The sequence below is a fragment of the Streptomyces sp. NPDC127038 genome (assembly GCF_042725875.1).
Taxonomy (GTDB): domain Bacteria; phylum Actinomycetota; class Actinomycetes; order Streptomycetales; family Streptomycetaceae; genus Streptomyces.
The window spans coordinates 156,893-213,382 of sequence record NZ_JBHXDQ010000004.1 but is presented as its reverse complement, the minus strand read 5'-3'; the positions used below and the strand labels follow the sequence as shown (position 1 = coordinate 213,382).

The 56,490-nt window shown below is 73.0% G+C and carries 49 protein-coding genes (2 of these 49 only partly in view); 24 read left to right on the top strand and 25 right to left on the bottom strand.

Annotated features, from left to right (window positions below; all coding sequences use genetic code 11):
- Positions 1-163 carry the 3' portion of a hypothetical protein gene (locus ACFWI4_RS05005; protein WP_385403331.1) on the top strand. 11 nt of this gene lie to the left of the window's left edge, so only the last 163 of its 174 coding nucleotides appear in the window; the start codon falls outside the window, past its left edge; its stop codon occupies positions 161-163.
- A 164-nt stretch (positions 164-327) separates the two neighbouring features.
- Here ACFWI4_RS05005 and ACFWI4_RS05000 read toward each other — a convergent pair whose 3' ends face one another.
- The gene (locus ACFWI4_RS05000; protein WP_387191083.1) at positions 328-1,668 is read right to left on the bottom strand and encodes an amidase; all 1,341 of its coding nucleotides are present in this window, start codon (positions 1,666-1,668) and stop codon (positions 328-330) included.
- Positions 1,669-1,915: 247 nt separating this feature from the next.
- Between ACFWI4_RS05000 and ACFWI4_RS04995 the strand changes: the two genes are divergently transcribed.
- Positions 1,916-2,962, top strand: a complete 1,047-nt coding sequence (locus ACFWI4_RS04995) for an aldo/keto reductase (protein ID WP_387191081.1) — start codon at positions 1,916-1,918, stop codon at positions 2,960-2,962.
- A 21-nt stretch (positions 2,963-2,983) separates the two neighbouring features.
- On the opposite strand, the gene ACFWI4_RS04990 is transcribed toward ACFWI4_RS04995, so the two are convergent.
- Complete coding sequence (locus tag ACFWI4_RS04990) at positions 2,984-4,417, bottom strand: lipase maturation factor family protein (RefSeq protein ID WP_387191079.1); 1,434 nt, start codon at positions 4,415-4,417, stop codon at positions 2,984-2,986.
- 79 nt (positions 4,418-4,496) lie between these two features.
- Here ACFWI4_RS04990 and ACFWI4_RS04985 point away from each other — a divergent pair, with 79 nt between their 5' ends.
- From ACFWI4_RS04985 to ACFWI4_RS04975, 3 genes are all read left to right on the top strand, one after another.
- Positions 4,497-5,870: a DUF6777 domain-containing protein gene (locus ACFWI4_RS04985; RefSeq protein WP_387191077.1), complete on the top strand. Its 1,374-nt coding sequence runs from the start codon at positions 4,497-4,499 to the stop codon at positions 5,868-5,870.
- 77 nt (positions 5,871-5,947) lie between these two features.
- Positions 5,948-8,023 carry a SpoIIE family protein phosphatase gene (locus ACFWI4_RS04980; protein ID WP_387191075.1) on the top strand — a complete coding sequence of 692 codons (2,076 nt, stop codon included), beginning with the start codon at positions 5,948-5,950 and terminating at the stop codon, positions 8,021-8,023.
- Positions 8,024-8,122: 99 nt separating this feature from the next.
- Positions 8,123-8,983, top strand: a complete 861-nt coding sequence (locus ACFWI4_RS04975; RefSeq protein ID WP_387191073.1) for an Fpg/Nei family DNA glycosylase — start codon at positions 8,123-8,125, stop codon at positions 8,981-8,983.
- An 88-nt stretch (positions 8,984-9,071) separates the two neighbouring features.
- Here the strand turns inward: ACFWI4_RS04975 and ACFWI4_RS04970 are convergent, their stop codons facing one another.
- The 3 genes from ACFWI4_RS04970 to ACFWI4_RS04960 all read right to left on the bottom strand — a co-directional run bounded on the left by ACFWI4_RS04970 (position 9,072) and on the right by ACFWI4_RS04960 (position 11,175).
- Positions 9,072-9,755: a zf-HC2 domain-containing protein gene (locus ACFWI4_RS04970; protein ID WP_387191071.1), complete on the bottom strand. Its 684-nt coding sequence runs from the start codon at positions 9,753-9,755 to the stop codon at positions 9,072-9,074.
- A gap of 220 nt (positions 9,756-9,975) precedes the next feature.
- Entirely contained in the window at positions 9,976-10,491 is a 516-nt protein-coding gene (locus ACFWI4_RS04965; protein WP_385403350.1) for a hypothetical protein, read from the bottom strand.
- A 135-nt stretch (positions 10,492-10,626) separates the two neighbouring features.
- Entirely contained in the window at positions 10,627-11,175 is a 549-nt protein-coding gene (locus ACFWI4_RS04960; RefSeq protein ID WP_387191069.1) for a sigma-70 family RNA polymerase sigma factor, read from the bottom strand.
- A gap of 274 nt (positions 11,176-11,449) precedes the next feature.
- Between ACFWI4_RS04960 and ACFWI4_RS04955 the strand changes: the two genes are divergently transcribed.
- On the top strand, positions 11,450-12,604 hold the full coding sequence (locus ACFWI4_RS04955) for a CapA family protein (RefSeq protein WP_387191067.1): 1,155 nt from the start codon (positions 11,450-11,452) through the stop codon (positions 12,602-12,604).
- A 30-nt stretch (positions 12,605-12,634) separates the two neighbouring features.
- Here ACFWI4_RS04955 and ACFWI4_RS04950 read toward each other — a convergent pair whose 3' ends face one another.
- Complete coding sequence (locus ACFWI4_RS04950) at positions 12,635-13,099, bottom strand: universal stress protein (protein ID WP_387191065.1); 465 nt, start codon at positions 13,097-13,099, stop codon at positions 12,635-12,637.
- Positions 13,100-13,200: 101 nt separating this feature from the next.
- On the opposite strand from ACFWI4_RS04950, the gene lysX reads away from it, so the two are divergent.
- Together lysX and ACFWI4_RS04940 are read left to right on the top strand one after the other, a co-directional pair.
- Positions 13,201-16,479, top strand: coding sequence for a bifunctional lysylphosphatidylglycerol synthetase/lysine--tRNA ligase LysX (gene lysX / locus ACFWI4_RS04945; protein WP_387191063.1), 3,279 nt, complete (start codon positions 13,201-13,203; stop codon positions 16,477-16,479).
- An 80-nt stretch (positions 16,480-16,559) separates the two neighbouring features.
- Positions 16,560-17,405 (top strand): polysaccharide deacetylase family protein, encoded by an 846-nt coding sequence (locus ACFWI4_RS04940; RefSeq protein ID WP_385403363.1) that lies wholly within the window; start codon positions 16,560-16,562, stop codon positions 17,403-17,405.
- 128 nt (positions 17,406-17,533) lie between these two features.
- On the opposite strand, the gene ACFWI4_RS04935 is transcribed toward ACFWI4_RS04940, so the two are convergent.
- A complete protein-coding gene (locus ACFWI4_RS04935; RefSeq protein WP_387191061.1) occupies positions 17,534-18,196 on the bottom strand; it encodes a class F sortase in 663 nt (220 codons plus the stop codon).
- Positions 18,197-18,527: 331 nt separating this feature from the next.
- Here ACFWI4_RS04935 and ACFWI4_RS04930 point away from each other — a divergent pair, with 331 nt between their 5' ends.
- A complete protein-coding gene (locus ACFWI4_RS04930) occupies positions 18,528-19,019 on the top strand; it encodes a hypothetical protein (protein WP_037617845.1) in 492 nt (163 codons plus the stop codon).
- 163 nt (positions 19,020-19,182) lie between these two features.
- On the opposite strand, the gene ACFWI4_RS04925 is transcribed toward ACFWI4_RS04930, so the two are convergent.
- The 3 genes from ACFWI4_RS04925 to ACFWI4_RS04915 form a co-directional block, all read right to left on the bottom strand.
- On the bottom strand, positions 19,183-19,725 hold the full coding sequence (locus tag ACFWI4_RS04925; RefSeq protein WP_385403369.1) for a hypothetical protein: 543 nt from the start codon (positions 19,723-19,725) through the stop codon (positions 19,183-19,185).
- A 226-nt stretch (positions 19,726-19,951) separates the two neighbouring features.
- The gene (locus ACFWI4_RS04920; RefSeq protein WP_387191058.1) at positions 19,952-20,716 is read right to left on the bottom strand and encodes a hypothetical protein; all 765 of its coding nucleotides are present in this window, start codon (positions 20,714-20,716) and stop codon (positions 19,952-19,954) included.
- Between the two features lie 15 nt (positions 20,717-20,731).
- Positions 20,732-21,355 carry a hypothetical protein gene (locus tag ACFWI4_RS04915; protein WP_387191056.1) on the bottom strand — a complete coding sequence of 208 codons (624 nt, stop codon included), beginning with the start codon at positions 21,353-21,355 and terminating at the stop codon, positions 20,732-20,734.
- A gap of 271 nt (positions 21,356-21,626) precedes the next feature.
- On the opposite strand from ACFWI4_RS04915, the gene ACFWI4_RS04910 reads away from it, so the two are divergent.
- The 4 genes from ACFWI4_RS04910 to ACFWI4_RS04895 all read left to right on the top strand — a co-directional run bounded on the left by ACFWI4_RS04910 (position 21,627) and on the right by ACFWI4_RS04895 (position 26,904).
- Positions 21,627-22,568 carry an SCO0930 family lipoprotein gene (locus tag ACFWI4_RS04910; protein ID WP_387191054.1) on the top strand — a complete coding sequence of 314 codons (942 nt, stop codon included), beginning with the start codon at positions 21,627-21,629 and terminating at the stop codon, positions 22,566-22,568.
- Between the two features lie 482 nt (positions 22,569-23,050).
- A complete protein-coding gene (locus ACFWI4_RS04905) occupies positions 23,051-23,863 on the top strand; it encodes an SAM-dependent methyltransferase (protein WP_385403379.1) in 813 nt (270 codons plus the stop codon).
- Positions 23,860-25,995, top strand: coding sequence for a putative bifunctional diguanylate cyclase/phosphodiesterase (locus ACFWI4_RS04900; RefSeq protein WP_387191052.1), 2,136 nt, complete (start codon positions 23,860-23,862; stop codon positions 25,993-25,995). Before ACFWI4_RS04905 ends, ACFWI4_RS04900 begins: the two co-directional genes overlap by 4 nt.
- A 129-nt stretch (positions 25,996-26,124) precedes the next feature.
- On the top strand, positions 26,125-26,904 hold the full coding sequence (locus ACFWI4_RS04895; RefSeq protein WP_387191050.1) for an SDR family NAD(P)-dependent oxidoreductase: 780 nt from the start codon (positions 26,125-26,127) through the stop codon (positions 26,902-26,904).
- Positions 26,905-26,920: 16 nt separating this feature from the next.
- Here the strand turns inward: ACFWI4_RS04895 and ACFWI4_RS04890 are convergent, their stop codons facing one another.
- Positions 26,921-27,805 (bottom strand): LysR family transcriptional regulator, encoded by an 885-nt coding sequence (locus tag ACFWI4_RS04890; protein ID WP_387191194.1) that lies wholly within the window; start codon positions 27,803-27,805, stop codon positions 26,921-26,923.
- Positions 27,806-27,925: 120 nt separating this feature from the next.
- Here ACFWI4_RS04890 and ACFWI4_RS04885 point away from each other — a divergent pair, with 120 nt between their 5' ends.
- From ACFWI4_RS04885 to ACFWI4_RS04865, 5 genes are all read left to right on the top strand, one after another.
- Entirely contained in the window at positions 27,926-28,597 is a 672-nt protein-coding gene (locus ACFWI4_RS04885) for a succinate dehydrogenase (RefSeq protein ID WP_387191192.1), read from the top strand.
- 1 nt (position 28,598) lies between these two features.
- On the top strand, positions 28,599-30,551 hold the full coding sequence (locus ACFWI4_RS04880; RefSeq protein ID WP_387191048.1) for a fumarate reductase/succinate dehydrogenase flavoprotein subunit: 1,953 nt from the start codon (positions 28,599-28,601) through the stop codon (positions 30,549-30,551).
- Entirely contained in the window at positions 30,548-31,297 is a 750-nt protein-coding gene (locus ACFWI4_RS04875) for a succinate dehydrogenase/fumarate reductase iron-sulfur subunit (protein WP_387191046.1), read from the top strand. Before ACFWI4_RS04880 ends, ACFWI4_RS04875 begins: the two co-directional genes overlap by 4 nt.
- A 263-nt stretch (positions 31,298-31,560) precedes the next feature.
- Positions 31,561-32,331: a GNAT family N-acetyltransferase gene (locus ACFWI4_RS04870; RefSeq protein WP_387191044.1), complete on the top strand. Its 771-nt coding sequence runs from the start codon at positions 31,561-31,563 to the stop codon at positions 32,329-32,331.
- Between the two features lie 425 nt (positions 32,332-32,756).
- Positions 32,757-33,521, top strand: a complete 765-nt coding sequence (locus ACFWI4_RS04865; protein ID WP_387191042.1) for a lysophospholipid acyltransferase family protein — start codon at positions 32,757-32,759, stop codon at positions 33,519-33,521.
- A gap of 66 nt (positions 33,522-33,587) precedes the next feature.
- On the opposite strand, the gene ACFWI4_RS04860 is transcribed toward ACFWI4_RS04865, so the two are convergent.
- From ACFWI4_RS04860 to ACFWI4_RS04850, 3 genes are all read right to left on the bottom strand, one after another.
- Positions 33,588-34,310, bottom strand: coding sequence for a PH domain-containing protein (locus ACFWI4_RS04860; protein ID WP_387191040.1), 723 nt, complete (start codon positions 34,308-34,310; stop codon positions 33,588-33,590).
- A gap of 120 nt (positions 34,311-34,430) precedes the next feature.
- Positions 34,431-36,794, bottom strand: a complete 2,364-nt coding sequence (locus tag ACFWI4_RS04855) for an ABC transporter (RefSeq protein ID WP_387191038.1) — start codon at positions 36,792-36,794, stop codon at positions 34,431-34,433.
- Positions 36,795-37,014: 220 nt separating this feature from the next.
- The gene (locus ACFWI4_RS04850; protein ID WP_387191036.1) at positions 37,015-37,515 is read right to left on the bottom strand and encodes a methylated-DNA--[protein]-cysteine S-methyltransferase; all 501 of its coding nucleotides are present in this window, start codon (positions 37,513-37,515) and stop codon (positions 37,015-37,017) included.
- Between the two features lie 228 nt (positions 37,516-37,743).
- Between ACFWI4_RS04850 and ACFWI4_RS04845 the strand changes: the two genes are divergently transcribed.
- From ACFWI4_RS04845 to ACFWI4_RS04835, 3 genes are all read left to right on the top strand, one after another.
- Entirely contained in the window at positions 37,744-38,598 is an 855-nt protein-coding gene (locus ACFWI4_RS04845) for a hypothetical protein (RefSeq protein ID WP_387191034.1), read from the top strand.
- Between the two features lie 2 nt (positions 38,599-38,600).
- A complete protein-coding gene (locus ACFWI4_RS04840; protein WP_387191032.1) occupies positions 38,601-39,569 on the top strand; it encodes an aldo/keto reductase in 969 nt (322 codons plus the stop codon).
- Between the two features lie 477 nt (positions 39,570-40,046).
- Entirely contained in the window at positions 40,047-42,404 is a 2,358-nt protein-coding gene (locus tag ACFWI4_RS04835; protein WP_387191190.1) for a ricin-type beta-trefoil lectin domain protein, read from the top strand.
- A gap of 36 nt (positions 42,405-42,440) precedes the next feature.
- Here ACFWI4_RS04835 and ACFWI4_RS04830 read toward each other — a convergent pair whose 3' ends face one another.
- The 3 genes from ACFWI4_RS04830 to ACFWI4_RS04820 all read right to left on the bottom strand — a co-directional run bounded on the left by ACFWI4_RS04830 (position 42,441) and on the right by ACFWI4_RS04820 (position 46,233).
- Positions 42,441-43,697 (bottom strand): hypothetical protein, encoded by a 1,257-nt coding sequence (locus ACFWI4_RS04830; RefSeq protein WP_387191030.1) that lies wholly within the window; start codon positions 43,695-43,697, stop codon positions 42,441-42,443.
- Between the two features lie 245 nt (positions 43,698-43,942).
- Complete coding sequence (locus ACFWI4_RS04825) at positions 43,943-44,704, bottom strand: DUF4232 domain-containing protein (protein WP_387191028.1); 762 nt, start codon at positions 44,702-44,704, stop codon at positions 43,943-43,945.
- Between the two features lie 143 nt (positions 44,705-44,847).
- A complete protein-coding gene (locus ACFWI4_RS04820) occupies positions 44,848-46,233 on the bottom strand; it encodes a serine/threonine-protein kinase (protein WP_387191026.1) in 1,386 nt (461 codons plus the stop codon).
- Between the two features lie 46 nt (positions 46,234-46,279).
- On the opposite strand from ACFWI4_RS04820, the gene ACFWI4_RS04815 reads away from it, so the two are divergent.
- A complete protein-coding gene (locus tag ACFWI4_RS04815) occupies positions 46,280-46,831 on the top strand; it encodes an RNA polymerase sigma factor (protein ID WP_387191024.1) in 552 nt (183 codons plus the stop codon).
- 28 nt (positions 46,832-46,859) lie between these two features.
- On the opposite strand, the gene ACFWI4_RS04810 is transcribed toward ACFWI4_RS04815, so the two are convergent.
- Positions 46,860-48,200, bottom strand: a complete 1,341-nt coding sequence (locus ACFWI4_RS04810) for a jacalin-like lectin (protein WP_387191188.1) — start codon at positions 48,198-48,200, stop codon at positions 46,860-46,862.
- Between the two features lie 232 nt (positions 48,201-48,432).
- Here ACFWI4_RS04810 and ACFWI4_RS04805 point away from each other — a divergent pair, with 232 nt between their 5' ends.
- Positions 48,433-48,924 carry a hypothetical protein gene (locus ACFWI4_RS04805; protein ID WP_387191022.1) on the top strand — a complete coding sequence of 164 codons (492 nt, stop codon included), beginning with the start codon at positions 48,433-48,435 and terminating at the stop codon, positions 48,922-48,924.
- A gap of 42 nt (positions 48,925-48,966) precedes the next feature.
- Here ACFWI4_RS04805 and ACFWI4_RS04800 read toward each other — a convergent pair whose 3' ends face one another.
- Positions 48,967-49,182, bottom strand: coding sequence for a dodecin (locus ACFWI4_RS04800; RefSeq protein ID WP_103547697.1), 216 nt, complete (start codon positions 49,180-49,182; stop codon positions 48,967-48,969).
- 311 nt (positions 49,183-49,493) lie between these two features.
- Between ACFWI4_RS04800 and ACFWI4_RS04795 the strand changes: the two genes are divergently transcribed.
- Complete coding sequence (locus tag ACFWI4_RS04795) at positions 49,494-50,267, top strand: cobalt-precorrin-6A reductase (protein WP_387191020.1); 774 nt, start codon at positions 49,494-49,496, stop codon at positions 50,265-50,267.
- A gap of 4 nt (positions 50,268-50,271) precedes the next feature.
- Here ACFWI4_RS04795 and ACFWI4_RS04790 read toward each other — a convergent pair whose 3' ends face one another.
- The 6 genes from ACFWI4_RS04790 to egtA form a co-directional block, all read right to left on the bottom strand.
- Positions 50,272-51,570 (bottom strand): lanthionine synthetase LanC family protein, encoded by a 1,299-nt coding sequence (locus tag ACFWI4_RS04790; protein WP_387191018.1) that lies wholly within the window; start codon positions 51,568-51,570, stop codon positions 50,272-50,274.
- A complete protein-coding gene (locus ACFWI4_RS04785) occupies positions 51,567-52,208 on the bottom strand; it encodes a precorrin-8X methylmutase (RefSeq protein WP_387191016.1) in 642 nt (213 codons plus the stop codon). The genes ACFWI4_RS04790 and ACFWI4_RS04785 overlap by 4 nt, the downstream gene beginning before the upstream one ends.
- Positions 52,209-52,436: 228 nt before the next feature.
- Positions 52,437-53,411: an L-histidine N(alpha)-methyltransferase gene (egtD, locus tag ACFWI4_RS04780; protein ID WP_387191014.1), complete on the bottom strand. Its 975-nt coding sequence runs from the start codon at positions 53,409-53,411 to the stop codon at positions 52,437-52,439.
- Entirely contained in the window at positions 53,408-54,199 is a 792-nt protein-coding gene (gene egtC, locus ACFWI4_RS04775; RefSeq protein WP_385400957.1) for an ergothioneine biosynthesis protein EgtC, read from the bottom strand. The genes egtD and egtC overlap by 4 nt, the downstream gene beginning before the upstream one ends.
- The gene (egtB, locus tag ACFWI4_RS04770; protein WP_387191012.1) at positions 54,199-55,530 is read right to left on the bottom strand and encodes an ergothioneine biosynthesis protein EgtB; all 1,332 of its coding nucleotides are present in this window, start codon (positions 55,528-55,530) and stop codon (positions 54,199-54,201) included. The genes egtC and egtB overlap by 1 nt, the downstream gene beginning before the upstream one ends.
- Positions 55,527-56,490: the 3' portion of an ergothioneine biosynthesis glutamate--cysteine ligase EgtA gene (gene egtA, locus ACFWI4_RS04765; RefSeq protein ID WP_387191010.1), read on the bottom strand. Its footprint extends 392 nt past the window's final position; only the last 964 of its 1,356 coding nucleotides appear in the window; the start codon falls outside the window, past its right edge — the gene reads right to left on this strand; the stop codon is at positions 55,527-55,529. The genes egtB and egtA overlap by 4 nt, the downstream gene beginning before the upstream one ends.

Below are 56,490 nucleotides of genomic sequence, written 5' to 3'. Positions count from 1 at the left end.
GAAGACGAATCGAGACCACGGCCCCAAGGAACGCATGGAGCGCCGGGGTGGGTCCGACACCAAGCTCGGAAGCCTGGACGTGTGGGCCAGGTCCGCTCCGATCCGCCTCGCGGGCTACGAGGACGACCTCGCCGAGCCCCACATCCTGCCCAGCGTCGACTGACCGACGCCGGGACCCGGCGGAACCGGCGACGGCACGCGAGTGCCGGACCCGCGCCCGAGCCGAACAGGGGAAGCCGCGGCCGACGACCGGCCGCGGCTTCGGCGTGTGTGGCCCGGCCCCGCGGCCGGCCCCGGCCGGACACGCCCTCCGGCCGGAGGTGACGCTCAGTCCAGCGGCGCCGTACGCCGCCACGGGTGGAGCACTTCCAGTTGCCCGGCCACGTCGAGGAGGGCCTCCTCGGAGCCGGGCAGGCCGACGAGCTGCACGGCACGGGGCGCGCCGCCCGGCAGCCGTCCGAACGGCACCGACATCGCGGGCCAGCCGGTGAGGTTCCACGGCGGGGTCATCGGGGAGTAGTTGGTGTTGGCCAGCACATTGCGCAGCCAGCCCCGCTCGTGCCAGTCGACGGAGGCGGGGGCCCGCCGGGCCAGCGCCGGGGTGAGCAGCACGTCGTACTCCGCGAAGAACGCCGCCAGCCGTCCGCGCAGCTGCTCGCGGCGGTCCCCCTTGCGCACACCGGTGACGAAGCGGCGCCCGATGGCCGCGTGCACCCGGGTGCGCCGGGCCAGCCCGCGCGGGTCGAGGTCCTCTGCGTCGACCGCCGTGCCCGCCGTCCAGTGCGCGAGCGAGGTCGTGCTCAGCCACAGCGGATAGGGCGGGTTCGCGGTCCGTACCCGGTGGCCGGCCTCGGCCAGCAGCGCGGCCGCCTCGCGGGCCGCGTCCGTATACGGCCGGGTGACGCGGATTCCGGCCAGCGGGCTGCGGACCGAGACGGCGATCCTGTGGGTGGCGGGCTCCGCGGGCGGTGCCGGCTCGACGTCCGCGAGGAGGGCGTACATCAGCCGGGCGTCCTCGACGGTCGTGGCCAGCGGCCCGTTCTCCGACATGCCGAACCAGTCGCCGTGACCGATCCCGGCGGGGATCACCCCGTGGCCCGGCTTCAGCGTGACCAGACCGCAGTTGGCGGCGGGGATGCGCAGGGAGCCCATGCCGTCGTTGCCGAGCGCGATCGGCACCATCCCGGCCGCGACCGCGGCCGCGCTGCCGCCCGAGGAGCCGCCCGCCGTACGGGACAGGTCCCAGGGGTTGCGCGCGCTGCCGTACACGCCCTCCGTGGTGCCGAAGACGCAGAGTTCGGGCACGTTCGTCAGGCCCACCACGACGGCGCCCGCCGCGCGCAGCCGGGCCACGGTGACGTGGTCCGCGGCGGCGGGCGTGTCCGGGGTCGCGGCCGAACCGTTGCGGGTCGACTCGCCGCGTACCGCGAGGTTGTCCTTCACCGCCACCGGCACCCCCGCGAGGGGGAGCCGGCCGAGGTCCCGGCCGGCCACCTCGTCGGCCTCCGCGAGGGCGGCTTCGGCGCGGACCGTGCGGAAGGCGCCGACGCGCCCGTCGAGGCGTTCGATCCGCGCGAGGTGCTCGGCCACCACCTCGCGGGGGGTGACCTTCTTCTCGCGTACGGCTGCGGCGATCTCGGTGGCGGTCCGGCCGGCCCAGGTGGTCACGGGCACTCCTCACTCGTGTCGTACTGGCGAGTAGTTACGGGGAGCACTCTGCCCGCAGCCGGGGCGTCACGTCGAGAGTCCACGACCCGGGACCTTCGGAGTGCACCCGTCGGACGTGCCGGAAAGCGGATCAAGGAGTGCACGACGCTGTACGCGGGCCGGCGGGGGAGAGATCCTCGGGACGACGCCGACTCGGACGCCCGCTCCGACGCCGGTGCCGACCTCGCCGACCCGAAGGAGAACCCGTATGACGGACGCTCAGGAACGCCACGGCCTCGGGGAGCCGGTGACCGGGGAGGCTTCCGGGACCGGCGGCCGCGAGCGAGTCCTCGGTGCCCGTGGCGTCCCCGTCAGCGCGCTGTCCTTCGGCGCCGCCGGCATCGGCAACCTGTACACGGAGGTCACCGAGGAGCAGGCGTACGAGGCGGTCGCCGCCGCCTGGACCAGCGGCATCCGCTACTTCGACACCGCCCCGCACTACGGCCTCGGCCTCTCCGAAAGACGCCTGGGCGCGGCCCTGCGCGGGCTGCCCCGGGAGCGGTACACCGTGTCGACCAAGGTGGGCCGTGTCCTGGAGCCCGTGGACACCGGCGGCGACGACCTCGCCGACGGGTTCGCGGTTCCCGCCACGCACCGCCGCGTCTGGGACTTCAGCGCCGACGGCGTACGACGGAGCCTGGACGCCAGCCTGGAGCGGCTCGGCCTCGACCACGTGGACGTCGTCTACCTCCACGACCCCGACGACCACGCCGAACAGGCGTTCCGCGAGGGCTTTCCCGCGCTGGCGGAGCTGCGCTCGCAGGGAGTGGTCGGCGCCGTCGGCGTGGGCATGAACCAGGCACCGATGCTGACCAGGTTCGTCCGCGAGACCGATGTCGACGTGGTGCTGTGCGCGGGCCGCTACACCCTCCTGGACCAGGGCGCCCTCACCGGTCTGCTGCCCGCCGCCCGGGACCGGGGCGTCGCGGTCGTCGTCGGCGGCGCCTTCAACTCCGGTCTGCTGGCCGACCCGAGGCCCGGGGCGACGTACGACTACGCCGTGGCGCCGGGCGGTCTGCTGGACCGCGCCCTGCGTCTGAAGGAGATCGCGGACCGTCACGGCACCAGCCTGCGGGCCGCCGCCCTGGCCTTCCCGGCCGCGCATCCGGCCGTCGTCAGCGTGCTGGCCGGGGCCCGCTCGGCCGCCGAGGTCCGCGACTGCGCCGAGCGGTTCGCCGAGCCGGTTCCCCCGGACTTCTGGCGGGAACTGCGCGCGGAGGGACTGCTCCCCGCCGCGGCCCCCGTCCCCGCCTGACCGTCACGGGCGCGGAGCCCGTCACCGGCGCGGAGCCCTTTGCCGGGCCGCGCCCTCCAGCCGGGTCGGCGGGAGGAAGTCGCGCACATAGGTCCGGTGCCAGCACGCGCCCGTCTCGCGCAGCTCGCTCCAGGTCGTGTACCGGTAGCGGAAGAGACGGGCGCGGACGTAGCGGGGCGGCGCGTCGGCGGGGAACGGGCAGCGGCGCAGCAGCCGCAGCGTGTCCCGGTCGTTCTCCAGCAGCCGTTCCACGAGGCCGGAGAACCAGGTGCCGGCGTATCCGGGGGAGAGCGCCACGAACCACATCAGCCAGTCGAGCCGCAGATGGTACGGAGCGAACTGGCGCGGCCAGTGCCGTGGATCACCGGGCTTGCCCCGGAACTCGTACTCCCGCCAGTCGGCGTCCTCGCGCGGCACCTCCTCCGCCGTGCCCTCGACGACCACCTCGTGGCGCATCCTGCTGACGCTGCCGAACGCCCCATAGGTGTTGACCAGACGCAGCGGGTCGAAGGAGCGGTTCATGATCTGCCGCCGTGAGACCAGGTTGCGCGCCGGACGGTAGCCGAGCGCCAGCAGCCCCGCGGCCACCACCAGCACGACCACCTCGTACCAGAGCGGCGCGGGCGAGGTCCGCGGCGCGGTGCCGGGGAGTTCGGTCACGCTCAGGGCGAGCACGATCGTCGTCCAGTTCAGCCAGGCGAAGTTGCCCGACAGCACCAGCCACAGCTGGGTCAGGATCATCAGCGAGGCGGCGGCCGTCGCGATCGGCCGCGGGGTGAACAGCAGCACGGGAAGCACGAGTTGGGTGAAGTGGTTCGCGGCGGCCTCGACGCGGTGCAGGGGCCCGGGCAGACGGTGGAAGAACCAGCTGAGGGGGCCCGGCATCGGCTGGGTCTCGTGGTGGTAGTAGAGGCAGGTCAGCTTCCGCCAGCAGGCGTCGCCCCGCATCTTGATCAGCCCCGCCCCGAACTCCACCCGGAACAGCACCCAGCGCAGCAGGAACAGCACGACGACCGGTGGCGCCACCTCGTCGTTGCCGAGGAACACCGCGAGGAAGCCCACCTCCAGGAGCAGCGACTCCCAGCCGAACGCGTACCAGGTCTGGCCGACGTTGACGACCGACAGGTACAGCGCCCACGGCACGAGCCACAGCAGCATGGCGCCCCACAGCGGCAGCAGCCCGTCCAGCCCGCCGGCCAGCGCCGCCGACACCGCGCAGCCCGTCCAGCACCAGGCGGCGAAGAACCGGTCCGAGTAGTGCCAGTGGAACACGCTCGGCGCCTCCCGGAACCTGACCCGCTGCACGAAGCGGGGCACGGGCAGCATCCCGCGCTCCCCGGTCAGCGCACGGAACTGGAGGGCCGCGCCCAGGAACGCGACCAGATACAGCACGGCGAGACCCCGCTGGAAGACCAGCCGGCCCATCCAGTAGCCGGGTGCGACGAACCACTCCATGGCACGGGCTCCTCTCCCCACCATTGTGACGCTGGGTGACCGGTTTCCGCTTGCGTGCGCCAAGAGGGTGACGCAGAGAATGAGGCACCAACTGCCCGGCACGAACGGGAGAGACGTGGTGCACATACCCACCAGGACCTTTTCCGCGGCCTGCGCGCTCGCGGCCGCGCTCCTCGTCGTCGCGGGCTGTGACGGCGGTGGCGGGGGCACGGCGCCCAACGGATCCACCGGCGGCGAGGTGCTCCTTCAGCCCCTCGCCGACCGGGGGCCCGACCCCTTCACGGGACCCACCGACACCACCCCCGCGACCCGGCCGCCCGTCACCCGAACGCCGCAACCCTCGGCCACCGGCAGCGAGGGGGTCCGCTCCGTCTCGGGCGGCACGCCGGGCCTGTACGGCGGCACCCTCAACAACGGCAGCTGCGACGTCGGCAGGCAGATCCGCTACCTCGCCGCCGACCGGGCCAGGGCCCGCGTCTTCGCCGAACTCTCCGGCATCGCCCCGGCGTCCGTCCCGGACTATCTGCGCCAGCTGACCCCGGTCGTCCTGCGCGCCGACACCGGGGTCACGGACCACGGATTCGCCGCCGGACAGGCGACCGGCTTCCAGGCCGTGCTCCAGGCCGGTACGGCCGTCCTCGTCGACGACCGGGGCGTCCCCCGGGTCCGCTGCGCCTGCGGCAACCCGCTGGGCCGGCCCACGGTCATCGACGGGAACCCGGACACCCGGGGCAGGCCCTGGAGCGGATACCGGCCCGCCGAGGTCGTCATCGTGACCCCGGCGCCCGACGTCATCAGCGACATCACGATCGTCGACGTCGGCGACAGCACCTGGATCGAGCGGCCGGTCGGGTACGAGGGCCACCGCCACGACCACACCGTGCCGCCGCCCCGGGGAGCGAGCCCCGAGCCACCCGGCCCGGCTCCCTCCGAGCGGCCCTCCGCCGACGCCACGCCGGGCGGCCGGAGTCCGTCCCCGTCCGCCTCCGACTGCCTCACGCCGACCGCGACGGTGACCCCGTCCCCGACGCGGACCGTGACCCCGACGCCGGGCGACGGCGAGGGCACCCCCGGGGAGAGCGCGGGGCCCGGCACCGCGCCCACGGCCGCGCCGACGGACGGGGCCGCCATGGACGTGGCCGCACCGGCCCGCCCCGCCCGCCCGAGCGCCGAGCCCTCGCACTGCCCCGAGGCCACCGTCACGGCGTCGCCGAAGACCGGACCCGGGACCGGCCCGGCTCCCTCGGGCGGCACCACGGTCCCGCCCGGCGACCCGGCCGACCCCGGCCGGTCCGGCTCCCCGGACCCGGGGGTCCCCTCCGACGAGCCGGGCACGCCGACCGAGGACGCCGCCCCGGACAGCCCCGACGCTCCCGACGGCGGGCTGATCCCGGACGACCCGACCGGACCCGACAGCGTCTTCGACGTCTCCGCCGATCCCCCCGGGACGTGAAACGCCCGCCCGTCCGGGGCCCGGAAGCGGGCTTCCCAGAAGTCGAACAATCGGGCAAATGCTGGCATGGTGGCCCCATGGTTGATCGGGGAGCGAGCGCCCTGTCACTCCCGGACGACTGGCCCGCCCACCCGGATCCGATCCTGGCGCTCAACCGCATGGGCAGCTTCGACTGGGACCTGGACACCGGTCTGATGCAGATGGACGCCCAGGCCCACGAGGTCTTCGACGTGCGCCCGGACGAGTACGACGGGCGCCCGTCGACCCTGTCCATGCGGGTCCCGCCGGCCGAGTCGCGCCGGCTCGACACGATGGTCTCCCACGCCCTGAAGGACGGCAGCGAGAACTACGGCGCCTACTTCCGCATCCGCCGCCGCGACGGCGTCCTGCGCTGGACCCACACCCAGGGCTACATCCGCCGCGACGAGAACGGCAGACCCCGCCGCATCATCGGCATCGTGCGCGACGCCACCGCGGAGCTCGACGAGAGCGTGGCGCGCCGTGAACAGGCCGCCCGGCACGAGGTACGGCGCCAGCAGACCAGCGTCGTCCAGCTGACCACGGCCGCCCTGGCCCACGCCGTCACCGTCCAGGACGTCATCGACGTGCTCCAGGACACCCACGGCCTCACCCACCTCGGGGCGGCCAGCCTCGTCATGGGCCTGGTGGAGGCCGGCCGCATCCGCATGGTCGCCACCGGCCCCGAGGCCAGCTACGTCCCCGGCACCCGGGTCACGCGCCTGGACGCCCAGTACCCGATGAACGAGGTCGTACGGACCCTCGCACCGCACTTCATCGAGTCGCCCGAGGAGTTCGCCGAGTCGTACCCCCTGCTGTGGCCCAACATCACCGGGCTGAAGATCACCTCGGCGGCGTATCTGCCGCTCATCGTGCAGGCCCGCCCCATCGGCGCGATCGGCCTGCTCTACAACGACCGGCACGGCTTCTCGGAGGACGAGCGCAACGTCCTCGTCGCGCTCGGCAGCAGCATCGCCCAGAGCCTTCAGCGGGCCATGTTCTTCGAGCAGGAGAAGGACCTCGCCCAGGGCCTCCAGCAGGCGATGCTCCCGCGCTCCATCCCCAGCGTGAGCGGAGCCGACATCGCCGTCCGCTACCGCTCCGCCTCGCTCGGCCGCGACATCGGCGGCGACTGGTACGACCTGATCCCGCTGCCCGGCGGCCGCGTCGGCGCCGTGATCGGCGACGTCCAGGGCCACGACACCCACGCGGCGGCCGTGATGGGCCAGCTGCGCATCGTGCTGCGCGCCTACGCGGCCGAGGGGCACACCCCGGCCACCGTGATGGCCCGCGCCTCCGTCTTCCTCCACGAACTCGACACCGACCGCTTCGCGACCTGCCTGTACGCGGAGATCGACCTGTCCACCGGGGTGACCCAGCTGGTCCGGGCCGGACACATCGACCCGCTCGTGCGGTACACCGACCGGACCTGCCGGCGGCTGCCCGTCGAAGGCGGTCTGCCGCTCGGGCTGTCCGCCGAGTTCGGACGCCTCGAATACCCGGTCGCCACCGTCGAACTCGACCCCGGCGAGACGCTGCTGCTGTGCACCGACGGGCTCGTCGAGGAGCCCGGCGTGGACCTCGACGAGGGCATGCACACGCTCAGGGAACGCATCCGCGTCGGCCCGGACGACGTGAGCGACCTCGCCGACGTCCTCATCGACATGGCCGAGGCCCGCGGCGGCGACGACGACGTGGCCCTGCTGCTCCTGCGCCGCCACGGCCTGATCGACCAGCGCTCGGGCGGACGCCTCCAGCAGCACGTGGCCCCCGGCGACCCGGAGGCGCTCAGCGAGGCCCGGCACATGATCCGGGCCGCCGTCCGGGCGTGGGGAGCCCGTGACCGGGCCGACGAGATCGAGCTGGTCGCCGACGAGCTGATCACCAACGCCCTGATGCACACCGAGGGATCGGCGATCGTCACCCTGCGCGTCCTGGCCGGATCCGACCGCAGACTGCGGGTCGAGGTCGAGGACTCCTCCAGCGCGCTGCCGCGCCGCCGCGAGGCGGGCGAGTCCGGCGTCTCGGGCCGGGGGCTGCTGCTCGTCGACCGGCTCACCGACGTCTGGGGCGTCGAGGCGCGCGGCGGCGGCAAGGTCGTGTGGTGCGAGTTCATGGTCGGCGAACGGAACTGAACCCGGGTGCCGGTGCCGGTGCCGTGTCGTGTCGTTCCGTGCCGTCCGGTGCCGAGCCGGTCCCGGGTGGCGTCCGGTGCCGGATGGCACCCTGGAGACATGCCGGAACTGCCCGAGGTCGAAGCGCTCAAGGAATTCCTGGCCGGTCGTCTCGTCGGCCGCCGGATCGTGCGCGTGCTGCCCGTCGCCGTCAGTGTCCTGAAGACGTACGACCCTCCCGTCTCGGCCCTGGAGGGGCGCGAGGTCACGGCCGTCCGCCGGTTCGGCAAGTTCCTCGACCTCGCGACGGACGGCCCGCACCTCGTGACCCATCTGGCCCGGGCGGGCTGGCTGCACTGGAGGGACACGCTCCCCGACGGCATGCCCCGGCCGGGCAAGGGGCCGCTCGCGCTGCGTGTCGCGCTGGAGACCGGCGAGGGCTTCGACCTCACGGAGGCTGGCACCCAGAAACGGCTCGCCGTGTACGTCGTCGAGGACCCGGAGCTCGTTCCGGGTGTGGCCCGGCTCGGTCCCGACCCGCTCGCCGACGACTTCGACGAGCCGCGGTTCGCCGGACTGCTCCAGGGCGAGCGGCGCCGGCTCAAGGGCGCGCTCCGCGACCAGGGCCTGATCGCGGGCGTGGGCAACGCCTACAGCGACGAGATCCTGCACGCCGCCAGGATGTCCCCCTTCAAGATCGCCTCCTCGCTGACCCCCGAGGAGACCCGGCGGCTGTACGAGGCGCTGCGCGGCACGCTCACCGAGGCGGTGGAGCGCTCCCACGGGCTGGCCGCCGGACGGCTGAAGGCGGAGAAGAAGACCGGTCTGCGGGTGCACGGGAGGACGGGGGAGGCGTGCCCGGTGTGCGGCGACACCATCCGTGAAGTCTCCTTCAGCGATTCCTCGTTGCAGTACTGCCCCACCTGCCAGACGGGCGGGAAGCCGCTGGCGGACCGGAGGATGTCCCGGCTGCTCAAGTAGGCGGACCCGGCACGCGGACCCGGCACGCGGACCCGACGGGCCCGCCGGACGGGCCTGTACGGCTTCCGGACGGTGAAGCGGGCCGGAATCAGGGCGAGTTGAGCGTCACGAGGTGCTCGCCGTCCGCCGTGCGCACCTCGAACCGGCGGATCTCTTCGGGTCGCATCGACGAGCCGCCCTGCATGGTGAGGGTGTCCTCGTGGTGCGCGGGTTCCATCCAGCTGGTCACCGACTGCTCCGAGCCGTCCTTGCCGATGGCGATCAGCTCGCAGGAGCGTGGACCCTTGAGGTCCTTGACCGCGACCTCGATCTCGCTGCCCGACAGCCGTTCCCGGGTCGTCACCTGGGCCCAGACGCCGGTCTCCGCGTCGGTCCTGGCCATCTGGCTCGACGGGGGGTCGGCCGCGGCGACCGTGCCCGAAGGCGAGTCGTGGCCGGCGGCGGAGAGGGCGATCGCGGACCCGCCCGCGGTGAGCACCACCGAGGCGGCCAGGGCGAACAGGAAGCGCCGGCGCCCGGCCCGGTTGCGGGTGCTGACCTCGCCGAGCAGCCGGTCGAGCAGTCGCGGCCCGGGGGCGGCGAAGGGGTGCACGCTGCGCGGTGTCGACTGCCGGTACAGCATCAACTGCCGTGTGGCGGGCCGGTACTCGCTGACGAACGCCGTGCACTGAGCGCATTCCACGAGGTGGTCCTCGAAGCGGAAGGCTTCCGCCTCGCCGAGCACGCCGAGCGCATAGGCGCCGACGTCGCCATGCCGTTCAAGGGACCTCATACCGGATACCGAATCCTCGTGGCGTTGATGCGGACTGTGAGTGGTGTTGCTGTTGCCCACGGGTACGCATCAGACCGTCGAATCACTCAAGACTCGTCAGGAATCGGGGACAGGACATTCGGAGCGGGCGCGCTCGCGGATTGGTGCGAGCCCGGGAATTCTGTTCCCGGCGCGGCCGTGGCCGCCGCCGGGAGCGTTTCCGGCCAGGTCGCGGCGCCCGTCAGAAGAGGTGGATGGCCAGATGCCCGAGCGGAAGTCCCAGCCGCCAGGCCGCCGTCCACACCTTGGGGCCGTCGTCCTCGCCGGGCACGGAGCCGCCGCCGGGGACCGCGTCCAGGTCCGGAGCGAGCAGTTCCGTCTCCTCCAGCCAGCGCCAGGCGGCCGACGCGAGCCGCAGATCGGGATCGGGCGCGGCACGTCCGGTCGCCTCGGCCGCGCACAGTTCCAGCCGTTCGCGCACCCACGTGTGCCAGGGCTGGTCGTACGCCGTCAGCGAGAGCCAGGTCTCCAGCTGGGTGATGACCCGGATCCCGGAGAGTTCGCCGCCGCTGTCGGACAGGAAGATGGTCAGCGCGAGGGCGTCGCGCCCGGCGCGGAACTCGAAGGAGGTGGGCGGCATCAGGTCGCCCGTCCGCAGCAGTTCGTCGGCGATGTACTCGGCGTACAACCAGGCCATGGGGACGGTGAGTTCGCCCCCGCCGGTGCCGTCCGTGCTCTCTTGCCCTCTGTGCAGCATCCCTTCCTGCCTTCCTCCGGTGCGTGCGCGTCGCCCGACCCCGGGCCCCAGTCCGGAAAACGGATGAGGCAAGCTGATTGCTCAACCATGGTCCTCAGCAAGGCGCTTTACGAAGGTTTGACCAAGGCGTCGGTTTCAGCGCAGGTCGGCCGCGTATCCGGGAAGTACCCGGCGCAGGGCGCGCAGCGCGTAGTACGCGCGGGACTTCACCGTACCCGGTGGAATCCCCAGGGTGGCGGCGGCCTCGGCCACACTCGCCCCCTGGAAGTACACCAGCACCAGGACTTCACGGTGTTCGGGAGTGAGTGTCTTCACAGCCTCCCGCACATCCAGCGTCGCCGCCGACCGTTCGGCGTGATCGGCGCAGACGCGTGCGTGGTCGAGGACCGCGTCGGGGACCTCGGGGGGCCGTGCCTGCCGGGCGCGCCGCGCGTCGATGGCGAGCCGCCGCCCCACGGTGAGCAGCCAGGGCCGTACGGAGTCGAAGGCGTCGGCGCGCAGGGCCTCGGGGTGCTGCCAGGCCCGTACGAAGGTCTCCTGCACCAGGTCCTCGGCGCGCTGGCGGTCGCCGTCGCACAGGCGCAGCAGCAGGGCGAAGAGGGGGCGGCCGTGCTCGCGTTGCAGCGCGGCGAGCTCGTGCTCGGCGGTCGTCCTGGGGGTGATGGTGGTGGTTCCGGCCGTCATGGCGTGTATGTCAGCGCCCCGGACTCCGCGCGGACAGGCCGGGGACAGGGTCGTGCGCCGGGCGGTCGAAGCGCTCGGTGAACGGTGCGCCGAACGGTCGGCGGAGGGGGAGCGCCGCGTTCCGGGACACGGGGTTCGTACGACCGTTCCCCCCCCGTCATCCCGTCCGTGCACGCCGTACGGGTGAGCCGCGAGGGTGTCTCCTTGACTGCCGTCGGTCCGTACCTGTGGATTCGTTCTATTAGTAATTAAATGCGACCGCATGGGGCCTGGCATGATCACACGTGCGCGACAGATCCAACTGGCCCTCGCGGCCGCCGTCATCGGGGCCGCGTTGGTCACCCAGACCCACCACTCGACCGTGCGGCACCGCGAAGGACAGGCCGGCCCCGCCGCCGCCCGAGGCTTCACCCTCGTCGCCGGCGGCGACATCCTGCCGGACAGCTCGGTCCTGGAGCGGGCGGGCTCCGACGCGGGAGGCGCCGGATACGACTTCCGGCCCATGCTCGCGGCCGTCCGCCCCGCCGTCTCCGGCGCCGATCTGGCGCTCTGTCACCTGCGGACCGTGTACGACCCGGGCGACGACCGGGCCGGAACCTACGTCTTCAAGTCCCCGCCCCAGGTGGCCGACGGCCTCGCCGGCACCGGCTACGACTCCTGCTCCACCGCGTCCGGCCATGCCCTGGACGACGGCGCCGACGGCGTCAGGCGCACCCTGGACGCGCTGGACCGCGCCGGAGTGCGGCACACCGGATCGGCCCGCAGCGCACAGGAGTCGAGCGCGGTCACCCTGCTCCGGGCCGGCAGCGCCCGCGTCGCCCACCTCGCGTACACCGACGGCACCGGCGGCCTCCCGCTCCCGCCCGGCCAGTCCTGGACGGTCGCCGGTGCCGACCCCGACAGGATCGTCGCGGACGCCCGGGCCGCTCGCGCGGCCGGCGCCGACGTGGTCGTCGTCTCCCTCGACTGGGGCACCGAATGGCAGGACCAGCCGGACCGGAACCAGCTGAGCCTGGCCAGGCGGCTGACCGCCTCCCGCACCGGCGGGCGCCCCGACATCGACCTGATCGTCGGGACCCGCTCCCACGTCCCGCAGGCGTACGAGAAGGTCAACGGCACCTGGGTCGTCTACGGCACCGGCGACCAGATCGCCGGGGAGATGTACGACGACCAGGGCGTCCAGGACCCGCGCGGGGACCAGGGCACCCTCGGCCGCTTCACCTTCTCCCCGCCCGCGCGGCCGTCGCGGCGGTGGGAGGTGACGAAGGCCGAGTTCATCCCGCTGGCCTTCGACCTCGACGCGGGCCGGGTCGTCGACCTGAACGCGGCGCTGGAGCAGGGCGCCGCCGTCGGCGCCGTGCGCGACCGGATCCGCGACGTCGTCCTCGGCAGGGGAGCGGGCCGCGCCGGACTGGCCATGACCCGGTGACGGGCGAACGGGGCCGCCCCCGACGCGTGGCTACGGCACGACGGTGACGGGCCAGCGGCCCGCCTTCACCAGGCGGATCGCCACCGATCCGACGATCCGGTGCCCGGCCTGCTCGGAGGCCCCGACCACCACCGCGTCCGCCTTCAGTTCGTCCGCGGCGGTGACCAGACCGTTGTAGGGGTCACCGCGGAAGGTGTGGAACTCCCAGCGGACATCGAATATGTCCTTCACCCGCTCGGCGGCGTCACGGATGTACTGGATCAGATCCTCGGCGATCTCGTCGGTCGTCTCCGCGACCGGCACCCCGAGCGCGGCCCCCGCCGCCATCACCGGCTGGACGTAGACCACCGCCAGCAGCGCGCGCTGGCGCCGCGCCAGACCGCCGGCGTAGGCCGCGGCACGCAGTGAGGACTCGGAGCCGTCCACCCCGACGACGATGACCTTGGGACCGTCCGTCCCGCGTTCGAACCGATGCGCGTGCTGCTCTTCCGTCACGGCTGCGAGGCTATCGGAACCCGCAGGTCGCCCGGCCGCGGGGGAGCGGCGGAGATCCGCTCGACGGGCGCGCCACCGCCGCTCTTCCTACAGTCGGAACCATGAGTGCCACCGTGGAGGCCCGCCCGCCGAAGACCGCCAGCGGCCCGCCACGGCCGCCCAGGACCGGCTTCCTCAGCAAGGTGCCCGAAGGCTTCGCCACCTTCTTCGCCTTCATCGGCCTGCTCTGCACCCTGCTCGCCTTCATCCCCCCGGTGCGCGCGGTGCTGCGGCCGGTCGTGCGCTTCCTCGACCTGCTGATCATCCCCGTCAGTGCCAACCTCGCGTACGCCGTCTTCCTCTTCCTGCTCGCCGCCGCGACGGCCGCCCGCAAGAAGATCGCCTGGTGGCTGGTGGTCGTCTACCTCGGCCTGCTCGTCCTGACCGACGCCCTCGGGGTCGCCGTCGGCCTCTACGCCGCCTCCATCCCCTCGCTGGTCGTCTGCGGGCTCCTGCTCGCGCTGCTGATCGTGGCCCGCCGCGAGTTCTACGCCGACTCGCGCCGCGCCGCCGTACGCCGCGCCCTGCTCGTCCTGGTCGCCGGGCTCGTCGTGGCGATCCTCCTCGGCTGGGGCCTGGTCGCTCTGTTCCCCGGCACCCTGGTGGAGGGCCAGCGGCTGCTGTGGGCCGCCAACCGGGTCTGCGGCGGACTCGTCTCGGGACGCTCCTTCGACGGCCGTCCGCCGCACTGGCTGTTCTTCGTCCTCGGCCTCTTCGGCGCCCTGGCCCTGCTCAACGCCGCCGCCACGCTCTTCCGCTCCCAGCGCCTGGTCGCGGCCCTGCACGGTGACGAGGAGTCACGGATCCGCGCCCTCCTCCAGGCGTACGGCGGGGAGGACTCCCTCGGCTACTTCGCCACCCGCCGCGACAAGGCCGTCGTCTTCTCGCCCAGCGGCAAGGCGGCCGTCACCTACCGCGTCGAGGCCGGAGTGTGCCTGGCCAGCGGTGACCCGGTCGGCGACCGGGAGGCCTGGCCGCACGCGATCGCCGCCTGGCTCGACATCGCCCGCCGCTACGCCTGGGCGCCCGCCGTCATGGGCGCCTCGGAGGAGGGCGCCAAGGCGTTCGCGCGCTCCGGGCTCGGCGCCCTCCAGCTCGGTGACGAGGCGATCCTGAACGTCGCCGGCTTCGACCTGTCCGGCCGCGACATGCGCGTCACCCGGCAGGCCGTCAACCGCGTCAGACGCTCCGGCGCCACCTGCCGGGTCCGCCGCCACTCCACCCTCTCCGACAGCGAGATGGAGGAGATCGTGCGCCGCGCGGACGCCTGGCGCGACACCGAGACCGAGCGCGGCTTCTCGATGGCCCTGGACCGGCTCGGCGACCCGGAGGACGGCGACTGCCTGCTCGTCGAGGCGACGGGGTCCGACGGCAAGCTCCTCGCCCTGCTCTCCTTCGTACCCTGGGGCCGCGACGGCATCTCCCTCGACCTCATGCGCCGCGACCGCAGCGCGCCCAACGGCGTCATGGAGTTCATGGTCGCGGAGGTCTGCGCGGTCGCCGGCAAGTTCGGGGTCCGGCGCATCTCCCTCAACTTCGCCGTGTTCCGCTCGGTCTTCGAGGAGGGCGCCCGCATCGGCGCCGGACCGGTGCTCAGACTCTGGCGCAGGCTGCTGCTGTTCTTCTCCCGCTGGTGGCAGCTGGAGGCCCTCTACCGGTCCAACGCCAAGTACCACCCGGAGTGGTACCCGCGCTTCATCTGCTACGGCGACACCGGCGCCCTCGCCCGCATCGGCCTGGCGTCCGCCATCGCCGAGGGCTTCGTCTCCGTGCCCTCGCTGCGCAGCCTGTGGGGCAAGGGACACGCGAAGGGCGCCCCCGCGCCCGCCTCGACCGCGGGCCTGCCCTCGCTCGCGGCCCTCGGTCTCGACGCCGAGGGCGCGGCCCGCGCGGACGACCCCACCACCGGGCTGCCCGACCAGGTCCGGGTGCGGCACCGCAAGCTCGACCGGCTGCGCGCCGAGGGCACCGACCCCTACCCGGTCGGCATCCCGCCGCGCACCCGTCTCCTGGCCGAGGTCCGCGGCGGCGAGGACGTGACCGTCGCCGGACGCGTGATGCTCGTACGCGACTTCGGCGGGATCCTCTTCGCCGTGCTGCGCGACTGGTCGGGCGACCTCCAGATCGCCCTCACCCGAACGGAGTCGGGCGAGGCGCTCGACCGCTTCCGGCAGGTGATCGACATCGGCGACCACATCAGCGCCGACGGTCTTGCGGGCGCGAGCGACTCCGGCGAACCCACGGTGTTCGTCACCGCCTGGCTGCTCACCGCCAAGTGCCTCCACCCGCTCCCCGACAAGCGCAAGGGACTCGCCGACCCCGAGGCGAAGGTCCGCCGCCGCTACCTCGACCTCGTGTCCAGCCCCGCCGCCCGCGACGTCGTGCGCGCCCGCTCCACGGCCGTCCAGGCCCTGCGCCAGGGGCTGCTCGACCGCGGCTACCTGGAGGTCGAGACCCCGATGCTCCAGCAGATCCACGGCGGGGCCAACGCGCGTCCCTTCACCACCCACATCAACGCCTACGACCTGGACCTCTATCTGCGCATCGCGCCCGAGCTCTACCTCAAACGGCTGTGCGTCGGCGGCATGGAGAAGGTCTTCGAACTGGGCCGCACCTTCCGCAACGAGGGCGTCTCCTACAAGCACAACCCCGAGTTCACGATGCTGGAGGCGTACCAGGCCTTCGCGGACTACGACGTGATGCTCGACCTCGTCCGCGAGCTGATCCAGGGCGCCGCGACCGCCGCGTTCGGCTCACCGGTCGCCCGCAAGGACGGGGTCGAGCACGACATCTCCGGGGAGTGGCCGGTCAAGACGGTGTACGGAGCGGTCTCCGAGGCCCTGGGCGACGAGATCGACGCCGACACGAGCCTGGAGAGGCTGCTGCGGCTGTGCGACCGCGCGGGCGTTCCGTACACGCCGGACGACGGGCGCGGTGACGTCGTCCTGGAGATGTACGAACGTCTGGTCGAGGAGAGGACCGGGCTGCCCACGTTCTACAAGGACTTCCCCACCGACGTCTCCCCGCTGACCCGGCAGCACCGCAGGGACCCGCGGCTCGCGGAACGCTGGGACCTCGTCGCGTTCGGCACGGAACTGGGCACCGCCTATTCGGAGTTGACCGACCCGGTGGAGCAGCGCCGCCGGCTCACCGAGCAGTCCCTGCTGGCCGCCGGGGGAGACCCCGAGGCGATGGAGCTGGACGAGGACTTCCTCGACGCCCTGGAGTACGCGATGCCGCCCACCGGCGGACTCGGGATCGGCGTCGACCGGCTCGTCATGTTCCTCACCGGTCTGACGATCCGCGAGACGCTGCCGTTCCCGCTGGTGCGCCGCCGCTGACTGGGCCGGGCGGGTGCATTCATGAGCCCCTACCGGTGGTGCTCGGCGTGGAGGCCCTTCGGCCGGGTGACTGATTAATCATGAAAAAGGATCAGCTGATTACCCGACGCCGGGCGTTGATCGCCGGCGCCGCTGTCCTGGGGGCGGCCGGAGCCGCGGGCACCACCCGCTTCCTGACCGCCGGTCAGGCCGCGGAACCGGCGCGGAGCCTCCCGCTCGCCGGCCCGCCGGCCTCACGGGCCCTCAAGCCCTCCGCGTACCGTCTCCAGCCGCTCGCCGGATACGGCCCGCCGCCGCGCGGCACCCAGCTGCGCACCCTCGTCCGGAACGAGCCCTTCATGCGGGTCTCGGGCCACGGCCGCACGATGGTCCTGTCCTTCGACGACGGCCCCGACCCGCACTACACCCCGGAGATCCTGCGCGCCCTGCGCGAGTACGACGTCCACGCCATGTTCTTCGTGTGCGGGGAGATGGCCGCCGACAACAAGGACCTGCTGGGAGTCATGGCCGACGACGGGCACATCGTCGGCAACCACACCTGGAGCCATCCGCTGCTCACCAAGCTCTCGCGCTCCGCGATCCGCTCCGAGATGGAGCGCACCAGCGACGTGATCGCGGACGCCTACGGTGAGCCGCCCGCCTGGTTCCGCGCGCCGTACGGGGAGTGGAACCGCGCGGTCTACCAGATCGGCGCCGAACTCGGCATGGAGCCGATGGCGTGGACGATCGACACGCTCGACTGGTCGAGGCCCGGCACCCGCTCGATCGTCGGCACCGTCCAGAAGGAGGCGGCCCCGGGCGTCGTGGTCCTCCAGCACGACGCGGGCGGCGACCGCTCGCAGAGCGTCCAGGCGCTGCGCACCTATCTCCCGCGCCTCCTGGACGCCGGGTACCACATCACGGTGCCGCACCGGAAGAACGTGTAGAACCGGAGGAAAGCGCAGAACCGGAAAGGCCCCGCGCACGGTGTGTCGCGGGGCTTTCGGCCGGAGCCGCCGGCGGGAGGCGCGGTGCCTCACCGACCGGCTTTTCGCGTGCCCGGGCCGGGTGACGTTCAGCGCACCTCGGAAAGGCGCGCGAAGACCACCACGTTCCCGTCGTAACCGTGCTGCTTGGAGAAACCGCCGCCGCAGGTGATGACCCGCAATTCGGGCGTCCCCTTGCTGTTGTACACACGGTCGCCGGGGAAATCGGCCTTCGCGAAGACCTCGATGCCGTAGATCTCGAACACCGCGGTCTTTCCGTCCTTGCGCAGGACCTCGACCTTGTTCCCCTTCTTGAGCGCCCCGAGCCCGTAGAAGACGGCGGGGCCCTGCATGTTGTCGACATGGCCCACGATCACGGCCGTGCCCTTCTCGCCGGGCGAGACCGCGCCGGTGAACCACCCGGCGAGGTTCGGGTCGTCGGGCGGCGGCGCGTCGACCCAGCCGTCCAGGTCCAGGCCCACCGGCATCACCGGGGCGTCGACACGGATGGCCGGGATCCGCACCCGGTCGACCACGGAGTAAGGCAGTGCGGCCGGAACCTTGGAGATCGTGCCGACCGGCGAGCGGCTGTCCGCCGCGGCCGCCGAGGCGGGCTGCGGGGGGCCCGTGTCGAACTCGCCGGAACCGTTCCGGATGAGTGCGAGGCCGGTCAGCAGGACAAGCGCTATCACGCCCCAGGGAGCGCGCTTCCTCTGCCGCTCCTCCTCTTCGGCCAGCTCGGACGCAGACATTGGCATTCCCCTCTCGACGCGGCCGTCGCCTCGTCATCCGCGCATATGAGCACGCTAATGGCAGCAAAGCCGCCCTGCGACGGGGCGCGGGCGAACGGGTGGCGCGGGGAATGGCCCGTGCGCCATCCGAGTTGCCGTGACCAGGAATTTTCTGACAGTCCGTGACCTGCGGCAATATCCGATTGTGCGGAATTCTCTCGGCGTGTCCTCTCACCAGGACGGACCATTCCCGAAATGCGGCCCCGTGCACGGCATCTGAGGGTCTGACTGGGAGGCGCTTTCTCGCCGATCCACCGGGGACGGTTCCCGGGGCGCCCCCGCGGAGGAACACATGCGTACTACTCGTGCCCTGGCGGTGTCCGCCGCCGCGGTCGCCGCCGTGGGGCTCGCCGCCCCGATGGCCGCGGCGTGGAACACGCCGAGCAACATCGTCGCCCAGCCCAGCGTCATCGCCCGCGGCGGTCAGCTGACCGTGACCGTCGACGGGTGCCCGAGGGGAGGCACGATGACCTCTCCCGCGTTCCGTCAGGCGAGACTCTCGCCGCTCCTGGGCAGCCGCACCGAGGCGTCCAGCGGAACGGCCACCATCAACCAGGACGCCCGTCCCGGTTCGTACGACATCACCGTCAACTGCGAGGGGACGGGTCCGCTGACCCGCCCGGCCGCCTTCACCGTCATCGGCGGTGTCCGCGGTGGTCTCGGCGGCAGCAGCACCACCGGCGCCACGCCCACCGACATGGCGATCGGCGGGGGCCTGGTGGCCGCCGCGGCCGTCGGCGGCGGGGTGTTCTGGATGCGGCGCAGGTCGGAGCGGCACATCTGACCCTCTCCGCCGGTGAGCGGCCGGTCCCGCCCTCTTCGGAGGCAGGCCGCCCGCCGCGCGCGGCGCACGTGACAGCCCTTCGCTCCGGACCCGCCCGACCGGATCCGGGGTGAAGGGCTGTGCCGCTCCGTCAGGGGCCGGGCCGGAGGGCTGTGCCGCCCGGTCAGGTCTCGTCGGAGGAGGTGCGCCGGCGGGACAGGTACCAGGCGGCGCCGACGGAACCGGCGATCAGCGCCGTTCCCATCCCGATCTCCTTGAGGTCGAAGCCGCCGACGCTGCCGCCGACACCGGCCCGCACGCCCCGCTGGAGGGGGACGGGGGTCGGGTTGACCGGCCGGCCCCCGGCGATGGTCAGTCCGGTGCTGCCGCTCGCCCCGCCGCACGAGAACGTCACGTCGTACACGGCCCCGGGTCTGGCGTCCCAGTCGACCATGGCGGTGGCCGAGGACTGCCCCGGCGGGATGGTGACGGTGTCGAAGACCCCGGAGGTGACCGTCGCGGTCCCCCTGCACCCGCCGTCCCGCTTCAGCAGCAGCGACACCTGGCCGCCCGCGGCGATCGTCGACGGCTGCACGCTGAAGGCGAACGGGGTGATCGGGGTGAGTCCGTGGTCGCCGTCCCCGTCACCGGCGACGGCGGCGGGTGCGGCGAAGGTCAGGGCGGCTACGCCCAGCAGTGCGGCCGAAGCGACGCGTATCGCGCGCATGGTGAGCCTCCAGGTCCCCGAGGAGCCTTGCTGCGGAACTCTTCCGCTTGCGCCAGAAATGCACCTCGATGATCGAAACGCTAGGAAAGGCCCGGCAGGCGCGCGATCCCAGTAGCGCGAACGGGGCAATGGCGTGGGCCGTCCGGGGGACGTGGCGCGTGCGGACGGGGGACGCGCACGGCGTGGCGCGCCCGTCCCCCGCCCGCGGGCCCGACCCGGGAGCGGGTCAGCCGGGAATGTGCGGGAACAGCGAGGTGAAGGGTTCCGCCGACGCCGTGATCCCGCGGCTGTAGGGCGAGTCGAAGTCCCAGATCAGGAAGAGCAGGAACGCGATCAGGGCGGAGAACAGCCCGGCCAGCACCAGCTCCCGGGCGGTGCGCCGGATCTGGAGCGCGAAGATCATCCCGACGGTGACCACGGCGCCGGTGATCAGTCCGAACCACACCACCCCCGGCATGGTGGCCCCGGTGGAGTCGGCGCGGGCGCTGCGCGCGGTGTCCGCCGCCGTCACCTGGTCGAGGAGCGGCTGGTAGGCCTGGGCCTCGAAGTCCGACTTCGGCTGATAATCGGTGACGTCGTGCCGGACGCGGTCGAGGAGCCGGCCGCCCTCCTCGGTCACCCGGCCGTGCTCGGCCATGGTCTTCCACTCGGTGTTCACCACGTACTGGACGTAGGTGTCGACGTCACCGCGGATCCGGTCGCGGACGTCCGGCGGGTAGACGCGTACGCGTTCGTAGATCTCGTGCAGGGCCTGGGCCTCCGACTGCACCTGGTCCTGGGCGCCGCCGCGGGCCTCCCAGACCCCGGCGATGGCCAGGCCGAGGACGATGGCGTACACCACCCCGATCATCATCGTCATGTACTCGATGACGTCCGGTGTCTCGGTGGGGTCCTCGTCCTCACGGGCCCTGCGATGGCGTACGAGGGTCACGGCGAGCACCACGAGGCACGCGGCCGCCATCGCGAGGGCGAGAACAAGCCAATCCGACAAGGTGTGCCTCCAGGGTCAGCGCGGGCGCAGCGCGGCGACGGCGAGCACCGCGGGCGCGGTGATGAGCAGGGTGAACGAGACGAGCGACGGACCGCCGCGGGGCGCGTGCTTGTGCGGCGGGGTGCGGTACGCCGGATAGCTGACCGGGACCGGCCGCGGAGCGGGACGTGCCTTCGGAGGCGGTGGCGGTGGAGGTTTCGGCGCGGGTCTCGGTGCCACGACCGGAGCCGGCCGCGGCGGCAGGGGCTTCGGCTTCGGGGGTGGCGGTGGCGGAGGCGGCGGGGGCGGCGGCGCGGGCTTCGGCGCGTGGGTGGGCGGAGGGGGCGGGGTCGGCTTGGGTTCGGGCTTCGGTTTCGGAGGCGGCGGCGGTGGCGTTGGTGGGGGCGGAGTCGGCGTGGGCGTCGGCGGGCAGGGCGGGGTCGGGGGCGGGCACTGGATGGTGTGCCCGGCGACGGCGACCGCTCCGTCGCCCGCGACGGCCACCGCGGTGATCCCGTCGCCGTCCGGGCCCGTGGAGGCGTAGGCGCAGGCGTCGGCCGCGGCCGTTCCGCCCGGCGCGCCGGCCAGGAACCAGACGAGCGCCGTCAGCGCCAGTACCCGTATGACGAGGGCGGACCGGGTCCGCTGGGGTGCGTGCACGACGGAGATCATGGGGCGCGGCGGGCCGGGTCACGCCGAAGTGTCCTGGATTCGCCACGAATTGGGTACCTGCGCCCCCCGGTGGCTGACGCCCGCGGACGGGAAGCGGGGATCCTGGTCGAACAGGTGAGCGATGCGCGTCGAACGTGTCACAGCCTTCCGAAAGAATTTTGGGGCCCCTTTGAACGCTCCCGTACCTCTCGCCCGTACCTAGGGCCATGCGCGGCGCCGCAGGGCGCTGCAACACTTATGCGAACAGCGGGAGTTACCAATGAAGACCTCCTGGCGGAGCGCCTCACTCGTAGCGTCAGCTGCGGCCGTGCTGGCGCTCACGACGGCGTGTGGTCAGGAAAGTGGCACCCCTTCGACGGGTACCCAGAACGTCGGGGCCACCGCTGCCGCGGGCGGCTACGGGACCAGCCCCAGCGCGGGGGCGGGCAACGGCTACGGAGCCGATTCCCAGAGTGCCGCCGCCAAGCCGGAGGCCGCGGGCAAGCTCACCGTGACCGAGAGCGTCAAGCTCGGCAAGGTGCTCACCGACGGCGCCGGATTCACCCTCTACCGCTTCGACAAGGACACCGCCGAGCCGCCGAAGTCGAGCTGTGACGGCGCCTGCGCGACCGCCTGGCCGCCCGTGCCCGCCGCGGGCGCCGAGGCCGCCACCGGTGTCGACAAGGCCCTGCTCGGCGAGGTCACCCGTTCCGACGGCACCAAGCAGCTGACCATCGGCGGCTGGCCCATGTACCGCTTCGCCAAGGACACCAAGGCGGGCGACGTCAACGGCCAGAACGTGGGCGGCACTTGGTTCGCCTCGGCGCCCGACGGCAAGAAGGCCACGCTGGCCGCCCTGCCCGGTCTGTCGGTCCGCAAGGACCCGAAGCTCGGCGACATCGTCGTCGACAAGAACGGCATGACGGTCTACCGCTTCATGAAGGACCAGGCCTGGCCCGTCTCCAAGTCGGCCTGCACGGGCGCCTGCCTGGAGAAGTGGCCCGTGGTCGCCCCCGTTCCGGCGAGCGACACCAAGGGCGTCCAGAAGAAGGGCCTGATGGGCTTCACCCGCCCGGACGGCATCAAGCAGATGACGGTCAACTGCTGGCCGATCTACACCTTCTCCGGTGACTCCGCTCCCGGCGACACCAACGGTCAGGGCGTGGGCGGCACCTGGTACGCCGTCTCGCCCGACGGAAAGCCGGTCGGCGCCGCCAAGTAGGGCGTCGACACCCCACGGTCGACCCGCTCGCCCGAACGAACGCGCCGCCAAGGGTCCGCCCCCTCCGCCGGAGGGGGCGGACCCTTCGCGCGTCCCGGTGCGGGCCGGAGGTGGAAGCGTCCCGGTGCGGGGCCGGGTGGGGCTCCGTACGCCCGGTGGGTGACCGAAGCATTCCGGCCGTCGCCGGAACGTGAAAGATCCGGCCCGTTGCCCGGATGTGAAAGAACGTCCCTGCGTGACGGACGACTTCGCCACGCTTCGTGACCCGGCGGAGCTTTTTGGAATGCTTCGGAACGATTTCGCAAGGGCGGTGAGTGGCGTGCGCGGTATACGTTCGCAGTTGCCAATTCGGCACGTGCCTGAGGCAGTGACCGGGAACGGACGGTCAATTTCCGGTTTGACTCGCTCCTTTGGCGGGCGATCAGTAGCCTCTGCTCGAACACCGGATCGTCCGTGCCGTCGCCTACGCCTTGGAGAGATAGATGGAGCGTCCCGCCTGGGCCCCTCGCAGCATTGACATCTCAGTGCCGAGCGTGTCCCGGATATACGACTACTACCTGGGCGGTTCGCACAACTTCGAGGTGGATCGGGAAGCGGCGCGCAAGGCGATGGAGTTCATGCCGGGCCTTCCCAAGGTCATGCAGGCGAACCGGGCGTTCATGCGCCGGGCCGTCCGGCACGCGGCTGGCGAGGGCATCGACCAGTTCCTCGACATCGGCTCCGGAATCCCGACGTTCGGCAACGTCCACGAGATAGCCCAGGCGGCCCGGCCCGGCGCACGGGTCGTCTACGTCGACCACGACCCCGTTGCCGTCGCACACAGCCAGGCCGTCCTGCGGGACAACGAGGACGCGGACGTCGTCGCCGCGGACCTGCTCAAGCCGCAGGAGATCCTCGCGAGCCACCCGGTTCAGCGGCTGATCGACCTGAACCGGCCGGTCGCGCTGCTTCTCGTTGCCATACTTCACTTCGTGGAAGACGCGGACGACCCGTACCGGGCGGTGGCCGAACTGCGCGACGCCCTCGCGCCGGGAAGCATGCTCGTCGTCACGCATGCCTCGTTCGAGGGAATTCCGCTCCCGCGGGAGCAGGCCGAGGGCACGGTCGACGTCTACAAGGACATCCGCAACCCACTGATCATGCGCACGCGCGACGAGATCGCGCGGTTCTTCGAGGGGTACGACATGGTGGAACCCGGACTGGTGCCGATGCCGGAATGGCGGCCCGACACGGCACCCGAGGACGAGGATCCCTATTCCTTCTCCGGGTTCGGCGGCGTGGGACGCACGGCGTGAGCGCCGAGCCGGACGGGCCGGAGGACAGACTCCGCCGGTTCGCGACGATCTGGAGCCGTGCGGTCTTTCCCGTCACCTCCACCTCGCTGACCCGGCCGGAGTTCGAGGAACAACTGCTGCCGCTCGCACGGCGGCTGAGCGACGCCCTGCGGGCCAGGACCTTCGAGGCGGCCGAGGGGCGCCGTGTCGGAGCCGCGCTGGTCGCCGCGCACTGCACCGACCCCGAGGCCCTCAGCAGGGCCCTCGACTGCGTCGACGCCTACCTGGTGCTCTACTGCGGCGAGGACGGCCCCAAGGAGGCGCTGCGGACCCGCTCCGTCCGGCTCCAGCACGCCATGGCCGCCGGCTACGCCGAGGCCCTGCGCGAGCGCACGCTCGCCGAGCAACAGGCCATCTCGGAGGCCGCGTTGACCGCGCGGAGCACGGTGGCCGAGGCGCTGCACGACAGTGAGGCCCGCTTCCGCGCGGTGTTCGAGGGTGCCGCCATAGGCATCGGCATCGCCGACCTGGACGGCAACATCCTCCAGGTCAACGGAGCCCTGCTGCGGATGTTCGGCGGCTCCGAACAGACCATGCGCCTGCGCCCGGTCCACGAATGGACGCACGCCGAGGACGCTCCTCAAGTGTGGCGGCTGTACGAGGAGTTGGTACGCGGCGAGCGCGAGCACTACCACGTCGAGAAGGCGTTCTACCGCCCCGACGGCACCGCCCTGTGGACCAATCTCACGGTCTCCCTCCTCCGCGACGCGGACGGCGAGCCCCAGTACCAGCTGGCGCTCATGGAGGACACCACCGAGCGGCGGCTGCTCAATCTGCGGCTGCGCTACGAGGCGACCCACGACGCGCTCACCGGACTGCCCAACCGGACCCTGTTCTTCGAGCGTCTGGAGAAGGCGCTGGCCGCGGGGGACGGGCAGCGCTTCGGACTCTGCTATCTCGACCTCGACGGCTTCAAGACCATCAACGACAGCCTCGGGCACGCGGCGGGCGACCGGCTGCTTGTCGAGGTCGCCGACCGCCTCCAGTCCTGTGCCACGGCACCCGGGGAGATGGTCGCCCGGCTCGGCGGCGACGAGTTCGTGGCCCTCACCACCGGCCCCGACACCGAGCGCGAGGTCGACGAGCTGGCCGGGCGCATCATGAACGCGCTCGTCACCCCGATCAGCATCGACGGCCGCGACCTGACCGTGCGCGGCAGCGTCGGCATCGTCGAGGGCCCGGCCGGGGAGCGCGGCGCCGCCGAGGTGCTGCGCAGCGCCGACATCACGATGTACCGGGCCAAGTCCGCCGGCGGCAACCGCTTCGAGCTCGCCGACCCCGAGGCCGACGCCCGCGCCATCACCCGCAACGGGCTCACCACCGCGCTGCCCGCCGCCCTGGACCGGGGCGAGTTCTTCATCGAGTACCAGCCCCTGGTGCACCTCGGCGACGGCAGCGTGCGCGGCGCGGAGGCGCTGGTGCGCTGGCTGCACCCGCAGCACGGCGTTCTCGGACCCGACCGCTTCATCCCGCTCGCCGAGCACACCGGACTGATCGTGCCGCTCGGCCGCTGGGTCCTGGAACAGTCGGTGCGCCAGGCCCGCAGCTGGCAGCAACGGCACTCGGGAGCCGGCCCGCTGCGCGTCAACGTCAACCTCTCGCCGTGCCAGCTCACCCATCCGGGACTGGTCCAGGACACGGTCGACATCCTGGAGCGTGAGGGCCTCGACGCCCAGGCGCTGTGCCTGGAGGTCACCGAGTCCGCGCTGATCGGCGCGGACGACGACCTGCTCAAACCGCTGCGCAGGCTGGCCGAGATGGGTGTCGACATCGCGCTCGACGACTTCGGCACCGGCTACTCGAACCTCGCCAACCTCCGCCGTCTGCCGGTCAGCATCCTCAAGCTGGACCGGTCCTTCACCCGGGGCATGCAGCAGTTCCCCGCGGACCCGGTCGACCTGAAGATCGTCGAGGGCATCGTCTCCCTCGCCCACAGCCTCGACCTCGCGGTCACGGTGGAGGGCGTGGAGACCGGCGCGCAGGCCGAGCAGCTGCGGATACTGGGCTGTGACACCGCACAGGGCTGGTACTACGCCCGTCCAGGACCGCCGGAGCGGCTGCACGAGCTGGCCCTGGTCGACGCGGTCGGCTGACGGCCCCGGCGGCGCCTCGCGGCGCCGGTGCGCCGCCGCGTCCCGGCGGCGCACCGGACGCCTCGCGCCCGCGGCCCTCCGTATGTCTCATGGAGCAGGAGGCACCTCCCACACATGGAGCTGAGGCGGATGAGCACCGAATTTCAGGGCCGGACGGCGGTCGTCACCGGAGCGAGCAAGGGGATCGGACTCGCGGTCACGGAGGCGCTGGCCGGCGCGGGGGCGACCGTGATCGCCGGCTCCCGCGGCACCTCCCTTGGCCTCGACGCCCTGGTGGGGAAGGGGAACGTGACCTGGGTTCCGGCCGACCTCGCCGAACCCGGGGACGCGACCAGGCTCGTGGAGGCGGCCGGCGGGCGGATCGACGTCCTGGTCAACAACGTGGGCGCGGCCCCCGCCCGTACCGGTGGGTTCCTCTCGGTCACCGACGACGACTGGCGGCGCACCCTGGACCTGAACCTGCTCACGGCCGTACGGGTCACCCGTGCGGCCCTGCCGGTGATGGTCGCCGCCGGGCAGGGTTCGATCGTGACCATCGGCTCGGTCAACGCCACCCTGCCGGACCCGCTGGTCATCGACTACAGCGCCGGCAAGGCGGCGCTGGTCGCCTTCTGCAAGGGGCTGTCCAAGGAGGTCGGCCCGAAGGGCATCCGCGTCAACACGGTGAGCCCGGGTCCGGTGGCGACCGATCTGTGGCTCGGCGGCGGGGGAGTGGCCGAGACGGTCTCGGCCGTCGTCGGGTCCAGCCCCGGCGACGTGGTCGCCCAGGCGTCGAGCGCGACCGTCACCGGCCGCTTCTCCGAGCCGTCCGAGGTGGCCGGCCTGGTCCTCTTCCTCGCCGGGGACCGCGCCCGCAACATCACCGGCAGCGACTTCGTCATCGACGGCGGCCTCATCCCGACCTGGTGAAGGGGGGCCGTCCGGGTCAGCGCTCCAGCAGCATCCGCTGGAGCTCCCGGGCCGCGCGGGGCGGGTCCACGTCGCTGCGGTGAGCCAGCGCGATGGTCCGTTCGAGTCCCGGCCGGGCCAGCGGTGTCACCCGCAGGCCCGGACCGGACCGCGCGGCCACCATGCGCGGTACGACGGCCACCCCGAGGCCCGCCCGGACGAAGCCGAGCACCGCGTCCATCTCACCGCCCTCGACCGCGAAGTCGGGCTCGAAGCCCGCGGCGCGACAGGCGGCGACCGTCAGCTCACGCAGGTCGTAGCCGTGCCGGAACATCACCAGGCGTTCGCCCTCCAGATCCGCGATCCGCACCGCGCGCCGGCCGCCGCCCGGTGCCCGGGCGTCCGGTGACGACACCACCACCAGGTCCTCGCGCAGCAGCTCCACCGTGGTCAGCGCGGGGGACGGGGTGGGCAGGGGCAGGACGACGAGGGCGAGGTCCAGGGCGCCGCGCGCGAGTTCCCGTACGAGATCGTGCGAGCCGCCCTCCTCGATCAGCAGCCGGATCCCCGGATAGCGGTCGTGGAAGGCGCGCAGCACGTCCGGCAGCAGGCCGGTGCACAGGCTCGGGGTCGCGCCGAGCCGCACCCGGCCGCTGCGCAGCTGGGCCAGCTCCTGCACCTCGTGCCGGGCCGTGTCCGCGTCGGCGAGGATGCGGCGGGCCAGCGGCAGCAGCGCCTCGCCCGCGTCGGTGAGCGTGATGTTCCCGCGCGCCCGCAGGAACAGATCGGCCCCCAACTCCCGCTCCAGCGCCTTGATCTGCTGGGACAGCGAGGGCTGCGCGACATGCACCTGCTCGGCGGCCCGGGTGAAGTGCCGGGTCTCCGCGACGGCCACGAAGTACTGGAGCTGCTGGAGCTGCACCCTTCGACGATAGCTCATGTCTATGGAAACGAGCCGCTCCATGTCTTGGACTGATCGGTTCCCCGCGGCCTACCGTCTCCTCTCATGGCTCTGGCAACGCGGACGGACCGACGGCCGTCCATGGCGCGCACCGTGTGGGACAGCTCCGTCGGCAAGAAGACCGTGATGGCCGTCAGCGGCCTGATCATGCTGCTCTACCTGGTCGCCCACATGATCGGGAACTTGAAGATCTACTTCGGCGCGGGCGAGTTCAACCACTACGCCCACTGGCTCCGCACCGTCGGCGAACCCTTCATGCACTACGAGTGGACACTGTGGCTCGTCCGCGTGGTGCTGGTCGTCGCCGTGGTCGCCCACGCCGTGTCCGCCTACCAGCTCAGCCGCCGTGACGTGAAGGCCCGGCCCAGCAAGTACGTGCACAGGAAGCGGGGAGCGAGCTACGCCACCCGCACCATGCGCTGGGGCGGGATCATCCTCGGCCTGTTCATCGTCTGGCACCTCCTCGACCTGACCACCGGCACCGTGCACTCCGGCGGCTTCCAGGAGGGCCACCCGTACCAGAACGTCGTGGACACCTTCTCCACCTGGTACGGCGACGTCATCTACATCGTCGCGATGCTCGCGCTCGGCCTGCACATCCGGCACGGCTTCTGGAGCGCGGCCCAGACCCTCGGCGCCGGCAGCCGCACCCGCGACCGCGCCCTGAAGACCGTCGCCAACGTCCTCGCACTGCTGCTCACGGCCGGCTTCATCGCCGTGCCCGTGGGCGTCATGACCGGAGTGGTGAGCTGAAATGACCACCGAATACGCCCACTTCACGACCGGAGAACCGGTCGCCGACACCAAGGCACCCGCGGGCCCGGTCGAAGAGCGCTGGGACCGGCGCCGGTTCGAGGCCAAGCTGGTCAACCCCGCCAACCGCCGCAAGCACACCGTGATCGTCGTCGGCACCGGACTCGCGGGCGGCTCCGCGGGCGCGACCCTCGCCGAACAGGGCTACCACGTCGTCCAGTTCTGCTACCAGGACTCCCCGCGCCGCGCCCACTCGATCGCCGCACAGGGCGGCATCAACGCCGCGAAGAACTACCGCAACGACGGCGACTCCGTGCATCGCCTCTTCTACGACACCGTCAAGGGCGGCGACTTCAGGGCCCGCGAGTCCAACGTCCGCCGCCTGGCGCAGATCTCGGTCGAGATCATCGACCAGTGCGTCGCCCAGGGCGTCCCGTTCGCCCGCGAGTACGGCGGCCTGCTCGACACCCGGTCCTTCGGCGGCGTCCAGGTCTCCCGCACCTTCTACGCCCGCGGCCAGACCGGCCAGCAGCTCCTGCTCGGCGCCTACCAGGCACTGTCACGGCAGATCGCCGCCGGGAACGTCGAGATGCACCCGCGCACCGAGATGCTCGACCTGATCGTCGTCGACGGACGCGCCCGCGGCATCGTCGCCCGCGACCTGATCACGGGCCGGATCGACACCCACTTCGCCGACGCGGTCGTCCTCGCCAGCGGCGGCTACGGCAACGTCTTCTACCTGTCGACGAACGCCATGAACTCCAACGCCACCGCGATCTGGCGGGCCCACCGGCGCGGCGCGTACTTCGCCAACCCCTGCTTCACCCAGATCCACCCCACCTGCATCCCGCGTACCGGCGACCACCAGTCCAAGCTCACCCTGATGAGCGAGTCGCTGCGCAACGACGGCCGCATCTGGGTCCCGAAGGCACAGGGAGACACCCGGCCGCCGAACGAGATCCCCGAGGAGGAGCGCGACTACTACCTGGAGCGCATCTACCCCTCCTTCGGCAACCTCGTGCCCCGCGACATCGCCTCCCGCGCCGCCAAGAACGTCTGCGACGAGGGCAGCGGCGTGGGCCCCGGCGGCCAGGGCGTCTACCTCGACTTCGCCGACGCGATCCGGCGCATGGGCCGCGAGGCCGTCGAGGAGAAGTACGGCAACCTCTTCGACATGTACGCCCGGATCACCGCCGAGGACCCGTACACCGTGCCCATGCGGATCTACCCCGCCGTGCACTACACGATGGGCGGACTGTGGGTCGACTACGACCTCCAGACCACCGTCCCCGGCCTGTTCGCGATCGGCGAGGCCAACTTCTCCGACCACGGCGCCAACCGGCTCGGCGCCTCCGCCCTCATGCAGGGCCTCGCGGACGGCTACTTCGTCCTGCCGTCCACGATCAACGACTACCTCGCCCGCAACCCGAAGCAGCAGCCCGTCACCACCGAACACCCCGCCGTGCAGGAGGTGCTGGCCGAGACCGAGGACCGCGTCAACCTGCTCCTGTCCGTCGACGGCGACCGCACCCCCGACTCCTTCCACCGCGAACTCGGCGAACTCATGTGGGAGTTCTGCGCCATGGCCCGCACCGAGAGCGGACTGCGCAAGGCCCTGGAGCGCATCCCGCAGATCCGCGAGGAGTTCTGGCGGCGCATCAAGGTCCCCGGCACCGGCGAGGAGTTCAACCAGTCGCTGGAGAAGGCCAACCGGATCGTCGACTACCTCGAACTCGCCGAGCTGATGTGCCTCGACGCCCTGCACCGCGCCGAGTCCTGCGGCGGCCACTTCCGCGAGGAGTCCCAGACCCCCGACGGCGAGGCGGCACGCCGGGACGAGGAGTTCTCGTACGCGGCCGCCTGGGAGTTCACCGACACCGGCACCGCCCCCGTCCTGCACAAGGAAGACCTCGTCTTCGAGTACGTCCACCCCACCCAGCGGAGCTACGCATGAAGCTCACCCTGCGCGTCTGGCGGCAGAAGAACGCCGACGCCGACGGAGCGATGTCCACGTACCAGGTGGACGGCATCTCGGCCGACATGTCCTTCCTGGAGATGCTCGACACCCTCAACGAGGAACTCATCCTCGCCGGCGACGATCCCGTCGCCTTCGACCACGACTGCCGCGAGGGCATCTGCGGCGCGTGCAGCCTCGTCATCAACGGCGACGCGCACGGACCCGAGCGCACCACCACCTGCCAGCTCCACATGCGCTCCTTCCGCGACGGCGACACGATCGACATCGAGCCCTGGCGGGCCGCCGCCTTCCCCGTCGTCAAGGACCTCGTGGTCGACCGCTCCGCCTTCGACCGGATCATCCAGGCCGGCGGCTACATCACCGCCCCGACCGGCGCCGCCCCCGAGGCGCACGCCACCCCCGTCCCCAAGCCCGACGCCGACTTCGCCTTCGAGCACGCCGAGTGCATCGGCTGCGGCGCCTGCGTCGCGGCCTGCCCCAACGGCGCCGCGATGCTGTTCACCTCCGCCAAGATCAACCACCTGAACGTGCTGCCGCAGGGCGCCCCCGAACGCGAGACCCGGGTCCTCGACATGGTCGGGCAGATGGACGAGGAGGGCTTCGGCGGCTGCACCCTGGCGGGGGAGTGCGCGACCGCCTGCCCCAAGGGCATCCCGCTGGTCTCCATCACCAGCATGAACAAGGAATGGCTGCGCGCCACCCGCAGGGCGGGCAGGCGTTAGCCAGAAGTCGTTCGCCGTACGGTGCGGACGGGCGGGACCGGGTGTGGTGCTCTACCCCGGTCCCGTCTCGCTTTTCCGGGGCACCCCTGTCATTCAGCATCCCCACATCCGGCCTCCTGGCACTGGTCACGCACACGCCAACCTGCGTCGGAAGAACAGGAGCGCGCAGACCGTTCGGATCCGGCCTGCCTCCCCCGAGCTCCCGGCCCCCTGGAGCGAGGGGTACCCCCGTCGCCGAACCGGCCCGTGACCAGGAGAGTGCCATGACCGGCGTTTCCACCCTCGACAGCCCCGCCGAGCCCGTCGCCCCCACCCGCTACACCGTCACCCTGGCCCGCGACGAGGCCGACGTCCGGGCCGCGCAGCGACTGCGCCACGACGTCTTCGCCGGGGAGATGGGCGCCCTCCTCACCACCCCGGAACCCGGTCTCGACATCGACCCCTTCGACGCCTACTGCGACCACCTGCTGGTCCGTGACACGGAGAGCGGCCAGGTCGTCGGCACCTACCGGCTGCTGCCGCCCGAGCGCGCCGCCGTCGCCGGACGCCTCTACTCGGAGAGCGAGTTCGACCTCGGACCGCTGGCCCCCATACGCCCCGGACTGGTCGAGGTCGGCCGCTCCTGCGTCCACCCCGACCACCGCGACGGCGCCGTCATCGGCCTGATCTGGGCCGGGATCGCCCGCTACATGGTCGACGGCGGCCACGAATGGCTCGCCGGCTGCTGCTCCGTACCCCTCGCCGACGGCGGCACCCTCGCCGCGGGCACCTGGGACCGGGTGCGGGACAAGCACCTGGCCCCCGAGGAGTTCCGCGTCCGCCCGCTGCTGCCCTGGAGCCCCGAGGGCGTCGCCCGCCCCGCCCGCACCGAACTGCCCCCGCTGCTGCGCGGCTACCTCCGCCTCGGCGCCTGGGTGTGCGGCGAGCCCGCGCACGACACCGACTTCGGGGTCGCCGACCTGTACGTGCTGCTGTCGATGCGCCGGGTCAACCCGCGCTATCTGCGGCACTTCCTCTCGCTCGTCCCCGCCTGATGACCACGCCCCGCACCGGAGCGGTGCGCCCCGCCGCTCCCGGCCGCCCCCGGCCCCCCGGACGACCGGGACCGACGCCACCGGCCGACGCCGTCCCCTCCCCCCGGGGGCCGGTCGAGTCCGTCCCCTCGCCCGGTGGGCCGGTCGAGTCCGTCGCTTCACCCTGCGAGCCCGCCGGGCCCGTCTCTTCACCCGGCGGGCCGGTCGAGGCCGTTTGTTCGCCCCACGGCCCCGCCGGGGCCGTGCTCTCGCCCGGCGAGCCGGTCGACGCCGTTCCTTCGCCCCGCGGGCCCCTCGGCGGCTCCGTACGGACCCGGCGGCCCGCCGCCCCCGTACCGCCCCGGCGGTCCGGTGCCGGGCCGGTTCGGACGGACAGTGCCTGGCTGCCCACCGCACCCTGCTCGCCGCGCGGCTGCGTGGAGTCCGTGCGGCCCCGGACGGGCGTGCCCCGGGCCGTCCTGCGGCTGGCGGCGCTGCTGGCCGTGGTCCTCCTCGGGGTCGCGCTGCTCCCGCTCGCCGCGCGGCTGCGGGCCCGCCCCCGGCAGCGCTGGATCCGCCGCTGGTGCCTGGCCGTGGTGCACACGGCCGGGATCCGGACGAGGATCACCGGAGCAGTGCGGCCCACCGGCGGAGTCCTGATCGTGTCCAACCACATCTCGTGGCTGGACATCCCGCTGCTCGCCGCCGTCCGCCCCGCGCGGATGGTCGCCAAGGCCGAGGTGCGCGGCTGGCCCGTGATGGGCGCGCTGGCGGCCCGCGGCGGCACGCTGTTCATCGACCGCGACCGGCTGCGCGCCCTGCCCGGCACGGTGCGGGAGATCGCCGACACCCTGCGCGGCGGCTCGGCCGTCGCCGCGTTCCCCGAGGGCAGCACCTGGTGCGGCCGGGCCGGGGGCCGCTACCGCAGGGCCCTCTTCCAGGCCGCCCTGGACGCCGGAGTGCCGGTCCAGCCGGTGCGTATCCGGTACCGGTCCGAGGACGGCGGCACGAGCACCGCGCCCGCGTTCGTCGGCGAGGACTCGCTGCTCGCCTCGCTGTGGCGGGTGGTGTCGGCGCGCGGCCTGGTGGCCGAGGTGAGTCTGCGGCCCCCGCTCGCCGCGGGCGGCCACCCCGACCGCCGGGCGCTGGCGAAGGCGGCGCAGGGGTACGGGGGAGACCCGGGACCGCCGGCCGCCGGGCACCTCCGGTGACGCGTGCGGGGTACGGAGGAGACCCCGGCCCGCCGGCCGCCGCTGAGCCGCGCGCCCCGGCGTCCCTCAGCGGTCGCGCGTCTCCTTGCGGTAGGAGGCGGTCGCGGCCACCGCGAAGACCAGAGGAGGGCCGGCCACGACGACCACGAGCGGCCGCAGCACCGGCGCCAGCCATCCGGGCAGGTCCACGAAGAGAGGCAGCAGCATCAGCACGGTCAGCGGGATGAAGGCCAGCAGGGCGGTGGAGACCCCGCTGAGCAGCGCGCGCCGCAGGGTGTCGCGCCGGTCGATGCGGACGGCGGCCTCGGGGCTCGGCGCCCAGTCGTCGCCCCGGAGTTCCTCCCACGCCTCCAGCAGTGCCCCGACCTCGCGCCCGACGTTCACGTGCAGGTTGTCGAGGAAGGGCAGCAGCATCCTGCGGCCGTCCCGCCCGTAGGCGTACACCAGCACCTTCGGCGCGTGCTCCCTCCTGGCCGCGACCGGGTTCCCCTCGGCCCTGATGTCCTGGATGTCCTCCCAGGCGAGTCGCCGCTGCTTGAACACGCCGTGCACGTGGATGGCTTCGAGGTCCGCCGTGGTGGAGGAGCGCAGGGTGGTGTAGAAGATCCAGCCCATCAGCCCCGCCCACGCGACGAGGAAGGGGTACGTGAACGAGGTGGGCAGACCGTCGAGTTCGAGCAGGCCCTTGGCCAGGCCCAGGTTCGCGGTGACGAGCACCGTGAGGACCGTCACCATCCTCGACCGGCTCATCCGGTACTCGCGTGGCAGTCTCTCGAACCCCGTGCTCACCGACTCGCTCCCCCCGCCCCGGCCCTCGGCGCAGCACCATGCTGTCGCCCCGACTTCCTTGTGTCGAGGGGTATATGACGCTTGCCACACGGACCGGGGGCACGGTCCCGGCTACGGGCGCTAGCGACGGCCCGCGAGTGCCCGGGCGAGGTAGGGCGCCGTCCGGCCCGCCGCCCGGGCCACTTCCCCGGGCGGCCCGCAGGCCACGATCCGGCCGCCCTCGTCACCCCCGCCGGGCCCGAGGTCGATCACCCAGTCGGCGCCCGCCACCACCGTCATGTCGTGCTCCACGACCACGACGGTGTGGCCGGCGTCCACGAGGCCGTGCAACTGCCGCATCAGCACCTCGACATCGGCCGGATGCAGTCCCGTGGTCGGCTCGTCGAGGAGATAGAAGGTGTGCCCCCGCCGGACCCGCTGCAACTCGCTCGCCAGCTTGATGCGCTGGGCCTCGCCGCCCGACAGCTCCGTCGCGGGCTGCCCGAGCCGCAGATAGCCGAGACCCACGTCGAGCAGGGTGCCGAGACTGCGCGTGACGGCCGGGGTGTCCGCGTCGGCGAAGAACCGGGCCGCCGCCTCCACCGTGAGATCCAGGATCTCCGCGATGTTCCGTCCCCTGTACGTCACTTCGAGGGTCTCGGGGTTGTACCGAGCGCCGTCGCAGTCCGGGCACGGGGCGTACGTGCTGGGCAGGAACAGCAGCTCGACACTGACGAAGCCCTCGCCCTGGCAGGTCTCGCAGCGCCCTCCGGGCACGTTGAAGGAGAACCGTCCCACACCGTAACCGCGCGCCCCGGCCTCCTTCGTCGCCGCGAACACCTTGCGCACGACGTCGAACAGCCCGGTGTAGGTGGCCAGGTTGGACCGGGGCGTGCGGCCGATGGGCTTCTGGTCGACGCCGACCAGCCGTCCGACGCCCGCCAGTTCCCCCGTCACCTCGCCGATCAGCGTGGACTTCCCGGAACCCGAGACCCCGGTGACGGCGGTGAACACACCGAGCGGGAACTCGACGGTGACCCCGCGCAGATTGTGCCGGGTCACCGGGCCGACCGACACCTGCCCCCGGGGCCGGCGCACCGCGCGTTCCGGTGCGGGGGAGCGGTCGAAGAGGAAGCGTGCCGTCACGGACTCCCGTACGCCCTCCAACGCGGCGACCGGCCCGCTGTGCAGGACCCGCCCGCCGTGCTCCCCGGCCCCCGGGCCCACGTCCACCAGCCAGTCGGCACCGCGCACGACGTCGAAGTGGTGCTCCACCACGAACACCGAGTTGCCTGCCGCCTTCAGTCGCTCCAGCACGGTGAGCAGCGCCTCCGTGTCCGCCGGGTGCAGGCCCGCGGACGGCTCGTCGAGGACGTACACCACCCCGAACAGTCCGGAGCGCAACTGCGTGGCCAGCCGCAGCCGCTGGAGCTCGCCCGCCGACAGCGTGGGGGTGGCCCGGTCGAGGCTGAGGTAGCCGAGGCCGAGCTCCACGACGGGCGCGATACGGGAGGAGAGGTCCTCGGTCAGGACGCGGGCGCTCTCGGAGGTCTCGGGGCCACCGGTGAGGGACTTCACGAGCTCGATCAGCGGCAGCGCGGCCCACTGGGCGATGTCGCGCCCCGCGAACGTCACCGCCAGCGCCTCGGGCCGCAGTCTGCTGCCGCCGCACGCCGCACAGGGCGCGGCGACGAGGAAACGCTCGGCCTTGGCCCGCAGGGTGGCGCTCTTGGTGTCCGCGAACGTCTTCATGACATAGCGCCGGGCGCTCATGTACGTGCCCTGGTAAGGGCGTTGGATCCGGTCGGCCTCGCGCACCGGATGCACGGTGACCACCGGCTGCTCGTCCGTGAACAGGATCCACTCCCGCTCCTCGGCGGGCAGGTCGCGCCAGGGCCGGTCCACGTCGTGGCCGAGAGCGGCGAGGACGTCCCGCAGGTTCTTGCCCTGCCAGGCCCCCGGCCAGGCGGCGATCGCGCCCTCGCGGACCGACAGCGAGGGATCGGGGACCAGCAGCTCCTCGGTCGTCCGGTGCACCAGGCCCAGGCCGTGGCAGGCGGGGCACGCCCCGGCCGCCGTATTGGGGGAGAACGCGTCCGAGTCGAGCCGTTCGGCGCCCTCCGGATAGCGGCCCGCGCGCGAGAAGAGCATGCGCAGCGAGTTGGACAGATTGGTGACCGTGCCCACGGAGGACCGTGAGGTGGGCGCCGATCTGCGCTGCTGGAGGGAGACCGCGGGCGGCAGCCCGGTGATCTCCCCGACCTTCGGCGCCCCCACCTGGTGGATCAGCCGCCGGGCGTACGGGGCGACCGACTCGAAGTACCTCCGCTGCGCCTCCGCGTAGATCGTGCCGAAGGCCAGCGACGACTTCCCGGACCCCGACACACCGGTGAACACCACGAGGAGGTCCCGCGGGATGTCGACGTCCGCACCCCGCAGATTGTGCTCCCGCGCACCGCGGACGCGGACGTGGGAGTCGTGGGGGCGGCTGTCGGGGCTGGGCATCGGCGGGACTCCTGGGGGCGGCCGGCGCCGCGTGCCGGTGGGGCCGCGGCCCTGCCGTCGGCGGGGCGGGGGACAGCCCCCACGATTCCAGGCCGGGCCCGGTCCCGCCGCCCGGAGGAGCGGGGCGCGCCCGCGAGACCGGTCCGGCCGGGCGCGGGGGCGAGCGGCCGGACCGGCAGGCCGGGCGCGGGGGCGACGGGCGCGGACGGGCCCCGTGCCGTCATGACGGCACGTGTTCCAGGTCCAGGAGCTGTCGCTTGCGCTCCAGGCCCCCGGCGTAGCCGGTGAGCGCCCCGCTCGCGCCGATCACCCGGTGGCACGGGCGGACGATCAGCAGCGGGTTCGCCCCGATCGCCGTACCGACGGCACGGACCGCCGCCCTGGACGCGCCGATCCGCGCGGCGACCTCCCCGTAGCTGACGGTGGTGCCGTACGGGATGGTCTCCAGGGCCTTCCAGACACGCCGCTGGAAGTCGCTGCCGCTCCTCACGTACTCGATGTCGAAGTCGGTCAGCCGGCCGGCGAAGTACGAGCTCAGCTGGGCGGTGATCTCCCGGAAGGCGTCCGCGTCCTCGTGCCAGCCGTCCTGGACGACCGCGCCGCGCTTCTGGTCAGGCACGGACAGCGCCGCGAGCGCGGTGCCTCCCCTGGCCGTCGCGGACTCCTCACCCACCAGCAGCAGTCGGCCGAGCGGGCTGTCCATGGTCGTGTAGACCGTCATCGGTCCGGTCCTTTCCGAGTTCCTGCGGCGTGTTCACCCTCAACAGTGCGCCCCGCGCGGCCTTCCGTCCGGCGGGATTCGGACAGAGCGCTCGGGCGGGGTACGGCGACCGGGGTCCGGGACCCGTGCGCGCCCGCGGGAGCCGTGGCCCCCGTCCGCTGGGGTCGCGCCGGGGCCGGTGCGGGCACACGATCGAAGTCGACCACTCCGCACGGCCCAGGAGCCCCCATGGTCTGGATCCCGCAGATCCCCGACCTCGTCGAACGGCTAGGCGCCGCCGAGCTCGCCGACGCCCTGCGCGACCCGGCGACGGCCACCGTACCCGTCGCCCTCGACGACCCCGAGGCCGGCCGGATCAGCGGTGTCGGCGTGCTGGAGGCCTGGCTGGCCGTGCAGGACACCTGGCGGGCGGAACGGAAGGCGGAGATCGAGGAGGTCGCCACGACGTTCGGCGGGGGACGGGCCGTGGGCGAATGGGTGGTGCGCCTGGAGGGCGAGGACGGCGGACGGGTCGGGCTGCCCGTGGCGGCCGTCGTGGACCTCGCCTCCGCGCTGCCGGTGCGGATCCACCACTCCCGTCTGCCGTTGCTCGGCCGCCATGTGGTGCGCCGTCCCATGGTGCGGCCGGACCCGTCGGCCCATGCCGCCGACGTCGTGGGCGCCTATCTGGACGCTCTGGGGGCGGGGGACACGGCGGCCGCCGTCGCCGCCTTCGCCCCGGACGGGAGCCGTCGCGGACCGGTCTCCGACCTGGACCTGCGCACCGGGACCGGGGAGCTGACCGAGCTCCACGACGCCCTCTTCTCGATGGGCGGGGGCATCCCGCTCTCGCTGTGCAGCCTGACCGAGGACGGCACCCGCAGCGCGTTCGAGTACGTCCTCGACCGCTGGGGCGCCGCCGGGCTGCCGCCCCAGCCGGGCCTCGCGGTCTGCGCCCGGGGCGGCGATGGCCTGATCGCGTCGGCGCGGGTGTACGACGACGTGGAAGCGCCGGTGGAGCAGGGCTGGCGGGCCTCCGGGGCGGGCAGGGATGTGTCCTCGGATCTCCCCGCCCCACCCCACCGGCAGCGAGAGCAGGAGTGAGCATGCGGTATGTGAAGCTCGGTTCGACGGGTCTGGACGTCTCCCGGATCTGCCTGGGCTGCATGAGTTTCGGTCTGCCCGACCGGGGCGTCCACGCGTGGACCCTCGACGAGGAGGCCTCGCGCCCCCTGATCCGCCAGGCCCTGGAGTCCGGGATCACCTTCTTCGACACGGCCAACGTGTACTCGGACGGCACCAGCGAGGAGATCGTCGGGAGGGCGCTCGGAGCGTTCGCGCGCCGCGACGAGATCGTCATCGCCAGCAAGGTCAACGGCGCGATGCACGAGGGCCCCAACGGCCGCGGCCTGTCCCGCAAGGCGATCATGACGGAGATCGACAACAGCCTGCGCCGCCTCGGCACGGACTACATCGACCTCTACCAGATCCACCGGTTCGACCACCGCACCCCCGTCGAGGAGACGATGGAGGCGCTGCACGACGTGGTGAAGGCGGGCAAGGTCCGTTATCTCGGGGCGAGTTCGATGTACGCGTGGGAGTTCTCCAAGGCCCAGTACACGGCCGTGCTGCACGGCTGGACCCGGTTCGTGGCCATGCAGAACCACTACAACCTCCTCTACCGCGAGGAGGAGCGCGAGATGCTGCCGCTGTGCGCCGACCAGGGCGTCGGCGTCCTGCCGTGGAGCCCGCTCGCCCGCGGCAGGCTCACCCGCGACTGGGACACGTCCACCGAGCGCAGCCGCGGCGACGAGTTCGGCCGCAAGCTGTACCAGGAGGGCGACCGCGAGATCGTCGACGCGGTCGGGCGCATCGCCGCCGAGCGCGGGGTGCCGCGTGCCCGGGTGGCGCTCGCCTGGCTGCTGCGGCGCGACGGGGTGACCGCGCCCATCGTCGGCGCCACCAGGGCGGGACACATCGAGGACGCGGTGGCCGCGCTCGACCTGGAGCTCTCAGACAAGGAGACCGAGGAACTGGAAGGGCCGTACACGCCCCGCGCGATCAGCGGCCACTGACGCGCACGTCCGGCCCCGGCACCGGCGGGAATTACGTGCGGAATGGCGCTCGGATGAGCGCGTGAGAGCGCTCCCATTGTGGAGACTTCGGGACGGAAGGTCGGGCCGCCCCGTTTCCGAATTTCTTTAGGAGCGGCCCCGCTGACATTTGGTCAATATTCCCGGCGGTGCCGCATTAACCGAAAATCCGGGATCGCTTGTTCCGGCTCGTCGCCCTGTGCAAAGGTGGGCGTTGTCGGCGTGCAGACAATTGTGACCTCGTTCTGCATGCGTGCGGCGCGCCCGCCTCCCCTTGCCCGAAAAGGCCGCCAGGGGTGATCGTTCGCGACGTCACCCCGCATGGGCGGACCGCCCGGTTCTGACGGGCGGTCTCCATACCGCTTGGTATGGACTAATTGCCGCGCTGCCTTTGGAAGGAAAGCGGACGTGAATGACGGAACGCTGTCTCATTCGTCTGACCCCGACCGCTTGTTCGAGGTGTCGGATGAACGGCTCGCGGCCGAGCTGAAGAGGCAGGGAGGCGCGACCGCGAACTATCCCGTCGGAGAACTCCTGGACCGCCACTGGGAGGCGGTGTTCTCTTACGCGCGGCTGTGCACCGGCGGCGTACGCCCCGCCGGAATGCTCACCACCGCGTCATTCACGCGGATCTTCGGGGAATCGCTGCACCAGGGCGGCCCGAGTGCCGCCTGGCGCCCCCAGCTCCTCGTCACCGTCCGGCGCATAGCGGCCGAGTGGCTCAGGGACACGCGGCGCGATCTGCTCCGTCCCGAGCTGCTCGCCGGGGCCGTGCTGGAGGACGGCCGGGACCTGGCGCCCGCGCGGCTGCTGCCGCCGGAGGGCAGGCGGCTGATCTCGCGCGCGTTCCAGCGGCTGCCCGAACCCGTCCGCTGTCTGCTCTGGCACACCGAGGTCGAGGCCGAACGCCCCGAGGTCCCCGCCGCCCTGCTGGGGATCTTCCCCGAGGACGCGGTGACCGAGCTGGAGCGGGCCAGGGAACGGCTGCGCCAGGGCTGTCTGGAGATCCACCACGAGCTGGCCCCCAGCCAGGAGTGCCGCCGCTACCACCGCATGCTCGACGTCTCCTTCCGGCGCGGCGGCCTCGGCCTCGACCCCGATCTGCGCGCCCACATGGACGAGTGCGGCCACTGCCGCTACGCGGCCGACCAGTTGAGCGCGTTCAACGGCGAACTCGCCGTCCCGCTCGCCGAGGCGGTGCTCGGCTGGGGCGCCCACGCCTACGTGGCCTCCCGGCGGGCGCGGGCCGCGGCCGCCGAGGAGCCGGCCCGGCAGCCGGAGGGCGACGGGGCGGAGCGGGGCGTGGCCCACGCCGACGGACGGACGGACACGGGTGACGGCCCGGCCGCCTCGGCCGGGAGAGCCATGGGTGCGGGGGGTGGTCAGGCGTTCGCCACCGGCGTGAGGAGCGCGGGCGGCGGTCCGATGTTCGCCGGAGGCGTGACGGGTGCCGGGGGTGGTCCGGCGTTCGCCGGAGGCGTGTTGGGTGCCGAGGGCGGTCCGGCGTTCGCCGGGGGTGCGACCGGTGCCGGGGGTGGTTGGGCGTTCGCCGACGGTGTGGCGGGTGCCGGGGGCGGTCCGGCGTTCGGTGGAGACGTGACGGGTCCGGGGGGTGATCCCGCCTTCGACGACGGGGTCACGGGGGCCGGCCCGGCCGAAGGGACCGCCCGCATCGTCGAGTTCCTGCCAGGGACGGACGACGTACGCCCACCCGGCCTGTCCCCGCGCACCGCGCCGGACGATCCCCGGTACGCGGGCGCCCCGGCCACGGACTTCGACGCGACCGTACGCCGGCCCGTCGTCCCGTCCGAGGGGGAGGCGGGCCCCGCGGAGGAGGACGCCCCGGCCCGCCGCCGGGGCGCGGCCCGCCCCGGCGCCGGAACGCGTGCCTCCCGCAGGGCCGCCGGGCGCAAGGCGTCCCGGCGCGCTCCGGGACGCCGCAACGTGGCCGCCGCCGTGCTCACCCTCGGCGCGCTGATCACGGTCCCGCTGGTGCTGTGGACGTCGGACGGCGGCTCGCACGACCCGCACGGCACGACCGACGGCGGCCACGCCACCGCCGGGCCGAGCCGCGGCACGAACCCCTCCTGGGCCAGCGCCGGCGAGAAGAAGGACGGCACCGTACGCGGCCGGCTGCGCAACGCCGCGACCGGGCTGTGCGTCGGCTTCGCCGGAACGGCGCCCGCGAGCGGTGCAGAGGCCCGGCTCGTCCCCTGCTCCTCGGACTCGGCGACCCAGTGGTCGTACGCGGCCGACGGGCTGCTGCGCGCGGCGGACCACCCGAGCCTGTGTCTCGACTCGCACCTGGGCTACTCCGTCCAACTGGCCGGCTGTACGGGCCCGTCGCAGCCGGCCACCAGGAACGTCCGCTACGACTTCACCCTCCAGGGCATGCTCGTGCCGCGCTGGAACCAGGACCTGGCGCTGTCCCCCGCCTCGTCCACGGGGGAGTCGGCGCTCGTCCTCAAGCTCCGCGACGACGAGCCGGTCCAGCACTGGACCCTCGACACCTCCTCTCCCTCGCTCCAACTGGAGGTCGTCAACTGGGACTCCACCACCGGTGACGCCAAGGGCCGCTCCACCACGGCGCCTTCGACGGCACCCCCGTCGCCCGCCGCCCCGCGGACACCCACCGCGTCTCCCGGCCCCGCCACCCCGTCCGCGCAGCCGTCCGACGGCCTCTGCGCCTCGGCGCCCTCCTTCTGTTCCGGTGACGGGGCCGACAGTTGGACCAGGGACGGCCGTTACGGCACGGGCTCCGCGTCCGGCGGCTACGGATCGTTCGGCGGCGGAGGAGGTCAGGGCGGCCGCCGGTGACGTCACGGTCTCGGGCGGCCCCCTGACCCCGGGCCGTCAGGAGGCCGCGCTGCCGGAGGACGACGGGGCGGAACCCGCCGTGCCCGCCGCGCCCAGGAACTCGGCCCAGCCGCCGAGCGGCGACTGCCCCGGCGTGAGGGTGCGCAACTTCCGCAGGACCGCGGGGTCCTGGACCTCCAGCCACTGCACGAGCTGGCGGAACGAGACCATCCTGACCTCCTCGTGGCCCGCCATCCGCGAGAGGGCCTCCTCGACGGCGTCCATGTAGATGCCGCCGTTCCAGCGCTCGAAGTGGTTGCCGATGAAGAACGGGGCCCGGTTGCTCTCGTAGGCGCGCCGGAATCCCGCGAGGTAGCTGTCACGGGCCTGCGCCCGCCAGGTGTCGTACTGCGCGCGGTCGCCGAGCGGGTTGGCGTGCGACTGGTTGGCCATCAGGTTGTAGTCCATCGACAGGACCTGGAAGGAGTGGCCGGGGAAGGGGATGGACTGGAGCGGGAAGTCCCAGAGCTTGCCGCCCTGCACCTTGGACGGCCACATCTGGAGTCCGCCGGGCGAGCTCGCGTCGTACTTCCAGCCCAGGGCGGCGGCCGTCGGCAGCAGATTCGACTGCCCCTCCAGACAGGGGGTGCGGCCGCCGGTCAGCTCCTTGTCGTAGTCGAACGGCAGCGGCTCCAGGTCGGTGAACCCGGTGTTGGTCCGCCACTCCTTCACGAAGGACTTGGCCTGCTCTATCTCGCTGCGCCACTCGGCGGGCGACCAGCGGCGGACCCCTTCCGGGCCGCAGAAGTGACCGTTGAAGTGGGTGCCGATCTCGTGGCCCTCCAGCCAGGCCGCGCGTATCTGCTGGAGCGTGGCGTGGATGTGCCGGTCGGCGAGGTAGCCGATGGCGGAGGCGCCGACGGCGTGCTGCGGCGGGTGGTACAGGTTCTTCTTCGACTCCGGCAGGGCGTAGATGCCGCTGAGGAAGAACGTCATCGACGCCCCGTGGTCGGCGGCGACCTTGCGGAAACGGGAGAACAGCTTGTTGCTCAGTTCGCCCGCGCCGTCCCAGGAGAAGACGACGAACTGCGGCGGCCGTTCCCCCGGCTTCAGCCGCTCCGCCTTCGGCTGCTTCGGCTGGACGCCGGTGTCCGCCGTGGAACCGTCACCGATCGGCCTGGCCTTCGGGGGCTTCGCCGGGGCGCCGCCACCGCTTCCCACGGACCAGTCACGCGCCGAGCAGGCCGACAGGGCCCCCAACGCGCCCGCCGACGCCGTCGCGGCCAGCAGCCGCCTGCGTGAGACACCGCTCATGATTCATCCCCCGATTGCTCTGGGTGCCGGCCCGGGGTCAGGGGGCCGGCACCGCCGTCCGTGCGACGCCCCGCTCGCGGGGTGCGTCAAACGGTGGGATGCGCGGAATCGTGGAAAGGGTCGCGCGAAACGGGATGCTTTGCGGTTCTTTGACAAACCCACCACCCGCGGGGCGGGTGGTGGGCGGGAGAACACCCCGGCAGTCGCGGACCGCCGGGTGCCCGGGTGCCGTCACGGGCGTCCGGTCAGGGGGCGGTTCCGGGGCTGAGGACGGTCAGGCGGACCGAGGAGGCGTTGCCGGACACCGGCACCTCGCCCTGGGTCCAGGTCACCTTGAGCGGGTCCAGCTCGTCGGGCGGGGTGACGATCAGGGAGGCCGGGGTCGCCGTGTTCGCCCCGCTGATCGACGGGTTGGAGAAGGTCAGGCCCGACCAGGCGCTGTGCCCGGGCGCGAGCACGATCGTCGTCGGCGTGCCGGGGGACCGCTGGGGGTCGGGTCCGAGCTGCTTGCCCGAGGCGTCGACGAAGGCCGCGCCGGGGTAGCCGCGCACGGTGCAGGTGTGCCCGGACCTGTTGGTCAGGACGAGCGGGAAGTTCTCCTGTCCGGCGCCCGGGTCGTTGCGGCCGACGGAGGCGCGCAGCTCCGAGGTGTGACAGCGCGTGGTGCGGCCGGCACCCGCCGAGCCGGCCGCCGCCGGGGCCGAGGCGGTGCCGCTTCCCGTACCGGTGCCCGGCTTCTTCGCCGGGGTGCTCGTCCCCGGGCTGGCGGCCCCGGTGGAACCGCCCTTCGTGCCCGTGCCCGTGCCCGTGTCGCCGGACGCCGGTCCGGCCGTGCCGGGAACGGTCTTCGGAGAGCTCTGCGCGGAGCCGTCGTTGCAGGCGGTCAGCAGGCTCAGCAGGGCGACTCCCGCGAGCAGCGCGGCCCGCCGGGCGGCGGGTGAGGGACGGTGCGCGGACACCGTGCCGGGCCGGTCCGTGTCCGCCACCGTGCGCGGGAAGGTCGACATGTCACCACTCCTTGCCATTCTCCGTACGAGCGAGTCGCACATGCGCGGGGTGCGTCGCCCCCCGTCACTACTCTTGGATGCGCCCGGGGACCGAAAAGTTCTCGGGATCTCGTACGGGTTCCGCCGGGACCGCCCGTCCAGGATCAGGCCTTGAGGCGTACGGAGCCGATGACCGCCTCGGCCGTGTCGCCGGAGCCGCCCTCCTGGCGGATCTGCACGTACACCTGGGGCTCCCCGCCGCCTCCGGCCGAGGTCAGCGCGGCCTCGGTGAGGCGGCCCTCCTGGCCGGGACAGCCGTCCCAGGTCCGTATCAGCCCGTGCCAGCGGGCCCCGGAGTAGGAGCGGCTTCCGGCGTAGTGGCATCCCCGGTGCGTGATGGCGCGGACCTCGCCGGTCACGTCCCCGTGCTCGCTGAGACCGACGAAGGCTCCGTCGACGCCGGTGCGCAGGTCCGGCCAGCTCGCCAGGCGGTTCGCGACGACGAGGCCGGGTTCCGTGCCGTTCCCGAGTCCCAGCGACCTCGGATTCCATCCAGAGGCGCGCAACTGCCCGCCCCAGGAGGCCGGTACGTCCACCGTGATCCGGCCCGTGCCGTCCTCGACCGGGATCGTTCCGGTGGCGGGCCCGTTGGTCAGCAGTACGGCGGTGACACCGGCGGCGCAGGCCACGGCGACGCCCGTCAGCGCGAGGAACGCCGTGCGCCGGTTCCGCCGGGGCGCGGGGACACCCGTGCCCGACGCCTCCTCGGCCAGCCGCTCCAGTTCCGAGGCGAAGGCGGCCGCGCTCGGCCAGCGCCGCTCCCGGTCGGGCTCCATCGCCCGCAGCAGAGCCCGCCCCACGTCCGGCCCGACGTCGCCACGGAGCCGGTCGGGGCGTTCGACCTGGCCGGGCGGGCCCGGGACCGAACCCGTGACGAGGTGGTGGCCGAGGGCGCCCAGGCTGTACACGTCGGCGCGGGCGTCGATCCCCGAGCCGGGACGGGCCGTCTCGGGCGGGGTGTAGCCGGCCGAGCCCGCCGCGATGGTGAGTCCGGAGGCCTGGGCCAGGCTCTTGGCGAGCCCGAGGTCGGCCAGCAGCACCCGGTCCGCTCCGTCGGGCGTGGTGCGCAGCAGTACGTTGGACGGCTTGATGTCGCGGTGCACGATCCCGGCGGTGTGCAGCGCCTCGGCGCCCCGCGCGGCCAGCGCCGTGAGTCGCAGCGCCTCGGCGACGGGCAGGGGTCCGGCCTCGATCCGGTCGGCGAGGGTGCCCCCGTCGGCGTACTCCATGACGAAGTAGGGCCTGCCGTCTGGGAGTTCACCGATGTCGTAGACCTGGACGACCCGGCCGGAGTCGGCCTTGCGCAGCAGCCGGGCCTCGGAGAGGAACCGTTCCCGGACGTCCAGGCGGTCGACCCAGTTCTCGGTGAGGACCTTGACGGCGACGGGGGCGTCGAGTACGTCGTCGTGGGCGAGCCAGACCACGCCGAACCCACCGGCGCCCAGGCGCCGTTCGAGGCGGTAGCGGCCGATCCGCTCCAGGGAGTGCATACGACTATCATGCCTGGCCTCTGATCGGCATCGAGGGGAGCACCGGGTGGGGGACGCGGGAAGGACCGAGGAGCTCGCGCTGCGGGCGGCGGCCGGCGACGGGGAGGCTCTCGACGTCCTGCTCCGGCAGGTCAGGCCCGAGGTCGTCCGGCGGTGCGGGCGCTTTCTGCCCTGCCGGGAGGACGCGGAGGAGGCGGCCCAGGACGTGCTGCTCCAAGTCGCCCGGAGGATCACGGCGTTCGAGGGACGCAGCCGGTTCAGCACCTGGTTGTACACGGTGGTCGCCAACTGCGCCCGGCAGAAGTACCGCGAGCTCAAGCGCCGTGCCGCGGAGCGGCCGGAGGTCATCGACGCGGCGCAGCACGTCGATCCCCGGACGACGAGTGTCATCGCCGGTTCCCGGATCGACCTGCTGGAGGCCCTGGAGCGGCTGGAGCGGGAACACCCCCATCTGGTCGAGCCGTTGGTCTACCGCGACATCTGCCAGCTGGAGTACGCGGAGGTCGCGGAACGCGTGGGCATTCCGCTCGGCACGCTCAAGTCCCGTCTGCACGAGGCGCGCAGAAGGGTCAGGCCCTGGCTGTCGGAGGCCTCCTGAGCGGCTGCCGAGCGGAACCGCCGTCCGGTCAGCGCCGGGTGTAGACGAAGCCGATCTTGTCGACCTCGTCGCCCGCGCGGCCGTGGAAGCCCGCGATCTGCCATCCGTCCGGCGCGGCCCGGGTCACGCAGTCCGAGGTCGTCGTCCCTCCGGCCAGGGTGCGGCCGAGGTTCGTGGTGAACTTCGCGGAGAAGATGCGGGTGTGACCGTCCTTCACGCCCTCGCAGAGCTGCGCGGACGTGAGGTACTCGCCGCTCCCGAGCGTCAGCGAGGAGGCCGTGCCGCCGGTGCCGCCGTGCGTGAGCGTGGTGCCGTCGCTCAGCGTCAGCCCCATCCGGTCGACCCGTGCGCCGCTGCCGAGGGACACGACGGACGCGCGGGCGCCGGCCGGCACCCGGGCGATGTCGTCGAAGTAGTCGCCGTGCGGGCCGCCGAACTGGTCGCTGAGCCGGAAGTCGCTGCTGCGCGACCAGGTGAACGAGGCGGTGATCGGGTCGTGGTCGGAGAGCATCAGGCCGTCGGAGGTCAGGAACCGCGTGTGCTCGTCGTGGTAGCTGGTGGCGTCCAGCGCGAGGAGTTTGCTGCCCCGGTAGAGGATCTTGTCCACGACCTCGCAGGTGTCGGGCACGGTGGTGCCGCTCTGGTCGCAGACGAGGGCGTCGCTGCCCTTGGCCGGCGCGCTGCCGCCGCGGACGAGCCGGACCCAGGCGTCCGTCAGCCCGTTGGCCGCGGCGAACTCCGCGATGGTGTCGCCGCTGCGGGTGTAGCGGGTGTTGGTGTCGCCCATGACGACGACGGCGTTGCCCGCGGAGTGGGTGGCGATGAACGCGGTGAGCTGGCTGAGGTTGTCGGCGCGGGAGGCGAGATCGCCGTCGTTGGTGCCCGCGTTGGTGTGCAGGTTGTAGAAGTCGACGTAGACGCCTTCGGCGAGGCGCTCGCGCATGAAGGTGAAGCCCTTGGGCGTGAGGCAGTCGCCGGAGTCGACCTGGCAGGAGTTCCAGCCGACCCGCTCGAAGTCGTCGGTGTCGTAAGGGATCTTCGAGAGGGTGTTGAGGCCGCTGCCGATGCCCGCGCCTCCGCTGGTGGGGGTGCGGTAGGCGTGCGCGGTGTCGGCCGCGTACAGGGCCGCGTGGTAGTTGAAGTCCTCCTCGACATGCACGATGTCGTAGGGGGCGACGAGTCCGCCGATCGCCGTGGTCGCGGACTGGCGGGGGGTCGGCGCGCTGGAGATGCCCTCGGGCAGTCCGGCGACGTTGTAGGTGAGGACGCTGAAGGTGCCGGAGTCGGCGGCCGCGGCGGGGGGAGCGGCCGCGGTGAGTCCGCCGAGCGCGGCGGCCGTGGCGGCCGCACCGGCGAGAAGTCTGCGCAGAGGGGACATCGGGGGTGTCTCCTGGGGGCGTGGGGACGTCAGGAACCGGCTGATCTGTTCGGTATGCCGAATGCCGTACGGAATGCTGTGCGGGACGTTACGGTAGGGGCTTGCCGTTGATGTGAACAGGGCCTGAAGAGACGGAAGTTGAGCGTCTCCACGCCTCTTCGTGTTCCCGGGGCGGAGTGCGGCGGACCGCCCGTTGTCGGTGCCGCTGTCTAGGCTGGCCCGTGTGAAGGAACGGAACCGCAGACCCCTGGCCCTGTTCGATCTGGACGGCACCCTCGCGGACACCGCGCACCGGCAGCGGTTCCTGGAGCGTGCGCCGCGGGACTGGGACGCCTTCTTCGCGGCGGCGCCCCACGATCCGCCGCTCGCGGAGGGGGTCGAGCTGGCGCTGAGCAGCGCGCGGGAGTGCGAGGTGGCCTATCTGACCGGCCGTCCCGAGCGATGCAGGCGGGCGACCGTGGACTGGCTGGCCGTGCACGGGCTGCCCCGTGGACGTATCTGGATGCGGCGCGACGACGACCGCAGGCCCGCCCGCCGCACCAAGCTTGAGGTCCTTCGCCGGCTGGCCCGCGACCGGGAGATCCGCGTGCTCGTCGACGACGACGAACTCGTCTGCGAGGAGGCGGAGCGGGCCGGCTTCACGGTCGTACGGGCGCGGTGGGCCGCCGCGTCGGCGGCACTGAAGGACGCGCAGGAGCGGGAGGGGCGGACCTGAGGAGGTGTCCGGCGGCCGGTGGACCCGGCGGCGCGGGTCGGGTCAGTCGGCGTCCTCCAGCCGGAAACCGAGCTTCAGACCGACCTGGTAGTGCTCGATCCGCCCGTTCTCGATCTGGCCCCTGACCTGCGTGACCTCGAACCAGTCGAGGTTGCGCAGGGTCTGCGAGGCCCGGGTGACGCCGTTGCGGATGGCCTGGTCGACGCCTTCGTGGGAGGTTCCGACGATCTCGGTGACCCGGTAGGTGTGCTCGGACATACGGCTGCTCCTCTCCGCCGTGGCGGAAGTGCCAGGCGTGGTTCCACGGTGCCCCACCGGGTGGCGCTCCGCGAGACGGCGGGGTGCCGCGGGTGAAGCGGGGCCCCGGTGCGGACGGACCCCCGACCGGACCCCCGACCGGAATCCGAGCGGACCCCCGAGCCCGGCCGCGAGCGCGGGCCTGCGGGCGGGGCGCGGGTGTGGGCCACCGGGCCGGTCGTGGCCGCCGGTGTGCTTGAGTGGGCGGCGACGGGGGCGGTCCGGCCGGCCGTGCCCCGTACTCCTCGCTCCGCGGAAGGGAACCGGACGGCGTGCACGTACTGATCCTGGGTGGTACGACCGAGGCCCGCGTCCTCGCCGAGAGCCTGGCGGGGCCCGCGTACCCCGGCCTGAGGGTGACGAGCTCGCTCGCCGGACGGGTGGGAGCGCCCCGGCTGCCGCCCGGCGAGGTGCGCGTCGGCGGCTTCGGCGGCCCGGAGGGACTGGCACTCTGGCTGCGCGACCACACGGTCGACGTGCTCGTCGACGCCACGCACCCTTTCGCCGGAACCATGACCTCCAACGCGGCCTCGGCGGCGGCCGCCACCGGCGTCCCCCTGCTCGCGCTGCGGCGCCCCGGCTGGACCCCGGTCGCGGGGGACCTCTGGCACGAGACCGGGTCCCTGGAGGAGGCCGCGGGCCTTTTGCCCTCACTGGGCCGCCGCGTGTTCCTCACCACGGGCCGGCTGGGCCTGGCCGCCTTCGCGGATCTGGACGACCTGTGGTTCCTCGTACGCTCCGTGGACGCGCCCGGGGCACCGGCCCCGGCCCGTATGGAGGTGCTGCTCGACCGCGGCCCCTTCACGCTGGACGGGGAACGGGAACTGCTCCGGCGTCACGCCGTCGACGTCGTCGTCACGAAGGACAGCGGGGGCCGGGCCACCGCGCCGAAACTGACCGCGGCCCGTGAGGCCGGTCTGCCGGTGATCGTGGTCCGCAGACCGCGGGTGCCCGCCGGAGTCCCCGTCGTGCCCGATCCCGCGGCGGCGGTCGACTGGCTCACCGAGCGGCTCCGGCCGCTCCCGCGGCCGGACGCACGCACCTGATCCGTCACGCCCCGGCGTCCGCGCCACGGCCGTCGGCCGAGGCCGGGGCGGCCACCGGAGGCTGGTCCGGCCAGGCGAACGCGTACCGCGGATCACCGCCGCGGCTCAGCCGTACGAAGCGCAGGAGTTCCCGGACGATGCCCGCGTTGCCCATCGCCCAGCCGGTGCGCGGTTCGAGGTCGCTCGGGGTCGCCCTGTGCTCGGAGTTGGACCAGCGGGCGCCGTCGCCGTCCCGGATCGCGCGGGCGGCGAGGTCCGCGACGAGGACCTCCGCGAAGCCGTACGGATCCCGCCGCTCGGCGATGCGGTCGCAGGCCAGGGCGAGGACGCCCGCGGTGCCGCAGCAGCGGCCGTTGTTGTCCCAGAAGCCCGGGCGCAGCCGCCGGGGCAGCCCGGACCGGGTGACGCTGTGCCAGCACCGGTCGGCGAGGGCGGGCCAGACGGGGTCCCCGGTGAGGTCCCGCAGCAGCCGGAAGACCTGGGCGTCACCGGCCGGGCCGTGACACCAGCCGTAGCTGAACGGCTCGACCACGTCAGGGCGGTGCTGGGGCGTGGAGTGCCGCACCAGGAAGCCCTCAGGACCCGCCTCGTCACGCGCCACGACGTCGGCGGCACCGGCCAGCGCCAGGCCGACCAGGTCCGTGCGGCCGGTGGCCGCGCCGACCCGGGCGAGCCCCACGACGATCCCGAGCGTGCCGTGCGAGATGTGGTGCAGCCGGGGGACGACACCCGGGCGGTGGGCCCAGTGGACGCCCGACGCGGTCTCCTCCGCCGTCCGCAGATACGGTTCCACGGCGAGGACGGCGAGTTCGGTGTCGCCGGCCAGGAGCGCTCCGAGGCCGATCCCCGCGTTGCCGCCCATCAGTTCGTACAGTTCGCCCCAGCGGGCGCCGTCGAAGCGCGACCGTACGCGGTCGAGCGCGCGGTCGGCGGCGGACCCGGCGGCCGTGTCACCGAGTTCACGTTCGAGGGTCCGCAGGACGAGGGCGATTCCGGTGCGGCCGAAGTAGAGGGAGTCGTCGTCGACGGAGTCGGCGGAGTCCGCGAGAGCGCGGCCGGCCCGCAGGGCGGCGTCGGCGTAGGAGTCGTCGCCGAAGTGCCGCCACGCCTCCAGGAGTACGGGCACGTTCCCGGCCGTACCGCTGTACAGACTCGGGTCCGGGCCGCCGTCCGACGGTCCTGCCGTCCAGGCGAGGCCACCGGTGGGGGTCTCCCGGGCCGCCGCGGTCAGCCACCGCAGCCCGTCCACCGCGAGTTCCTCGACGTCGCCGACCGCCACGGCAGGGATCTGAGGGGACGTCACTCCTCCTCGCTCGCCATGGCGTTGACCGCGGCCGCCGCGATCGCACTGCCGCCGCGACGGCCCCGTACGACCAAGTGGTCGAGGCCGAAGGGGTGTTCGGCCAGGGCCTGCTTCGACTCGGCGGCGCCGACGAAGCCGACGGGGACGCCGATGACCGCGGCGGGGCGCGGCGCGCCCTCCTCGATCAGCTCAAGCAGCCGGAAGAGCGCGGTGGGCGCGTTGCCGACGGCCACGACGGCCCCGTCCAGATGCTCGCGCCACAGTTCCAGGGCGGCGGCGCTGCGCGTGGTGCCGAGCTCCGCCGCCAGGTCCGGCACCGAGGGGTCGGAGAGCGTGCAGATCACCGCGTTGCCGACGGGCAGCCGCCTGCGGGTGATCCCGCTCGCGACCATGGAGACGTCGCAGAGGACCGGCGCGCCCGCGCGCAGCGCCTCGCGGGCGCGGGTCACGACGTGGGGCGTGTACGCGAGGTCGCCGACGAGGTCCACCATGCCGCAGGCGTGGATCATCCGTACCGCCACCTGGCTCACATCGGCGGGCAGGCCCGCGAGGTCGGCTTCGGCGCGGATGGTGGCAAAGGACTCGCGGTAGATGGCCGCGCCGTCCTTCTCGTAGTCGAACACTGTCTTCTCGCTCATCCGTCGGCGTTCCGGTTCGGGCGCGTGCCCACGCCGGGGACGCGCCGGAGGACGCCGGCACGGGCGGGCACGGCCGCGAGCATACCGATCATCGTCCGGACACCCCTGTGGCCGAAGCCCTGCCGGACGAGCCCGGCGCCCGGTTCCCGGTCCGGAACGCCCCGGCCGGGGACACCGGCCCGCCGCCGTGACCGACGCGGAGGGCCGGAATCCCCGGTGAGGGGAGCCTCAGGGCGAGAGGTCCGCCGCCTCGCTCAGGGACAGGGCGAACAGGCCCTCCGCGTCCGTCCACCAGTGGGTCAGCCCGAAGCCCGCCGCGGCCAGTTCACCGCGGACGCCGTCCGCGCGGAACTTGGCCGAGATCTCCGTCCGCAGTTCCTCGCCCTCCGCGAAGTGGACCGCCATGTCGAGCGCGGGGATCTTCACGGTCTGGGCGACGCGGGAGCGGAGCCGCATCTCGATCCATTCGTTCGCGGGGTCCCAGAGCGCCACGTGCTCGAACGCGTCGAGGTCGAAGTCGGCGCCGAGTTCACGGTCGACGACGCTCAGCACGTTCTTGTTGAACGCCGCCGTGACCCCTGCCGCGTCGTCGTAGGCGGTGACGAGCACCGAGGTGTCCTTGACCAGGTCGGTGCCGAGCAGCAGGGCGTCGCCGGGCGACAGCAGCGACCGTACGGACGTCAGGAACCTCGCGCGTTCGGCCGGCAGCAGATTGCCGATCGTGCTGCCGAGGAAGGCCACGAGCCGTGGTCCGGGGGTGTCCGGGAGCGCGAGGGCGCCGGTGAAGTCGGCGATCAGGGCGTGGACGTTCAGATTCGGCCGCTCGGAGACGAGTGCCTGACCGGCCTGGGTGAGCGCGCTCTCGCTGACGTCCACCGGCACGTAGGTGTGCAGGCCCGGCAGCGCGTCCAGCAGACGGCCGGTCTTCTCCGACGAACCGGAACCGAGCTCGACCAGCGTGCGGGCGCCGCTCGCAGCGGCGATCTCGCCGGCCCGCGCGAGCAGGATCTCGCGCTCGGCCCGCGTCGGGTAGTACTCGGGGAGTTCGGTGATCTTCTCGAAGAGCGCGCTGCCGTGGGCGTCGTAGAACCACTTCGGCGGGAGGGTCTTCGGCAGGTGCCCGAGGCCGTGCAGGACATCGGCGCGCAGGGCCGCGTCCGTGGCGTCCTCGGGAAGGGTGCGGGTCAACTGGAACGGACTCACGTACGGGGCTCCTTGCGCTGTGCGGATGCCATGTCGTCGCTCATGTCCTTGAGCGGGGTGAGCAGTACGTCGGTGCGGCCGGCGGTCAGCAGGGTGCGGTCGGGGACCTCGCGCCAGAGCGGGTCGTCGTCGTGCGGCTCGGAGGCCACGAGGGTGCGGCGGCCCGGCTCGATCAGATACCAGAGGGTGTCGCCCCAGGCGGTCGCGCTGATCGACTCGCCGTCGGTGAGCAGCAGGTTGAGCCGCGACCCGGGGGCCGCCTCGGCGACCTCCGTGACGGTGTCGGCCAGCGCCTGGCCCTGCTCGTCGCCGGCCCGCAGCCGGCGCAGGACCAGGGCCCACACGAACGCCGCGTCGCAGCGGGCCTCCAGGGACAGCAGCTCGGCCGGGGGCAGCGCCGACACGAGCGGGGCCAGCGTGCCGGGCCAGCCGGGGACCGCGCCGTTGTGGCTGAACAGCCAGGGGCCCGCGGCGAACGGCGCGGCCGCCGCCTCCCCGTCCGCGCCCGCCACGGTCGCGTCCCGCACCGCGGCGAGCAGCGCCCGCGTCCCGACCACCCGGGCCAGGTCCGCGAACGACTGGTCGCCCCAGATCGGGCCCGTGCGCCGGTAGCGGGCCGGGACCGGGTCGCCCCCGGCGTACCAGCCCACCCCGAAACCGTCGGCGTTGACCGTCCCGTGCCGCTGCCGGCGGGGCGCCCACGACTGCCGGAACAGGCTGTGCTCCGGTGCCACGAGGAGCGCTCCGAGCTTCTCCTCGCCTCCCAGGTACGCCAGATGACGGCACATCAGGTATCTCCGTCGCGGGCCGTGCGGAACCCGGAGAAGATCTGCCGCCGGATCGGGTAGTCCCAGTTGCGGAACGTGCCCCGGCAGGCCACCTGGTCCACCGCGAACGAACCGCCGCGCAGCACCTTGTACTCGGGACCGAAGAACACCTCCGAGTACTCCCGGTAGGGGAACGCCACGAACCCGGGATAGGGCTCCAGATCGCTCGACGTCCACTCCCACACGTCGCCGATCAACTGCCGTACGCCGAGGGGCGAGGCGCCCGCCGGATAGCTGCCCGCCGGGGCGGGGCGCAGATGGCGCTGGCCCAGGTTGGCGTGGACCGGGGAGGGGTCCTCGTCGCCCCACGGGTAGCGGGTGGAACGGCCGGACACCGGGTCGTGCCGGGCCGCCTTCTCCCACTCGGCCTCGGTGGGCAGCCGCCGGCCGGCCCAGCGCGCGTACGCGTCCGCCTCGTACCAGCACACGTGCAGCACCGGCTCCTCGGGCGGCACGGGCTCCGTCACCCCGAAGCGGCGCCGCAGCCACCGTCCGCCCTCGCGCCGCCAGAACAGCGGCGCCTCGATGCCGTGCGTACGGATGTGGTCGAGGCCCGCCGGGGTCCACCAGCGCTCCTCGGCGTAGCCGCCGTCCTCGATGAAGGCCTGGTACGCGCCGTTCGTCACCGGGGTGGTGTCGATGAAGAACGACGGGACGGTACGGCGGTGCGCGGGACGCTCGTTGTCGAGCGCCCACGGTTCGGTGGAGGTGCCCATCACGAACGGGCCCCCGGGCACCAGGACTTCGGCCGGTCCGGTGAACGGCTCGGCGGGCGCCGGGTCCGGCGCGGTGAGGGCGGTGGGCCCCCGCCGGAGCTGATGGGTGATCAGCATGGTCTCGTCGTGCTGCTGTTCGTGCTGCGCGATCATGCCGAACGCGAACCCCGACTCGGTCAGCCGGGTGCCCTCGAACGCGGCGCTCTCCAGGACGTCCAGTGCCCGGCCACGTACCTCGGCCGCGTACGAACGGGCCTCGGCGGGCGGCAGCAGCGGCAGCGACGGCCGTTCGGACCGCGCGTGCTCGAACGCGTCGTACAGCCCGTCGATCTCGGGCCGCATCGCCTCACGCCCCGCGACCGCGCGCAGCAGCCACAACTCCTCCTGGTTGCCGATGTGCGCGAGGTCCCACACCAGCGGGGACATCAACGGCGAGTGCTGCGCCGTCAGTTCGGGGTCCTCCACACACGAGGTGAGCAGGGCCGTGCGGTCACGGGCGGTGGTGAGCGCGTCCAGGGCGCGCTGCCGGAGCGACTCCGGATCCGTGCGCGGTTCGGAAGCGGTCGTGCCGGTCATGTGCTCATGTCCTTCCCGTCGGACAGGCGCTGCGGGCCGCCGGCCGGGCTGCGTCCCGGGCGGCCTTCGTGATGGGCGGGGCGGCCGTCGTGGCGGGCCGCGGAGACGGCCAGGTCGTCGGCCGGGCAGCGGCCCCGGGCCACATAGCGGTCGGTGAACGCGGCCACCGCGTCGAGCACCTCGGTGCTGGCACCGAGCCGGGGCAGCGCCTCGTACGCGGCCGCGAAACAGACGGCCGCGGCCTCGCGCAGCTCCGGGTCGGAGAGGCCGAACCGGGCCGCGTCCCGCCACAGCGGATTGCGCGGCGCCGGCCCGGGGCCGGCCCGCTCGGCGAGCGGCTTGACGGTCCGGTAGGCGATCTCGGCCGCCTCCGGGTCGTCGAACAGCGCCGCCGTCACCGCGAGCGGCACGATCCAGCCGTCCTCGCCCGGCTGGGCGTCGATCATGCGCAGCTCCAGGTGCCCGCGTGGCCGCACCGGCGGGAACAGCGTGGTCATGTGGTACGCGAGATCCGTCCGGTCCGGTGGCGCGTCGGACCTCGTCCAGTCCCGGAAACTCAGGCCCTCCGGGACCACCCAGGGCGCCTCGGTCCCTCGTACGCACATCACCGGGGCGTCCAGCACACGCCGGGCCCAGGCCGCACGGGGATCACCTCCCAGCGGCGGCGCGTCGCTGCGGCCGGGGTCCATCGACGCCCACAGCGACTGACGGGTGGAACGCCACCCGGTGTGCCGCCCGCCGGCCATCGGCGAGTGGGCGAACGCCGCCACCAGGACCGCGCCGAGCTGATGGGCCAGCCACCAGCGGCGCCCGTGCCCGAGCGGGCCCGGCTCCTCGTACCCGGCGTCCAGGCACACCTGGACCGAGGCCGACGTGCACATCATGGCGCGGCCCTCGGGCCCCGCGCGGTCCAGATACCGCTCCATGGCGTCGTACCTGGGCTCATGGAGATAGCGGCTC

What these genes read in the sequence shown, in the direction of transcription:
- ACFWI4_RS04995 (WP_387191081.1), top strand. Translation starts at nt 1,916, where the DNA reads ATGACGGACGCTCAGGAACGCCACGGCCTCGGGGAGCCGGTGACCGGG.
- lysX (WP_387191063.1), top strand. Translation starts at nt 13,201, where the DNA reads ATGAGTGCCACCGTGGAGGCCCGCCCGCCGAAGACCGCCAGCGGCCCG.
- ACFWI4_RS04800 (WP_103547697.1), bottom strand. Translation starts at nt 49,182, where the DNA reads ATGTCCGAGCACACCTACCGGGTCACCGAGATCGTCGGAACCTCCCAC.
- ACFWI4_RS04965 (WP_385403350.1), bottom strand. Translation starts at nt 10,491, where the DNA reads ATGCTGCACAGAGGGCAAGAGAGCACGGACGGCACCGGCGGGGGCGAA.
- ACFWI4_RS04820 (WP_387191026.1), bottom strand. Translation starts at nt 46,233, where the DNA reads ATGCACTCCCTGGAGCGGATCGGCCGCTACCGCCTCGAACGGCGCCTG.
- ACFWI4_RS04880 (WP_387191048.1), top strand. Translation starts at nt 28,599, where the DNA reads ATGACCACCGAATACGCCCACTTCACGACCGGAGAACCGGTCGCCGAC.
- ACFWI4_RS04960 (WP_387191069.1), bottom strand. Translation starts at nt 11,175, where the DNA reads ATGACGGCCGGAACCACCACCATCACCCCCAGGACGACCGCCGAGCAC.
- ACFWI4_RS04825 (WP_387191028.1), bottom strand. Translation starts at nt 44,704, where the DNA reads ATGTCGACCTTCCCGCGCACGGTGGCGGACACGGACCGGCCCGGCACG.
- ACFWI4_RS04845 (WP_387191034.1), top strand. Translation starts at nt 37,744, where the DNA reads ATGGTCTGGATCCCGCAGATCCCCGACCTCGTCGAACGGCTAGGCGCC.
- ACFWI4_RS04830 (WP_387191030.1), bottom strand. Translation starts at nt 43,697, where the DNA reads ATGAGCGGTGTCTCACGCAGGCGGCTGCTGGCCGCGACGGCGTCGGCG.
- ACFWI4_RS04940 (WP_385403363.1), top strand. Translation starts at nt 16,560, where the DNA reads ATGAAAAAGGATCAGCTGATTACCCGACGCCGGGCGTTGATCGCCGGC.
- ACFWI4_RS04840 (WP_387191032.1), top strand. Translation starts at nt 38,601, where the DNA reads ATGCGGTATGTGAAGCTCGGTTCGACGGGTCTGGACGTCTCCCGGATC.
- ACFWI4_RS04990 (WP_387191079.1), bottom strand. Translation starts at nt 4,417, where the DNA reads ATGGAGTGGTTCGTCGCACCCGGCTACTGGATGGGCCGGCTGGTCTTC.
- ACFWI4_RS04985 (WP_387191077.1), top strand. Translation starts at nt 4,497, where the DNA reads ATGAGGCACCAACTGCCCGGCACGAACGGGAGAGACGTGGTGCACATA.
- ACFWI4_RS04885 (WP_387191192.1), top strand. Translation starts at nt 27,926, where the DNA reads ATGGCGCGCACCGTGTGGGACAGCTCCGTCGGCAAGAAGACCGTGATG.
- ACFWI4_RS04970 (WP_387191071.1), bottom strand. Translation starts at nt 9,755, where the DNA reads ATGAGGTCCCTTGAACGGCATGGCGACGTCGGCGCCTATGCGCTCGGC.
- ACFWI4_RS04930 (WP_037617845.1), top strand. Translation starts at nt 18,528, where the DNA reads ATGCGTACTACTCGTGCCCTGGCGGTGTCCGCCGCCGCGGTCGCCGCC.
- ACFWI4_RS04875 (WP_387191046.1), top strand. Translation starts at nt 30,548, where the DNA reads ATGAAGCTCACCCTGCGCGTCTGGCGGCAGAAGAACGCCGACGCCGAC.
- egtC (WP_385400957.1), bottom strand. Translation starts at nt 54,199, where the DNA reads ATGTGCCGTCATCTGGCGTACCTGGGAGGCGAGGAGAAGCTCGGAGCG.
- ACFWI4_RS04855 (WP_387191038.1), bottom strand. Translation starts at nt 36,794, where the DNA reads ATGCCCAGCCCCGACAGCCGCCCCCACGACTCCCACGTCCGCGTCCGC.
- egtB (WP_387191012.1), bottom strand. Translation starts at nt 55,530, where the DNA reads ATGACCGGCACGACCGCTTCCGAACCGCGCACGGATCCGGAGTCGCTC.
- ACFWI4_RS04980 (WP_387191075.1), top strand. Translation starts at nt 5,948, where the DNA reads ATGGTTGATCGGGGAGCGAGCGCCCTGTCACTCCCGGACGACTGGCCC.
- ACFWI4_RS04955 (WP_387191067.1), top strand. Translation starts at nt 11,450, where the DNA reads ATGATCACACGTGCGCGACAGATCCAACTGGCCCTCGCGGCCGCCGTC.
- ACFWI4_RS04925 (WP_385403369.1), bottom strand. Translation starts at nt 19,725, where the DNA reads ATGCGCGCGATACGCGTCGCTTCGGCCGCACTGCTGGGCGTAGCCGCC.
- ACFWI4_RS04935 (WP_387191061.1), bottom strand. Translation starts at nt 18,196, where the DNA reads ATGTCTGCGTCCGAGCTGGCCGAAGAGGAGGAGCGGCAGAGGAAGCGC.
- ACFWI4_RS04975 (WP_387191073.1), top strand. Translation starts at nt 8,123, where the DNA reads ATGCCGGAACTGCCCGAGGTCGAAGCGCTCAAGGAATTCCTGGCCGGT.
- ACFWI4_RS04850 (WP_387191036.1), bottom strand. Translation starts at nt 37,515, where the DNA reads ATGACGGTCTACACGACCATGGACAGCCCGCTCGGCCGACTGCTGCTG.
- ACFWI4_RS04870 (WP_387191044.1), top strand. Translation starts at nt 31,561, where the DNA reads ATGACCGGCGTTTCCACCCTCGACAGCCCCGCCGAGCCCGTCGCCCCC.
- ACFWI4_RS04785 (WP_387191016.1), bottom strand. Translation starts at nt 52,208, where the DNA reads ATGAGCGAGAAGACAGTGTTCGACTACGAGAAGGACGGCGCGGCCATC.
- ACFWI4_RS04895 (WP_387191050.1), top strand. Translation starts at nt 26,125, where the DNA reads ATGAGCACCGAATTTCAGGGCCGGACGGCGGTCGTCACCGGAGCGAGC.
- ACFWI4_RS04910 (WP_387191054.1), top strand. Translation starts at nt 21,627, where the DNA reads ATGAAGACCTCCTGGCGGAGCGCCTCACTCGTAGCGTCAGCTGCGGCC.
- ACFWI4_RS04905 (WP_385403379.1), top strand. Translation starts at nt 23,051, where the DNA reads ATGGAGCGTCCCGCCTGGGCCCCTCGCAGCATTGACATCTCAGTGCCG.